Source organism: Bradyrhizobium sp. 22 (assembly GCF_000482425.1).
GTDB classification, from domain to species: Bacteria; Pseudomonadota; Alphaproteobacteria; order Rhizobiales; family Xanthobacteraceae; genus Bradyrhizobium; species Bradyrhizobium japonicum_B.
Genome location: NZ_KI519400.1, coordinates 560,223 through 616,316, shown reverse-complemented (window position 1 = coordinate 616,316; position 56,094 = coordinate 560,223). Strand labels below are relative to the sequence as shown.

At 65.2% G+C, this 56,094-nt stretch carries 54 protein-coding genes, 1 other RNA gene and 1 pseudogene (1 of these 56 cut by a window edge); 43 read left to right on the top strand and 13 right to left on the bottom strand.

The window, feature by feature from the left end:
- The 3 genes from fumC to ssrA form a co-directional block, all read right to left on the bottom strand.
- A protein-coding gene (gene fumC, locus K410_RS0128350; protein ID WP_028138005.1) for a class II fumarate hydratase crosses the window boundary here: on the bottom strand, positions 1-1,109 show its 5' portion. 325 nt of this gene lie to the left of the window's left edge; only the first 1,109 of its 1,434 coding nucleotides appear in the window; it begins with the start codon at positions 1,107-1,109; its stop codon lies off the left edge, out of view.
- 89 nt (positions 1,110-1,198) lie between these two features.
- Positions 1,199-1,714: an SspB family protein gene (locus tag K410_RS0128345; RefSeq protein ID WP_028138004.1), complete on the bottom strand. Its 516-nt coding sequence runs from the start codon at positions 1,712-1,714 to the stop codon at positions 1,199-1,201.
- Between the two features lie 113 nt (positions 1,715-1,827).
- Positions 1,828-2,193, bottom strand: a transfer-messenger RNA (tmRNA) gene (gene ssrA, locus K410_RS38060).
- A 95-nt stretch (positions 2,194-2,288) separates the two neighbouring features.
- Between ssrA and K410_RS0128340 the strand changes: the two genes are divergently transcribed.
- The 12 genes from K410_RS0128340 to K410_RS0128285 all read left to right on the top strand — a co-directional run bounded on the left by K410_RS0128340 (position 2,289) and on the right by K410_RS0128285 (position 13,019).
- The gene (locus K410_RS0128340) at positions 2,289-2,906 is read left to right on the top strand and encodes a chromate transporter (RefSeq protein ID WP_028138003.1); all 618 of its coding nucleotides are present in this window, start codon (positions 2,289-2,291) and stop codon (positions 2,904-2,906) included.
- Positions 2,903-3,436, top strand: coding sequence for a chromate transporter (locus K410_RS0128335; protein ID WP_028138002.1), 534 nt, complete (start codon positions 2,903-2,905; stop codon positions 3,434-3,436). The genes K410_RS0128340 and K410_RS0128335 overlap by 4 nt, the downstream gene beginning before the upstream one ends.
- 92 nt (positions 3,437-3,528) lie before the next feature.
- Positions 3,529-4,290, top strand: coding sequence for a tripartite tricarboxylate transporter TctB family protein (locus tag K410_RS0128330; protein ID WP_028138001.1), 762 nt, complete (start codon positions 3,529-3,531; stop codon positions 4,288-4,290).
- A 7-nt stretch (positions 4,291-4,297) separates the two neighbouring features.
- Positions 4,298-5,812, top strand: coding sequence for a tripartite tricarboxylate transporter permease (locus tag K410_RS0128325; protein WP_028138000.1), 1,515 nt, complete (start codon positions 4,298-4,300; stop codon positions 5,810-5,812).
- A 134-nt stretch (positions 5,813-5,946) separates the two neighbouring features.
- Positions 5,947-6,930, top strand: coding sequence for a tripartite tricarboxylate transporter substrate binding protein BugD (locus tag K410_RS0128320; RefSeq protein WP_028137999.1), 984 nt, complete (start codon positions 5,947-5,949; stop codon positions 6,928-6,930).
- A gap of 170 nt (positions 6,931-7,100) precedes the next feature.
- Positions 7,101-7,895, top strand: coding sequence for a thymidylate synthase (locus K410_RS0128315; RefSeq protein WP_028137998.1), 795 nt, complete (start codon positions 7,101-7,103; stop codon positions 7,893-7,895).
- Between the two features lie 5 nt (positions 7,896-7,900).
- On the top strand, positions 7,901-8,386 hold the full coding sequence (locus K410_RS0128310; RefSeq protein WP_028137997.1) for a GNAT family N-acetyltransferase: 486 nt from the start codon (positions 7,901-7,903) through the stop codon (positions 8,384-8,386).
- Positions 8,386-8,898, top strand: a complete 513-nt coding sequence (locus tag K410_RS0128305; RefSeq protein WP_028137996.1) for a dihydrofolate reductase — start codon at positions 8,386-8,388, stop codon at positions 8,896-8,898. The genes K410_RS0128310 and K410_RS0128305 overlap by 1 nt, the downstream gene beginning before the upstream one ends.
- A gap of 153 nt (positions 8,899-9,051) precedes the next feature.
- A complete protein-coding gene (gene hflK, locus K410_RS0128300) occupies positions 9,052-10,191 on the top strand; it encodes an FtsH protease activity modulator HflK (RefSeq protein WP_028137995.1) in 1,140 nt (379 codons plus the stop codon).
- Positions 10,188-11,084 (top strand): protease modulator HflC, encoded by an 897-nt coding sequence (hflC, locus tag K410_RS0128295; protein WP_028137994.1) that lies wholly within the window; start codon positions 10,188-10,190, stop codon positions 11,082-11,084. The genes hflK and hflC overlap by 4 nt, the downstream gene beginning before the upstream one ends.
- Before the next feature lie 85 nt (positions 11,085-11,169).
- A complete protein-coding gene (locus tag K410_RS0128290; RefSeq protein ID WP_028137993.1) occupies positions 11,170-11,376 on the top strand; it encodes a DUF2065 domain-containing protein in 207 nt (68 codons plus the stop codon).
- A 143-nt stretch (positions 11,377-11,519) separates the two neighbouring features.
- Entirely contained in the window at positions 11,520-13,019 is a 1,500-nt protein-coding gene (locus K410_RS0128285) for a Do family serine endopeptidase (protein ID WP_028137992.1), read from the top strand.
- A gap of 121 nt (positions 13,020-13,140) precedes the next feature.
- On the opposite strand, the gene serB is transcribed toward K410_RS0128285, so the two are convergent.
- Positions 13,141-14,046, bottom strand: a complete 906-nt coding sequence (serB, locus tag K410_RS0128280; RefSeq protein ID WP_028137991.1) for a phosphoserine phosphatase SerB — start codon at positions 14,044-14,046, stop codon at positions 13,141-13,143.
- Positions 14,047-14,057: 11 nt separating this feature from the next.
- Between serB and miaA the strand changes: the two genes are divergently transcribed.
- From miaA to K410_RS0128225, 10 genes are all read left to right on the top strand, one after another.
- On the top strand, positions 14,058-15,014 hold the full coding sequence (miaA, locus tag K410_RS0128275) for a tRNA (adenosine(37)-N6)-dimethylallyltransferase MiaA (RefSeq protein WP_028137990.1): 957 nt from the start codon (positions 14,058-14,060) through the stop codon (positions 15,012-15,014).
- A gap of 328 nt (positions 15,015-15,342) precedes the next feature.
- On the top strand, positions 15,343-17,118 hold the full coding sequence (locus K410_RS0128270) for an acetolactate synthase 3 large subunit (protein ID WP_028137989.1): 1,776 nt from the start codon (positions 15,343-15,345) through the stop codon (positions 17,116-17,118).
- 4 nt (positions 17,119-17,122) lie between these two features.
- The gene (locus K410_RS0128265) at positions 17,123-18,094 is read left to right on the top strand and encodes a threonine dehydratase (RefSeq protein ID WP_028137988.1); all 972 of its coding nucleotides are present in this window, start codon (positions 17,123-17,125) and stop codon (positions 18,092-18,094) included.
- A gap of 23 nt (positions 18,095-18,117) precedes the next feature.
- Positions 18,118-18,660 carry an acetolactate synthase small subunit gene (ilvN, locus tag K410_RS0128260; protein ID WP_028137987.1) on the top strand — a complete coding sequence of 181 codons (543 nt, stop codon included), beginning with the start codon at positions 18,118-18,120 and terminating at the stop codon, positions 18,658-18,660.
- Positions 18,661-18,663: 3 nt separating this feature from the next.
- Positions 18,664-19,353 (top strand): class I SAM-dependent methyltransferase, encoded by a 690-nt coding sequence (locus tag K410_RS0128255; RefSeq protein ID WP_028137986.1) that lies wholly within the window; start codon positions 18,664-18,666, stop codon positions 19,351-19,353.
- A gap of 66 nt (positions 19,354-19,419) precedes the next feature.
- The gene (locus K410_RS0128250) at positions 19,420-20,310 is read left to right on the top strand and encodes an EamA family transporter (RefSeq protein ID WP_028137985.1); all 891 of its coding nucleotides are present in this window, start codon (positions 19,420-19,422) and stop codon (positions 20,308-20,310) included.
- 7 nt (positions 20,311-20,317) lie between these two features.
- Positions 20,318-20,920: a LysE family translocator gene (locus K410_RS0128245; RefSeq protein WP_028137984.1), complete on the top strand. Its 603-nt coding sequence runs from the start codon at positions 20,318-20,320 to the stop codon at positions 20,918-20,920.
- Between the two features lie 133 nt (positions 20,921-21,053).
- Entirely contained in the window at positions 21,054-22,073 is a 1,020-nt protein-coding gene (ilvC, locus tag K410_RS0128240; RefSeq protein ID WP_028137983.1) for a ketol-acid reductoisomerase, read from the top strand.
- Positions 22,074-22,255: 182 nt separating this feature from the next.
- Positions 22,256-23,104, top strand: a complete 849-nt coding sequence (locus K410_RS0128235) for an SDR family oxidoreductase (protein ID WP_028137982.1) — start codon at positions 22,256-22,258, stop codon at positions 23,102-23,104.
- A gap of 352 nt (positions 23,105-23,456) precedes the next feature.
- Positions 23,457-25,169, top strand: a complete 1,713-nt coding sequence (locus K410_RS0128225) for a sulfatase-like hydrolase/transferase (RefSeq protein WP_028137981.1) — start codon at positions 23,457-23,459, stop codon at positions 25,167-25,169.
- A gap of 87 nt (positions 25,170-25,256) precedes the next feature.
- On the opposite strand, the gene K410_RS0128220 is transcribed toward K410_RS0128225, so the two are convergent.
- Positions 25,257-26,816, bottom strand: a complete 1,560-nt coding sequence (locus K410_RS0128220; protein ID WP_028137980.1) for a glycine betaine ABC transporter substrate-binding protein — start codon at positions 26,814-26,816, stop codon at positions 25,257-25,259.
- A complete protein-coding gene (locus K410_RS0128215) occupies positions 26,813-27,595 on the bottom strand; it encodes an ATP-binding cassette domain-containing protein (RefSeq protein ID WP_028137979.1) in 783 nt (260 codons plus the stop codon). The genes K410_RS0128220 and K410_RS0128215 overlap by 4 nt, the downstream gene beginning before the upstream one ends.
- Before the next feature lie 278 nt (positions 27,596-27,873).
- On the opposite strand from K410_RS0128215, the gene K410_RS0128210 reads away from it, so the two are divergent.
- The 15 genes and pseudogenes from K410_RS0128210 to K410_RS40585 all read left to right on the top strand — a co-directional run bounded on the left by K410_RS0128210 (position 27,874) and on the right by K410_RS40585 (position 43,478).
- A complete protein-coding gene (locus K410_RS0128210) occupies positions 27,874-28,692 on the top strand; it encodes an ABC transporter ATP-binding protein (protein ID WP_028137978.1) in 819 nt (272 codons plus the stop codon).
- Positions 28,692-29,480, top strand: a complete 789-nt coding sequence (locus K410_RS0128205; RefSeq protein ID WP_028137977.1) for an ABC transporter permease — start codon at positions 28,692-28,694, stop codon at positions 29,478-29,480. Before K410_RS0128210 ends, K410_RS0128205 begins: the two co-directional genes overlap by 1 nt.
- A 90-nt stretch (positions 29,481-29,570) precedes the next feature.
- A complete protein-coding gene (locus K410_RS0128200) occupies positions 29,571-30,596 on the top strand; it encodes an ABC transporter substrate-binding protein (protein ID WP_028137976.1) in 1,026 nt (341 codons plus the stop codon).
- A gap of 21 nt (positions 30,597-30,617) precedes the next feature.
- Positions 30,618-31,322 carry a hypothetical protein gene (locus tag K410_RS0128195; protein ID WP_028137975.1) on the top strand — a complete coding sequence of 235 codons (705 nt, stop codon included), beginning with the start codon at positions 30,618-30,620 and terminating at the stop codon, positions 31,320-31,322.
- 93 nt (positions 31,323-31,415) lie between these two features.
- Complete coding sequence (locus K410_RS0128190; RefSeq protein WP_028137974.1) at positions 31,416-32,738, top strand: ABC transporter substrate-binding protein; 1,323 nt, start codon at positions 31,416-31,418, stop codon at positions 32,736-32,738.
- Between the two features lie 15 nt (positions 32,739-32,753).
- Positions 32,754-33,521 carry an ABC transporter ATP-binding protein gene (locus K410_RS0128185; protein ID WP_028137973.1) on the top strand — a complete coding sequence of 256 codons (768 nt, stop codon included), beginning with the start codon at positions 32,754-32,756 and terminating at the stop codon, positions 33,519-33,521.
- 3 nt (positions 33,522-33,524) lie between these two features.
- Entirely contained in the window at positions 33,525-34,229 is a 705-nt protein-coding gene (locus K410_RS0128180; protein WP_028137972.1) for an ABC transporter ATP-binding protein, read from the top strand.
- Between the two features lie 5 nt (positions 34,230-34,234).
- A complete protein-coding gene (locus K410_RS0128175) occupies positions 34,235-35,116 on the top strand; it encodes a branched-chain amino acid ABC transporter permease (RefSeq protein WP_028137971.1) in 882 nt (293 codons plus the stop codon).
- Entirely contained in the window at positions 35,113-36,132 is a 1,020-nt protein-coding gene (locus K410_RS0128170; protein ID WP_028137970.1) for a branched-chain amino acid ABC transporter permease, read from the top strand. Before K410_RS0128175 ends, K410_RS0128170 begins: the two co-directional genes overlap by 4 nt.
- Complete coding sequence (locus K410_RS0128165) at positions 36,092-37,042, top strand: polyphosphate kinase 2 family protein (protein WP_028137969.1); 951 nt, start codon at positions 36,092-36,094, stop codon at positions 37,040-37,042. The genes K410_RS0128170 and K410_RS0128165 overlap by 41 nt, the downstream gene beginning before the upstream one ends.
- 847 nt (positions 37,043-37,889) lie before the next feature.
- The gene (locus tag K410_RS0128160) at positions 37,890-40,226 is read left to right on the top strand and encodes a mechanosensitive ion channel domain-containing protein (RefSeq protein ID WP_028137968.1); all 2,337 of its coding nucleotides are present in this window, start codon (positions 37,890-37,892) and stop codon (positions 40,224-40,226) included.
- 54 nt (positions 40,227-40,280) lie between these two features.
- Positions 40,281-40,577, top strand: a pseudogene (locus K410_RS0128155) (tripartite tricarboxylate transporter substrate-binding protein); the annotation flags it as partial.
- Between the two features lie 303 nt (positions 40,578-40,880).
- Complete coding sequence (locus tag K410_RS0128150) at positions 40,881-42,533, top strand: NAD-dependent malic enzyme (protein ID WP_080672308.1); 1,653 nt, start codon at positions 40,881-40,883, stop codon at positions 42,531-42,533.
- Between the two features lie 171 nt (positions 42,534-42,704).
- Entirely contained in the window at positions 42,705-43,223 is a 519-nt protein-coding gene (locus K410_RS0128145; protein ID WP_028137965.1) for a septal ring lytic transglycosylase RlpA family protein, read from the top strand.
- 99 nt (positions 43,224-43,322) lie between these two features.
- The gene (locus K410_RS40585; RefSeq protein WP_196236077.1) at positions 43,323-43,478 is read left to right on the top strand and encodes a hypothetical protein; all 156 of its coding nucleotides are present in this window, start codon (positions 43,323-43,325) and stop codon (positions 43,476-43,478) included.
- Positions 43,479-43,576: 98 nt separating this feature from the next.
- Here K410_RS40585 and K410_RS0128135 read toward each other — a convergent pair whose 3' ends face one another.
- The 3 genes from K410_RS0128135 to K410_RS0128125 form a co-directional block, all read right to left on the bottom strand.
- Complete coding sequence (locus K410_RS0128135; RefSeq protein WP_028137964.1) at positions 43,577-43,882, bottom strand: hypothetical protein; 306 nt, start codon at positions 43,880-43,882, stop codon at positions 43,577-43,579.
- Positions 43,883-43,991: 109 nt separating this feature from the next.
- Entirely contained in the window at positions 43,992-44,264 is a 273-nt protein-coding gene (locus tag K410_RS0128130; RefSeq protein ID WP_028137963.1) for a hypothetical protein, read from the bottom strand.
- Positions 44,265-44,393: 129 nt separating this feature from the next.
- Positions 44,394-47,039, bottom strand: a complete 2,646-nt coding sequence (locus K410_RS0128125) for a flavin-containing monooxygenase (RefSeq protein ID WP_028137962.1) — start codon at positions 47,037-47,039, stop codon at positions 44,394-44,396.
- 230 nt (positions 47,040-47,269) lie between these two features.
- On the opposite strand from K410_RS0128125, the gene K410_RS0128115 reads away from it, so the two are divergent.
- Together K410_RS0128115 and K410_RS0128110 are read left to right on the top strand one after the other, a co-directional pair.
- Positions 47,270-47,482: a hypothetical protein gene (locus tag K410_RS0128115; RefSeq protein ID WP_028137961.1), complete on the top strand. Its 213-nt coding sequence runs from the start codon at positions 47,270-47,272 to the stop codon at positions 47,480-47,482.
- Positions 47,483-47,558: 76 nt separating this feature from the next.
- A complete protein-coding gene (locus K410_RS0128110; protein ID WP_028137960.1) occupies positions 47,559-49,019 on the top strand; it encodes a carboxylesterase/lipase family protein in 1,461 nt (486 codons plus the stop codon).
- Between the two features lie 20 nt (positions 49,020-49,039).
- Here K410_RS0128110 and K410_RS0128105 read toward each other — a convergent pair whose 3' ends face one another.
- Positions 49,040-49,219, bottom strand: coding sequence for a hypothetical protein (locus K410_RS0128105; protein WP_028137959.1), 180 nt, complete (start codon positions 49,217-49,219; stop codon positions 49,040-49,042).
- Between the two features lie 154 nt (positions 49,220-49,373).
- On the opposite strand from K410_RS0128105, the gene K410_RS0128100 reads away from it, so the two are divergent.
- Positions 49,374-50,168: a DODA-type extradiol aromatic ring-opening family dioxygenase gene (locus K410_RS0128100; protein WP_028137958.1), complete on the top strand. Its 795-nt coding sequence runs from the start codon at positions 49,374-49,376 to the stop codon at positions 50,166-50,168.
- A gap of 98 nt (positions 50,169-50,266) precedes the next feature.
- Here the strand turns inward: K410_RS0128100 and K410_RS0128095 are convergent, their stop codons facing one another.
- From K410_RS0128095 to glgC, 3 genes are read right to left on the bottom strand one after another with little or no spacing between them, the layout of a single operon-like run.
- Positions 50,267-50,527 carry a SemiSWEET transporter gene (locus K410_RS0128095; RefSeq protein ID WP_028137957.1) on the bottom strand — a complete coding sequence of 87 codons (261 nt, stop codon included), beginning with the start codon at positions 50,525-50,527 and terminating at the stop codon, positions 50,267-50,269.
- Between the two features lie 37 nt (positions 50,528-50,564).
- Positions 50,565-52,019 carry a glycogen synthase GlgA gene (gene glgA / locus K410_RS0128090; RefSeq protein WP_028137956.1) on the bottom strand — a complete coding sequence of 485 codons (1,455 nt, stop codon included), beginning with the start codon at positions 52,017-52,019 and terminating at the stop codon, positions 50,565-50,567.
- On the bottom strand, positions 52,016-53,278 hold the full coding sequence (gene glgC, locus K410_RS0128085) for a glucose-1-phosphate adenylyltransferase (protein WP_028137955.1): 1,263 nt from the start codon (positions 53,276-53,278) through the stop codon (positions 52,016-52,018). The genes glgA and glgC overlap by 4 nt, the downstream gene beginning before the upstream one ends.
- 356 nt (positions 53,279-53,634) lie before the next feature.
- On the opposite strand from glgC, the gene K410_RS0128080 reads away from it, so the two are divergent.
- The 3 genes from K410_RS0128080 (at position 53,635) to K410_RS0128070 (ending at position 55,827) form a co-directional block, all read left to right on the top strand.
- A complete protein-coding gene (locus K410_RS0128080) occupies positions 53,635-54,081 on the top strand; it encodes a hypothetical protein (protein WP_028137954.1) in 447 nt (148 codons plus the stop codon).
- 216 nt (positions 54,082-54,297) lie between these two features.
- Positions 54,298-54,612, top strand: a complete 315-nt coding sequence (locus K410_RS0128075; RefSeq protein ID WP_028137953.1) for a septal ring lytic transglycosylase RlpA family protein — start codon at positions 54,298-54,300, stop codon at positions 54,610-54,612.
- Positions 54,613-54,657: 45 nt separating this feature from the next.
- Positions 54,658-55,827: a Gfo/Idh/MocA family protein gene (locus K410_RS0128070; RefSeq protein ID WP_028137952.1), complete on the top strand. Its 1,170-nt coding sequence runs from the start codon at positions 54,658-54,660 to the stop codon at positions 55,825-55,827.
- Positions 55,828-56,094 lie beyond the last annotated feature (267 nt).

Here is a 56,094-nt window from a genome sequence, read left to right as displayed (position 1 = left end):
AAATGGCCCTGGCTGCCGGCCACCGTGATCGCGGTGTGATTGCCGAACACCTGGCAGCACACCATGGTCATCGCCTCGCACTGCGTTGGGTTGACCTTGCCCGGCATGATCGACGAGCCCGGCTCGTTCTCCGGCAGGATCAGCTCGCCCAGCCCAGAGCGCGGGCCGGATCCGAGCAGGCGGATGTCGTTGGCGATCTTGAACAGGCCCGTCGCCACCGAATTGATGGCGCCATGCGCCAGCACGTAGGCATCGTTCGAGGCCAGCGCCTCGAACTTGTTGGCGGCGCTGGTGAACGGGAGTTTCGTGATGCGGGCGACGTGCCTTGCGAACAGCTTGGCAAAGCGCGGCTTCGAATTGAGGCCGGTGCCGACGGCGGTGCCACCCTGCGCCAGCGGATAAAGCTCCTTCACTGCGGACTTGAGCCGGGCGATGCCGCTTTCGACCTGCGCGGCGTAGCCGGAAAACTCCTGGCCGAGCGTCAGGGGCGTCGCATCCTGGGTGTGGGTGCGGCCGATCTTGACGATCTTTGCGAACGCCTTCTCCTTCTTGCGCAGCGCGCGCAGCAATTCGGTGAGCGCGGGGATGAGATCGGCATTGATCCGGGTTGCGGCCGCGATGTGCATCGCGGTCGGGAACGAATCGTTCGACGACTGGCTCATGTTGACGTGGTCGTTCGGATGCACCGGCTTCTTGGCGCCGAGCTCGCCGCCGAGCAGTTCGTTGGCGCGGTTGGCGATCACCTCGTTGAGGTTCATGTTGGTCTGCGTGCCGGAGCCGGTCTGCCATACGACCAGCGGAAAATGGTCATCCAGCTTGCCCTCGATCACCTCGCGCGCGGCGCGGATGACGGCGCCCGCGCGGCGCTTGTCGAGCAGGCCGAGCTCCAGATTGGACTGCGCGGCGCCGAGCTTGACGATGCCGAGCGCGTGCACGAGCGCGATCGGCATGCGATCCGTTCCGATGCGGAAATTCTGACGCGAGCGTTCGGTCTGCGCGCCCCAATAGCGATCGGCAGGGACCTCGATGGGACCGAAACTGTCGGTCTCGGTGCGGGTCGCGGGAGGAGCGGTCTTCGAGCGGGAAGCTTTGGCCATGAGCACATCCATTCCGCCGCGCGAAACGCCGCGCGGCCTCTTCATGTGCTCTTCTATATAGGCAGTTTGGCCGGCCGCGACGGCTGGAAAGCCAACCTAGATCATTTCTTGCGGAAACGATCGAGCCGCACCACCTCGGCGCCGCCCTGGCTCGGCGGGGTCGGCTCTTCCGCGGTCTCCGCCTTTTCAGTGGCGGCGGGCACCGCTACGGCCGAAGGGGCAGGGGCCGCCGGCAAAGTCTCCGGCGCGACCTCGGCGACATCGGACGTGTCGAACTGGAGGCCGAACTTCACGGACGGATCGAGGAAGCTCTTGATGGCGCTGAACGGCACCACCAGCCGCTCCGGAATGCCGCCGAAGGACAGGCCGACCTCGAAGCGGTCCTCGAGCACGGTCAGATCCCAGAACTGGTGCTGCAGGATGATCGTCATCTCTTCCGGGTATTGCGCCAGCAGCCGGGGCGACAGCTTCACGCCCTCGGCCTTCGAGACGAAGGTGATGAAGAAATGGTGCTCGCCGGGCAGGCCATGGGCCGCGGCATCGGTCAGCACCTTCCGCAGCACGCCGCGCAGCGCGTCGCGGGCCAGCACATCGTATCGGATATGATCGGTCGCCATGGTGGTCCTGTTGCGTCCCCGAAGCCGGACCCTACCGACTCGACTCGCCAAGCCGCAACAATATCGCGCCTGACGGGTCAGCAGGAGTCCCCGCCGGAGAAGAAAGAAAGGCAAGTGGAGGCTTCTGTTGCCAGGTGCCTCCGAACCCCGCCTAACGGAGCTTAACCCGTTAGGACTTTAAGATGGTCTTTCAAACTGCGTTACGCAGCCTGAGCAACCGGAGCAAAGTTGTCGTTGGCAACTATTGCAGTAGCCCGATAACGGCGGAACAATACCGGGAAAAAGTACGCCCTTTACGCCCTCGTCGATCCTATTTCGCCCCCGCCAAAGCCCGCTTCCGGATAGCCGGTTGGTGGGCTTTGGTGGAGGCGCCGGGTACCGCCCCCGGGTCCGAATGGTTTATTGCGACGACCGTTTATTTCCATAGCCGGCGAACCGGCACTCCCAATATAGGGCGCAAGGGTTTCGAAAAACAGGGGTTTTGCATGCCTCGCCCAATTCTCTTTGGATAGGTTCCGCGCCGAGGCGGGGCCTGATCTTGGCCGCATCGGCGCCGGCGGTCTAAGCTTCTGAGATGTCCGAGGATTCAGCACCGGCCGGCCAACCATCAGATCGACTGCCGGAGCAGCCGGCGCCCGGCGTTCCTGCGCCCGGCCTGCTGGAACTGTTTCTGGCCTTCGCCAGGATGTCGCTGGCCGGTTTCGGCGGGGTCCTGGTGTTTGCCCGGCGGGCCATCGTCGAGCAGCACCGCTGGATGACGGCGGACGAGTTCAACGAGACCTTCGCGCTGTGCCATTTCCTCCCCGGGCCCAACATCGTCAATCTGTCGATGGTGTTCGGATCGAGGCTGCGCGGCATCGCCGGCGGGGTTGCCGCCTTTGCCGGGCTGTTGCTGCCGCCGACGCTGATCATGATGGTTCTCGCGATTATCTATCCCCGTGTTGGCGACCTCGACGTGCTGCGCCGCAGCCTCGCCGGCATCTCCTGCGCGGCCGTCGGTCTCCTGATCGCGGTGGTGTTCCGCATGATGGCGCCGCTGCTGAAGCGGACGGACCTCCTCGCGCTGATCCTGATGCTCGGTGTGTTCCTCGCCATCGGCGTGCTCCGTCTGCCGCTTCAGGCGGTGCTGCTGGTCGCGATCCCCGTGAGCATCGGCGCCACTTATTTCCTGCGGCGGAAAGTAGCAGCATGAACGCCGACAATCCGATCTGGGCCCTGATCGCCACCTTCGGGCTGATGTCGCTGTTCGCAGTCGGCGGCGCCGCGGCGGCGGTGCCCGAGATGCATCGCATCGCGGTCGAGGTGAATCACTGGATGACCGACAAGCAGTTCACCGATGCCTATGCGATCGCACAGCTCTCGCCGGGTCCGAACGTTCTTATCGTGACGTTAATCGGCTATGCCGTCGCCGGCATCCCCGGCGCGCTGGCGGCGACGCTGGCGATGTGCCTGCCGACGGCGCTGCTTGCCTATTATGTAAGCCGGCTCCTGAATCGGCCCAGCCAGTCGCGCTGGCCTGGCTTGATACAAGCTGCACTGGTTCCGCTCTCGATCGGATTGATGGCGGCGAGTGCCCTGATCCTGGCCCAGTCGACCGATCGCACGATTGCTGCACTGCTTCTGACCGCAATGGTTGCGGTGATCGCATCCATCTCGCGCATCAATCCACTGTGGCTGTTGCTTGCCGGCGGGCTGTTGGGTTTTGCTGGCATTGTGTCATGAAAATCGCTAGGCAGTGTTCCGGGCGGGGGATCCAGTTCCAGCCGATTTAGAACAACAGTGCTCGTGACTTACGGGTCGCGGAGGAGACAGGCATGGCCGACACGATGGGCCACTCAGCGACAGCCACCCGAAATACCCGGTTGGCGCTTGGTTTTTGTCTGCTGGCGATTGCGCCGCAGATCTTCGAATTGATCTGGTCGATCGGGACGATCTTCGGCTGGGGCACCGGCCGCGGCCCCGGGACGGTGGTCACCAGTCACGTGACGGCGCTGCTCGCAGGCGCGCCCAGTGCGATTTTCGGATCGTTCGGCAGCGGCACCAAGAAGATGTCGTCCGAGGTCCTGCTGGCCCTGATCTATTCCTATCCGCTGCTGGTCGTGGCGATCCTGACGCTGTTCATGACGGTACGGTCGGCGCAGGATTATGTCGGCGGCGTCGTCCTGATGGCGGTTGCCCTGTTCGCGTTGTGGGCGGGAAGCGATCTGCAGGGCATGCGGGGCTTCTCCTTCGGTGCCGGCACCGCGCCGCGCATGTTCGGCGGACTGCTGGTTGCCTTGTCCGCGGCCATCGCCCTGACCGGTCTTCTGACCGATGGGCCGTCGATGGCCCATTATTCCTGGCGGGGACCGCTGTTCGTGGTCGCCGCGATCCTCTTCTTCGCCCTGTCGATCCGGTCTCTTGGCCTCGTGGTCACGGCCTTCACGAGCTTCATGATCGCAGCGGCGGGCTCGCAGGAGACGCGGTGGCTGGAAGCGCTGATCGTCGGCGCCTGCCTGACGATCGGCTGCGCAATCCTGTTTCCATACATTCTCGGGCTGCCGATGCCGATGTACCCGCGTTTCCTGATCCAGTGAGGGTGTGATGGATATTTTTGCCAACCTCGCTCACGGCTTCGCCGTCGCGTTCTCCCCGATCAATCTCTTGATGTGTCTGATCGGCGCTCTCGTCGGAACGCTGGTGGGCGTGCTCCCGGGCATCGGCACCATCGCGACCGTCGCGATGCTGCTGCCGATCACCTTCGGACTGCCGCCGGTCGGCGCGCTGATCATGCTGGCCGGCATCTATTACGGTGCGCAGTATGGCGGCTCGACCACGTCGATCCTCGTCAACATACCCGGCGAGGCGACATCGGTGGTGACCGCCATCGACGGTCATCAGATGGCCAAGCAGGGCCGTGCCGGCCCGGCGCTGGCGATCGCCGCGATCGGCTCGTTCTTCGCCGGCTGCGTCGCGACCGTGCTCATCGCCGTGCTCGGCGCGCCGCTGACCAAGCTCGCTTTGGCGTTCGGTCCGGCTGAATATTTCTCGCTGATGGTGCTCGGCCTCATCTTTGCGGTCGTGCTGGCCAAGGGCTCGGTGCTGAAGGCGATCGCGATGATCGTGTTCGGCCTGTTGTTGTCGATGGTCGGCTCGGACATCGAAACCGGCGCCTCCCGCATGGCCTTCAACATTCCGGAGCTCGCCGACGGCCTCGGTTTTGCGACGGTGGCGATGGGCGTATTCGGCTTCGCGGAGATCATCCGCAATCTCGACGCCGGCGCCGAGATGAGCCGCGACCTCGTGCAGCAGAAGATCACCGGCCTGATGCCGACCAGGAAGGATCTGACCGACTCGACGCCCGCGATCCTGCGCGGCACCGTGCTCGGCTCGATCCTCGGCATCCTGCCCGGCGGCGGCGCGACGATTGCATCCTTCGGCGCCTATACGCTCGAAAAGAAGCTCGCCAGGGATCCCTCGCGGTTCGGCCGCGGCGCGATCGAGGGCGTGGCGGGGCCGGAGAGCGCCAACAACGCCGCCGCGCAGACCTCCTTCATTCCGCTGCTGACGCTCGGCATCCCGCCGAACGCGGTGATGGCACTGATGGTGGGCGCGATGACCATCCACGGCATCGTGCCGGGCCCGCAGGTGATGCAGAAGCAGCCGGACCTCGTCTGGGGCATGATCGCCTCGATGTGGATCGGCAACCTGATGCTGATCATCATCAACCTGCCGCTGGTCGGAATCTGGGTGCGGCTGCTGCGCGTGCCCTACCGGCTGATGTTCCCCTCGATCGTGATCTTCTGCGCGATCGGCATCTATTCGGTGAACAACGCGCCGGTCGACGTCATCCTCGCCGGCGTGTTCGGCCTCGTCGGGTACTGGCTGATCAAGCACGATTTCGAGCCGGCACCTCTGCTGCTCGGCATGGTGCTGGGACCGTTGATGGAGGAGAACCTGCGCCGTGCGCTGCTGATCTCGCGCGGCGATTGGAGCGTGTTCCTGACGCGTCCGTTGTCGGCAGTGCTGCTGGCGGTCGCGGCGAGCCTCCTCGTCCTTACCGTGCTGCCTTCGCTGCGATCGAAGCGCGACGAGGTGTTCACCGAATCCGAGAATTGAGCACCGTGGCGTGCCGACGCAGCGCAGCTGCGTCGGCACGCCGCATTCGGAAGTCGAATCGACTTGTGTGACGGCTTCGTGAAATGAAAATGTGGGCCCTTGTGGCCGGCATTAGTTTGTCCCGGGGGACCGATATGACGACCATTCGCACGCTGGTTTCGGGCACATGTGCCGCAGCACTTGCCTCGTTATGCGCCTTTGTCGCACCGGCAAAGGCCCAGACCTATCCGACCCGCAGCATCACCATGATCGTGCCGTTCGCGGCCGGCGGACCGACCGATGTGATCTCGCGCATCGTCACCGGGCACATGGCGCAGACGCTGGGGCAGAGCATCATCATCGAGAACGTGGTCGGTGCCGGCGGCACCACCGCCACGACGCGCGCCGCGCGCGCGGCCAATGACGGCTATACGCTGATCACCGGGCATATGGGCACGCATGCCGCCTCGGTGCCGCTCTATCCGAAGCTCGCCTATCATCCCGAGAAGGATTTCGAGCCGATCGCGCTGCTCGCGGGCACGCCGATCCTGATCCTGGCGCGCAAGGATTTCCCGCCCAAGGACCTGAACGAGTTCGTGACCTACGTGAAGGCCAACGCCGAGAAGGTGAACGCCGCGCATGCCGGCGTCGGCTCGGTCTCGCACGTCTCGTGCGAGCTCCTGCACTCGATCCTCGACGTCAAGCCGGTCAGCGTGCCCTTCAGCGGCACCGGACCTGCGATGAACGCGCTGGTGGCGGGTCAGGTCGACTACATGTGCGACCAGATCGTCAACGCCGTACCGCAGATCAACGCCGGCACCATCAAGGCCTATGCGATCGCCACGGCCGAGCGTAATCCGTCGCTGCCGAACGTGCCGACCACGGCTGAAGCCGGCCTGCCGAAATTCCAGGCCCAGGCCTGGAACGCGATGTTCGCGCCCAAGGGAACCTCGCCTGCCATCGTGGCGAGCCTGAACGCAGCCGCCATCAAGGCGCTCGACGACGAGACCGTGAAGAAGCGCCTGCTCGAACTCGGCAGCGTCATCCCGGCGGCAAAGGACCGCACGCCGGAGGCGCTGGCGACCCTCGTCAAGAACGAGATCGCGAAGTGGAGCCCGGTGCTGAAGGCGGCAAATTAGGCAACGCCATCAGGTCGATAGGAGAGGGGCGGGACGCCGGGTTCCGCCCCTTGTCGTTTGCGCCGGGAACGCTCACTTTTCCGGGTATAATCGGTGCGGACAGCGAATCGCCGCTGTTGCAGCGCGGGGTGGCCGCTAAGTTCGCCGCCTTCCCAAAGGCATAGTCGCACATGCACCAGTATCAGGACCTGCTCGAGCGGATTCTTTCAGACGGCGCGGAGAAGACCGACCGCACCGGCACCGGCACGTTCTCGGTGTTCGGCCACCAGATGCGCTTCAATCTGTCGGCCGGTTTCCCGATGCTGACGACCAAGCGGCTGCCGCTGAAGGCGATCGTGCATGAGCTGTTGTGGTTCCTGAAGGGCGACACCAACGTCAAATATCTGCGCGACAACGGCGTCACGATCTGGGACGAGTGGGCGGATGCCAATGGCGATCTCGGCCCGGTCTACGGCCATCAATGGCGCTCCTGGCCCGCGCCCGACGGCCGCAGCATCGATCAGATCGCGAACGTGGTCGACATGATCAAGCGCAATCCGGACTCGCGCCGCCTGATCGTCTCGGCGTGGAATCCGGCCGAAGTCGACAAGATGGCGCTGCCGCCGTGCCATTGCCTGTTCCAGTTCTATGTCGCCAATGGCAAGCTGTCGTGTCAGCTCTACCAGCGGTCGGCCGACGTCTTCCTCGGCGTGCCCTTCAACATCGCCTCTTACGCGCTGCTCACCATGATGGTGGCGCAGGTCACCGGCCTGAAGCCCGGCGACTTCGTGCATTCGTTCGGCGACGCCCATCTCTATTCCAACCATCTGGAGCAGGCAAAGCTCCAGCTCAGCCGCGCGCCGCGTGCGCTGCCGGCGATGCGGATCAATCCCGAGGTAAAGGACATCTTCTCCTTCCGCTTCGAGGATTTCGAGCTCGTCGGCTACGACCCGCATCCGCACATCAAGGCGGAAGTCGCGGTCTGACGCCAATGTCGTTGACCATCCGCCGTGCGCAGCCCGGAGAAGCGGGGCTCGTCCTCTCCTTCATCCGCGAGCTCGCCGAGTACGAGAAGCTCTCGCACGAGGTCGAGGCGACCGAGACCGACGTCGCTGACGCGCTGTTCGGCGAGAGACCGCAACTCTATTGTGCGATCGCCGAATGGGATGGTGAGGCCGTCGGCTTCGCGGTCTGGTTCACGAATTTCTCCACCTTCAGCGGTCGCCACGGCATCTATCTCGAAGATCTCTACGTGCGGCCGTCGCATCGGGGCAGGGGGCTGGGCAAGGCGCTGCTGGTCTATCTCGCGAAGGAATGCGTCGACAACGGCTGGGCGCGCCTGCAATGGGCGGTGCTCGACTGGAACGCGCCGTCGATCGCGTTCTACAAATCGCTCGGCGCCGTCATGATGGACGACTGGACGCTATGCCGCGTCACCGGGCCTGCGCTGAGGCGGCTTGCCGGGAGCTCTGCCTGATGGAGATCGTCTTCGTCGTCGCGATCGCGGAGAACGGCGTCATCGGCGCGGGCAATGCGATGCCGTGGCGATTGAAATCCGACATGGCGCGCTTCAAGGCGCTGACCATCGGCAAGCCCGTGATCATGGGCCGCAAGACCTTCGAATCGCTGCCCCGCCGTCCCCTGCCGGGCCGCACCAATATCGTGATCACGCGCGACCCGGCCTATCGTGCCGACGGGGCCATCGTCACGACATCCGCCGCCGACGCCGGCGCGGTTGCGCGCGGGGATGCCCTGCGACGTTCGGCCACTGACATCGCGGTAATCGGCGGCGCCGAGATCTTCCGGCAATGGCTCGATCGCGCCGATCGCCTCGAAATCACCGAAGTCCATGCCCGGCCCGAAGGGGATACGCATTTCGACATCGACAAAGGGGAATGGGACGAGGTCGACCGTATCCGCCATCCTGCCGGACCCAACGACAGCGCCGACTTCTCCTATGTGACATATCGTCGGCGGCGCGGCCATTAACCGCTTTCGTCAATGTTTACATTGACATTTTCGTGCCCGAGCATAGCTCGGAAGACGGTCAGGGCCGCGTTGTAAGGGACCTGCCTGTCCCCTATAAAGCCGGACCGGACAAAGCGGGCGGGGGCAATTCCACCCTGCCGAGGAGAGCGTCGAATGCCGTGGAAGAATCAGGGCGGTGGCCCATGGGGCTCGGGTCCAAAGGGACCGTGGGGCTCAGGCCCGCAACCGGTCGGGCCGAGGCCGCCGGATCTGGAAGACCTTCTGCGGCGCGGCCAGGACCGCCTCCAGCAGATCATGCCGGGCGGCTATTTCTCCGGCATCGGCATCACGCTGATCGTCCTGCTCATCATCGCGTTCTGGCTGCTGTCGGGCTTCTTCCGCGTGCAGTCCGAAGAGCTCGGCGTCGTGCTGCGCTTCGGCAAGCATGTGCGCACCGTGCAGCCGGGCCTGAACTATCATCTGCCTTATCCGATCGAGACCGTGCTGCTGCCGAAAGCGCTGCGCGTCAACACCATCTCCATCGGCATGACGCTGATCGAGGATCCGGCGCGGCGCGGCCGCTCCATCCGTGACGTGCCGGAAGAGAGCCTGATGCTGACCGGAGACGAGAACATCGTCGACGTCGACTTCACCGTGCTCTGGCGCATCAAGCCGGACGGCGTCGGCGACTTCCTCTTCAACATCCAGAACCCCGAAGGCACCGTGAAGGCGGTCGCCGAGAGCGCGATGCGCGAGGTGATCGGCCGCTCGCAGATCCAGCCGATCCTGACCGGCGCGCGGAACGTCACCGAGCAGAACGTGCACGAACTGATCCAGAAGACTCTGGACAGCTACGGCGCGGGTATCCAGATCAGTCAGGTGCAGATGCAGAAGGTGGATCCGCCGGCGCAGGTAATCGACGCCTTCCGCGACGTCCAGGCGGCGCGCGCCAACCAGGAGCAGTTGCAGAACGAGGCGCAGACCTACGCCAATCAGGTTATCCCGCAGGCGCGCGGCCGTGCCGCGCAGATCCTGCAGGCTGCCGAAGGTTACAAGGAGCAGGCGGTCGCCGAGGCCAAGGGCCAGAGCGCGCGCTTCCTCAACGTTTACGAGGAATACAAGAAGGCGCCCGACGTGACGCGTGAACGGATCTATCTGGAGACCATGGAGCGCGTGCTCGGTGGCGCGGACAAGCTCATTTTCGACGGTGGCGGCGCCTCGGGTCAGGGCGTCGTGCCCTATCTGCCCCTTGGCGAATTGACGACCAAGCGGCCGCCTGCCACCGGTCCGCAGTCGAGCGGAGGCAACCGATGAGATCTCCGGTCACAGGTATGGTCACGCTGCTCGGACTCCTGCTCGTCGTGATCGTCGGCTACATGTCGTTGTTCACGGTGCAACAGACCGAGCAGACCATCGTGCTCCAGTTCGGCCGGCCCGTCGACGTCGTCACCGCGCCCGGCCTGCATTTCAAGGCGCCGTGGAATTCGGTGATCAACATCGACAAGCGGATCCTCGACCTGGAAAACCCGTCGCAGGAAGCGATTGCGTCCGACCAGAAGCGGCTCGTGGTCGATGCCTTCGCGCGCTACCGGATCGAGAATGCGTTGCGCTTCTATCAGAGCATCGGCTCGATCCAGGCTGCCAACGTCCAGCTCACCACGCTCTTGAACGCGGCGCTGCGCCGTGTGCTCGGCGAGGTCACCTTCATCAACGTGGTGCGTGACGACCGCGAGAAGCTGATGCAGCGTATCCGGGAGCAGCTCGACCGCGAGGCCGAGGGCTACGGCATCGAGGTCGTCGACGTCCGGATCCGCCGCGCCGATCTGCCGGAGCAGAACAGCCAGGCGGTCTATCAGCGGATGAAGACCGAGCGCGAGCGCGAAGCGGCCGAGTTCCGCGCTCAAGGCGGCCAGAAGGCCCAGGAGATCAAGTCCAAGGCCGATCGCGAGGCGACCGTGATCGTCGCAGAAGCCAACTCGCAGGCCGAGCAAACCCGGGGCGCGGGCGATGCCGAGCGCAACCGCCTGTTCGCCGAAGCCTACAGCAAGGACGCCGACTTCTTCACCTTCTACCGGTCGATGTCCGCCTACGAGAACGGGCTGCGTTCCAGCGACACCCGCTTCCTGTTGCGGCCGGACACGGATTTCTTCCGGTACTTCAGCAACCCGTCCGGCAAGATGGCAACCGATACGCCGGCGAAGCCGTAAGCGAGACGCCGTAAGCGAGACGGGGGCGGCAGGTCCGGCCGCCCTTCGTCCAGACAAGAACAGCACAACGGGAGGTTCCAATCCGATGAGGTCCATTGCGTTCGCCGACTTCCTCATCGGCTTGGGCATCCTGTTCGTGCTGGAGGGCTTGATGTTTGCGGCGAGTCCAAACTGGATGCGCAAGGCCATGAAGAGCGCCATCGCCACGCCGGATAACATCCTGCGGGCGGTCGGGATCGGCTCGGCCGTGGTCGGCCTGGTCCTGATCTGGGTGATGCGGCGTCCGGTCTAGACCTCGCCACCAACGCCAAAGTGAAGCCGAAGGACCGGTTTTCGCCGTATTATCGGGCTCTTGAGGCCCGTTAAGCTCCGTGCTTGCGCCATCCCCCCGTTCGAGCGCAGTCTGGACCGAATCCTTATTCTCTGGAGATACCAATGCCCGCTGGCACCATTGCCCCGACCCGCTTGCGTTTAGGGCTGGCCGCGCTCGTCGTCAGTGCTTTCAGTGCGTTCGGCACACCGGCCGAGGCGCGCGGACCGGATGGCATCGCCGACGTCGCCGAGAAGGTGATCGACGCGGTCGTCAACATCTCGACCTCGCAGACCGTGGAGGCCAAGGGCAGCGGCGGCGGCAGCAACACCATGCCGCAATTGCCGCCCGGCTCGCCCTTCGAGGAGTTCTTCGACGACTTCTTCAAGAACCGCAGGGGCCCCGGCGGCAGCAAGGGCGGCGACGGCGGCAGCGCTCCGAAGAAGACCAACTCGCTCGGATCCGGCTTCATCATCGACACGGCGGGCGTCGTCGTCACCAACAATCACGTCATTGCGGATGCCGACGAGATCCACGTCATCCTCAACGACGGCACCAAGATCAAGGCCGAGCTGGTCGGCGTCGACAAGAAGACCGATCTTGCGGTGCTCAAGATCAAGCCGCCGAAGCCCCTCGTCGCGGTGAAGTTCGGCGACAGCGACAAGCTTCGCCTCGGCGACTGGGTGGTCGCGATCGGCAATCCCTTCAGCCTGGGAGGCACGGTCACCGCCGGCATCGTTTCGGCCAAGAATCGCGATATCTCCTCAGGTCCCTACGACAGCTACATCCAGACCGACGCCTCCATCAATCGCGGCAATTCCGGCGGGCCGCTGTTCAACCTCGATGGCGACGTCATCGGCGTCAACACGCTGATCATCTCGCCCTCCGGCGGCTCGATCGGCATCGGCTTCGCCGTGCCGTCGAAGACGGTCGTGGGCGTCGTCGATCAGCTGCGCCAGTTCGGCGAGTTGCGCCGCGGCTGGCTCGGCGTGCGCATCCAGAGCGTCACCGACGAGATCGCCGAGAGCCTCAACATCAAGCCGGCGCGCGGCGCGCTGGTTGCCGGCATCGACGACAAGGGCCCGGCCAAGCCTGCGGGCATCGAGCCCGGCGACGTCGTCGTCAGGTTCGACGGCAAGGACGTGAAAGATCCGAAGGATCTTTCGCGCGTCGTCGCCGACACGGCGGTCGGCAAGGAGGTCGACGTCGTCATCATCCGCAAGGGCCAGGAGCAGACCAAGAAAGTCACGCTCGGCCGCCTCCAGGATCCCGAAAAGGTGCAGGCCGCGGTCAAGACCGACGAGCCGGCGCCCGAGAAGCCGGTGACGCAGAAGGCGCTCGGCCTCGATCTCGCCGCGCTGAACAAGGATCTGCGCACGCGCTACAAGATCAAGGAGAGCGTCAAGGGCGTGGTCGTCACCTCGGTCGATGCCAATTCCGACGCCGCGGAGAAGCGCCTCTCGGCCGGAGACGTCATCGTCGAGGTCGCGCAGGAGGCCGTCTCCAGCGGCGCCGACATCCAGAAGCGGGTCGATCAGCTCAAGAAGGACGGCAAGAAGTCGGTGCTGCTGCTGGTCTCCAACGCCGAGGGCGAGCTGCGGTTCGTGGCGTTGAGCGTGCAGTAAGGGGCGTTCGCTCTGACCTCTCGTCATGGCCGGGCTTGACCCGGCCATCCACGCTTTGCCACGCGGACGGACTGTGACGTGGATGCCCGGGACAAGCCCGGGCATGACGGCGGAGAGAGTGTCAGGTCTCCACGAACTCGTCCCGCTTATACCCCTGCGCATACAGCAGCGCGGTGAGATCGCCGTGATCGATCCGCGCGGCCGCCGCCGCCGCGACGGCCGGCTTGGCGTGATAGGCCACGCCGAGCCCCGCCGCCTGGATCATCGCGAGGTCGTTGGCGCCGTCGCCGACCACGACCGAGTCGATGTCGTCGAGATCGAACGATTCCATCAGGTCGACCAGCGTGGCGAGCTTGGCCGCGCGCCCCAGAATCGGCTCCTTCACCTCGCCGGTGAACTTGCCGTCGCGCACGACGAGCTCGTTGGCGCGGTTTTCCTGAAAGCCGATCTTGGCGGCAACCGCGGTCGTGAACAGCGTGAAGCCGCCGGAGACGAGGCAGGTATAGGCGCCGTGGGCCCGCATGGTCGCGACCAGTGTGCTGCCGCCCGGGGTCAGCGTGATCCGCTTGGCCAGCACCTCGTCGACCGCGCTGGCGGGCAAGTCCTTCAGCAGCGCGACGCGCTCGCGCAGCGCCGGCTCGAACTCGATCTCGCCGCGCATGGCGCGCTCGGTAATGGCGGCCACATGCGCCTTCACTCCGACCAGATCGGCGAGCTCGTCGATGCATTCCTGCCCGATCATGGTGGAATCCATGTCGGCGAGAAAAAGCTTCTTGCGCCTGAAGCCGACAGGCTGCACGACGATGTCGATCGGCAGGTCGCCGCGAAGCTCGCGCAGCCGCTGCTCGATGGCGTGGCGGTCGGCTTCGAGGTGACTGTCGGCGCCGAACGGGATATCGACCGCGACCCCGTCGAACAGCCAGTGCGCGGGCGCGGCCTGCGGCAGCACGGCGCGGGCGCCGTCGACGATGGTCGTATCGAGCGCGGGATTGTCGGGGTTGCAGATCAGCGTGGCGACGAGGGACATTTGAGGTTTTCGTGAGCGAGGAGCAAGTCGGCAGGAGGCCCTTTGGCGAGGCCGTGCTTATCGCAGGCCCGACCGCCAGCGGCAAGTCGGCGCTGGCGCTGGAGCTCGCGCTCGTCAGCGGCGGTATCGTCGTCAATGCCGATTCCATGCAGGTCTACCGCGACCTGCGCATCATCACGGCACGGCCGACACAGGATGAGGAGGCCCGCGCTCCGCACCGTCTCTACGGCCATGTCGATGCAGCCGTGAATTTCTCGGCCGGCGCCTGGGTGGCCGACGCGGCAAAGGTGCTCGACGAGGCGCGCGCGCAAGGCCGCCTGCCGATCTTCATCGGCGGCACCGGGCTCTATTTCAAGGCGCTGACCGCCGGGCTCTCCGTGGTGCCGCCAATTCCCGCCGAGGTGCGCGAGGACGTGCGCGCTCGGCTGGAAAGGAACGGTGCGGAGGCGCTGCATGCGGAATTGGCGCGTCGCGATCCGCTCGCCGCCGAGCGATTGAACCTGCGCGATCGCACCCGGATCGCGCGTGCGCTCGAGGTGGTCGAGGCGACCGGACGCTCGCTGCTCGACTGGCACCGGGAAGGCCAGCCTCCGCTGCTGCCGAGGGACAGTTTTCGCGCGGTGTTTCTCGCACCCGAGCGTGACGCGCTCTACGCACGGATCGACGCCCGTTTCGACGCCATGCTGGCCGCCGGCGCATTGGAGGAGGTCGAGCGGCTTGCCGCCAGACAGCTCGATCCGCTGCTGCCGGCGATGAAGGCGCATGGCGTGCCCGCCCTGATCCGGCACTTGCGCGGTGAACTCAGCCTGGAGCAGGCCGCCGCCATCGGCCGCGCCGACACCCGTCACTATGCCAAGCGGCAATTCACCTGGTTCCGGCATCAATTGCCGGAGTTCGAATGGGTCAGGCCGGAGCAGGCGAGGGGATGGGGCGCTGCGATCGTCAGCGCGGTCCGCGCCCGCGGCTGACGCATTTTTCCATCCGGGTTCCCTCATTTACCTCTCGCCGAACCCGGGGAACATCGCTACACTGCCAAAATCGCGCGGAGACGGCCGCATTGCCTTGACATCCAGGCTTTGGCCGCTATGTTCGCGCAACCTTTGGGAAGCCGAGCGCCTGCCATGCGTAACATTATTACCAAACTCCTTATCGCCGTCGTACCCAGGCACACCGCCGGGGATGGCTAGCTGCCATCCACAAGACAGGCGGTGTGCATGGGCCCTCTTCGGGGCCTTTTTTATTTCCCGAACCCGACACGAACGAAGCCGCTGACAACAGCGCATCCGGAGCAAGCCAATGAGCGACAAGAGCCACGATCCGAACCAGATGACCGGCGCCGCGATGATCGTGCGCGCGCTCATCGATCACGGCGTGACCGACATTTTCGGCTATCCCGGCGGCGCCGTGCTTCCGATCTATGACGAGATCTTCCAGCAGAGCGAAGTCCAGCACATCCTGGTCCGTCACGAGCAGGGCGCGGGCCACGCCGCCGAGGGCTATGCCCGCTCGACCGGCAAGCCGGGCGTCGCGCTGGTGACTTCCGGCCCCGGCGCCACCAACATGGTGACGCCGCTGACCGATGCGCTGATGGACTCGATCCCGCTGGTCTGCATTTCGGGCCAGGTGCCGACGCATCTGATCGGCAACGACGCGTTCCAGGAATGCGACACGGTCGGCATCACGCGCCCCTGCACCAAGCACAATTGGCTGGTCCGCGACGTCAACGATCTCGCGAAAGTTCTGCACGAGGCCTTCTACGTCGCGACCTCCGGCCGTCCCGGGCCGGTGCTGGTCGACGTGCCCAAGGACGTGCAGTTCGCGACCGGCACCTATCATCCGCCGCGCAAGTCCGACGTGCACCGTTCCTATGCGCCGCGCGTGAAGGGCGATGCGGCGCAGATCCGCAAAGCGGTGGCGCTGCTGGCGGGTGCCAAGCGTCCCGTGATCTACAGCGGCGGCGGCGTCATCAATTCCGGCCCCGAAGCGACCAGGCTGTTGCGCGAGCTGGTCGAGGTCACCGGTTTCCCGATCACTTCGACGCTGATGGGTCTCGGCGCCTATCCTGGATCGGGCAAGAACTGGCTCGGCATGCTCGGCATGCACGGCACCTATGAGGCCAACATGACGATGCATGATTGCGACGTCATGCTGTGCGTCGGCGCGCGCTTCGACGACCGCATCACCGGCCGCGTCGATGCGTTCTCCCCCAATTCGAAGAAGATCCACATCGACATCGACCCGTCCTCGATCAACAAGAACATCCGCGTCGACGTGCCGATCATCGGCGATTGCGGCAACGTCCTCGGCGACATCCTGCAGGTGTTCAAGGCGGAGGCGAAGAAGCCGGACATCAAGAGCTGGTGGCAGCAGATCGCGCAATGGCGCGCCCGCAACTCGCTCTACTACAAGAAGAGCAACGACGTCATCCTGCCGCAGCATGCGATCCAGAGCCTGTTCGAAGCCACGCGCGGCAGGGACACCTACATCACGACCGAGGTCGGCCAGCACCAGATGTGGGCGGCGCAGTTCTACGGCTTCGAGGAGCCGCATCGCTGGATGACGTCGGGCGGTCTCGGCACCATGGGCTACGGCCTGCCGGCCGCGGTCGGCGTGCAGGTGGCCCATCCCGACAGTCTCGTCATCGACATCGCAGGCGATGCCTCGGTGCAGATGACGATGCAGGAGATGTCGACGGCGGTGCAGTACGAGCTGCCGATCAAGATCTTCATCCTGAACAACCAGTACATGGGCATGGTGCGGCAGTGGCAGCAGCTGCTGCACGGCAACCGGCTGTCGCATTCCTATTCGGAGGCGCTGCCGGATTTCGTCAAGCTCGCCGAAGCCTATGGCGCCGTCGGCCTTCAGGTGCACAAGCCCGGCGATCTCGACGGCGCCATCAAGGAGATGATCTCGGTCAAGCGGCCGGTGCTGTTCGACTGCCGCGTCGCGGCGCTCGAAAACTGCTTCCCGATGATTCCGTCCGGCAAGGCGCACAACGAGATGCTGTTGCCGGAGCAGGCCAATGACGAGGCGACCGCGAAGGCGTTCGCCGGTGGCAAGGCGCTGGTGTGAAGCCATGTTCGACCTGAGGGAGCTCGAGCGCGCACATGCGATCGTGGGGCAGGCGGTGCCGGCAACGCCGGCGCATGCCTGGCCGTTGCTCGCAGGTCGGCTCGGCACCGAGGTCGTGGTCAAGCACGAGAACCACACGCCGATCGGCGCCTTCAAGGTGCGCGGCGGCCTCGTCTATCTCGAACGGCTGAAGCGCGAGCGGCCGAAGACATCGGGGATCATCTCGGCGACGCGCGGCAATCACGGTCAGAGCCTCGCCTTTGCCGCGAGTCGCCACGGCGTACCCGCGGTGATCTATGTGCCGCGCGGCAACTCGGTCGAGAAGAACCGCGCGATGACGGCCTTTGGTGCCGAACTCGTCGAGCACGGCGAGGACTTTCAGGCGGCTCGCGAGGAAGCCGAGCGCCGCGCGCAGTTCGCCGGGCTCCACATGGTGCCCTCGTTCCACCCGGATCTCGTTCTTGGCGTTGCGACCTACGCTCTCGAACTGTTCCGCGCCGCGCCCGACCTCGATGTCCTCTATGTGCCGATCGGGCAGGGCTCCGGCATCTGCGGCTGCATCATGGCGCGCGACCTGCTCGGCCTGAAAACCGAGATCGTCGGCGTGCAATCGACGGAAGCGCCGTCCTATGCGCTGTCGTTCGCGGCCGGAAAAATCGTGACGACCGAAACCAGCAACACGCGCGCCGACGGCATGGCGACGCGCATCCCCGACGCGGATGCATTTGCGCTGATCCGCAAGGGCGCCGCGCGCATCGTAGAGGTCACCGACGACGAGGTTGCCGCCGCGATCCGCGCCTACTGGACCGATACACATAATCTCGCCGAAGGCGCCGGCGCAGCCGCGTTGGCCGCGGCGCTGCAGGAAAAGAGCAAGCTCAAGGGCAAGCGCGTCGGTCTCGTGCTGTCCGGGGGCAATATCGATTTCGATCTGTTCCGCCGTTGGGTCGGGACGGACGCGCCAGCGATGGCGTGACGGAGAGACAAGAGGGGACGACAATGAACCAGCCCGCATCCGCCTATTTCATCGAGGAGCGCCACGACCCGAACGAGACGCACACGCTCGCGGTGCTCGTGCAGAACGAGCCGGGCGTGCTCGCCCGCGTCATCGGCCTGTTCTCGGGTCGCGGCTACAACATCGAAAGCCTCACGGTCTCGGAGACCGAGGCCCAGAAGCATCTGTCGCGCATCACCATCGTCACCACCGGCACGCCAATGGTGATCGCGCAGATCAAGAACCAGCTTGACCGCATGATCCCGGTCTATCAGGTCGTCGACATGACCCAGACCCGGCGCTCGATCGAGCGCGAGCTCGCGATGGTGAAGGTGCGCGGGCAGGGCGAGCATCGCGTCGAGGCGCTTCGGCTGGCGGATGCGTTCCGCGCCCGGGTGATTGACGCCACGACCGAGAGCTTTGTGTTCGAGATCACAGGCAACACGGACAAGATCAACCAGTTTATCGATTTGATGCGCCCGCTCGGCCTCGTCGAGGTGTCGCGCACCGGCGTTGCCGCGATCGGCCGCGGGCCTGAAGGGATGTGAGCCATGCTGGCGCGCGACTGGTACTATAACGAGCGGAACCGGATGGGGATCGGGCCCGCCGTGGCCTCGATCTACGACGCCCACGACGATGCCGATCTGCGGGCGCGCGCCGCACTGAAGATGCTGGGAGTCCAGCGCGGCTGGCGCATTGCCGACATCGGCTGCGGCAACGGCGTGCTGGCGACCGAAGCGGCGCTGCTGGGTGCCGAGGTCGACGCCATCGACATCTCGCCAGCGATGCTGGCGCTCGCCGAGATCTACGCGCGCGACCGCAAGGCGCCGGTGCGCACCCAGTCCGCCGGCCTGCTCAGCTTTGCCTATCGGCCCGAATCCTACGATCTCGTCGTCAGCGAGTTCACGCTGCACCATTTGCCGGACTTCTGGAAAGCGGTGGCGATGTCGCGGATTTTTCGCGCGCTCAAGCCGGGCGCGACGTTCTACCTGCGCGACATCGTCTACACCGCGATGCCCGACGCGATCGAGCGCGACGTCGAGCAATGGGCCGACTTCCAGATCAAGAACCACGATTTCGCGCGCGAAAGCGTGGTGACACATATGCGCGACGAATACTCCACCTTCGGCTGGGTGATGGAGCGGATGCTGACCGACGTCGGGTTCACGCTGGTCTCGGCCGACTACCACGCACCGATGCACGGCACGTATCTGCTGCGCAAACCCAATTCTTCCACGTAAAGGCCGGCGAGCAAGGCTAGACGAATAACAACAGGGCTGCACGACAGGGCAGAACCGAGAACAACAATGAAGCCGGCCGATATCCTCATCGCCGTCCTGGTGGCGGTCATCTGGGGGCTTGCCTTCGTGGCGAGCCGGTTCGCGCTCGACGAGTTGTCGCCGGAGCTGATGACGACGCTGCGCTTCGCCATTGCAGCGGTGCCGTGCCTGTTCATCCGCAAGCCCAAGATCACCTGGTCGCTGCTGATCGCGATCAGCTCCACGTTGTTCCTCGGCCAGTTCCTCAGCCAGGCCTATGGCATCGCTCACGGCGTGCCGGTCGGGCTCACCAGCGTGGTGGTGCAGAGCCAGGCGCTGTTCACGATCGGTTTTGCCGCGATCGCCTTTGGCGAGCGTCCGACACCGATGCAGACGCTCGGCATCGCTATCGCCGCGATCGGCCTGCTGATGATCTGCGGCACGGTCGGCTACGATTTCAGCGTCGCTGCGTTCGCGGTGCTGATGATCTCGCCGCTCAGCTTCGCGGTCGGCAATCTGCTGCTGCGCAAGGCCCGCGGCGTGCCGATGTTCGACCTGTTCGCGTGGCTGTGCCTCGCCTCGGCCGTGCCGCTATTCGTGCTGACGCTGATCGCCGACGGCCCGGCGCCGACCTGGACGTCGCTGAGCCGGATGTCGCTGACATCGGCGCTCTGCATGCTGGCGCTTGGCGGCATCTCCACCAGCATCGCCTATTGGCTGTGGGGCCGCTTGCTGCGCGACTATCCCGCCGCGCAAGTGGTGCCGTTCGCGCTGCTGGTCCCATTCGTCGGCTCGGCGGCCTCCAGCATCGTTTTCGGCGAGCGGTTCGGACCCTTGCGGCTTGCCGGCATGGTGACCGTGATCGGCGGTATCGCCGTGATGGTGCTGGCGAAGCGGCCCGATACGCTACCCGAAGAACCGTTGCCGAAGACGGCGTGAGGTGAGCATGTCCCAGTCGCTGCTCTATGCCTTCCTCATCTTCATGGTCGTGATGTATTTCACGCCCGGGCCGAACAACATCATGCTGCTGTCCTCGGGCCTGACCTACGGCTTCCGGCGCACCATCCCCCACATCGTGGGCATCGTTCTCGGCTTCGCCTTCATGGTCGCAGCTGTCGGCCTCGGGCTCGGCTCCGTCTTCCTGGCCTATCCGATCCTGCAGACCATCCTGAAATATGCCGGGGCCGCCTACCTGATCTATCTTGCCGCCGTGATCGCCATGTCCGGCCCGGCCAAGCCGGGGGAGGGGGATGGCCGCGGCCCGATGACCTTCTGGGGCGCGGCGATGTTCCAATGGATCAACGCCAAGGGCTGGGTGATCGTGATCGGCACCATCACCGCCTATGCGGCGATCGCCCAATTCCCGCTCAATATCGCGATCCAGACCCTGATCAGCCTGATCGTCGGTACCGTCTCGACCGTGGTCTGGGCCCTGTTCGGCTCCGCCTTGCGGCCGGTCCTGACTTCGGAGCGGCTGGTCCGGGCCTTCAATATCCTGATGGCGATCCTGCTGCTGGCCTCCCTCTACCCCGTTTTCATGGATGCATGATGTCGCGGATTTCCATGCAGAAACGGGTTTCCCTCAGGGCTGAAAATGCTCTAGACAGCCCCCGAAATCCGCAAATTTCACCCTTCGGACACTGACCAATGGCCGATTTTCGGCCCTGAACGAGGAAACGACCATGCGTGTTTATTACGATCGCGACGCCGACCTGAACCTGATCAAGGGCAAGAAGGTCGCCATCGTCGGCTATGGCAGCCAGGGCCATGCCCATGCGCTCAACCTGAAGGATTCCGGCGTCAAGGAAGTCGCCATCGCGCTGCGCAAGGGATCGGCCTCGGCCAAGAAGGCGGAGAACGCCGGCTTCAAGGTGATGGAAGTCGCCGAAGCTGCCAAATGGGCCGACCTCGTCATGATGCTGACCCCGGACGAGCTCCAGGGCGACATCTATCGCGAGCACCTGCACGACAACATGAAGAAGGGCGCGGCCCTGGTGTTCGCGCACGGCCTCAACGTCCATTTCAACCTACTCGATCCCCGCGCCGATCTCGACGTGCTGATGATCGCGCCGAAGGGCCCCGGCCACACCGTGCGCTCGGAATATCAGCGCGGCGGCGGCGTGCCCTGCCTGATCGCGATCGCCAAGGACGTCTCGGGCAACGCCCATGACCTCGGCCTGTCCTACGCCTCCGCCATCGGCGGCGGCCGCGCCGGCATCATCGAGACCACCTTCAAGGAAGAGTGCGAGACCGACCTGTTCGGCGAGCAGGTGGTGCTCTGCGGCGGCCTGGTCGAGCTGATCAAGGGCGGCTACGAGACGCTGGTCGAAGCCGGCTACGCCCCGGAGATGGCCTATTTCGAGTGCCTGCACGAGGTGAAGCTGATCGTCGACCTGATCTACGAAGGCGGCATCGCCAACATGAACTACTCGATCTCCAACACCGCCGAGTACGGCGAGTACGTCACCGGTCCGCGCATCATCACGGACGAGACCAAGAAGGAGATGCGCAAGGTTCTGGCCGACATCCAGGGCGGCAAGTTCGCCCGCGACTGGATGCTCGAGAACAAGGTCAACCAGACCTCGTTCAAGGCGACCCGCGCCAAGCTCGCTGAGCACCCGATCGAGGAAGTCGGCGCCAAGCTGCGCGACATGATGCCCTGGATCAAGAAGGGCGCGCTGGTCGACAAGAGCAAGAACTAAGTCTTTGTGCCCCGGACGCAGCGCAGCCCCCGGCGATGCAAAGCATCGTCCGGTGTGGTGCGCTGCTGATCCGGGGTCCATGCGGCTCCCGGGTCCCGGCTCCGCGCTTCGGTTCGCTGCGCTTGTCCGGGACACGGGTGAAAATCCGAGGCATGATCGCGGGGAACTCCAGGGAGGGGACCATGCGATCTGTCGTCGTCACCGGTGCGTCCACTGGCATCGGCTGGGCCACTACAAAATTCCTGGCCGGGCGCGGCTATCGCGTCTTTGGCAGTGTTCGCAAGCAGGCCGACGCCGACCGGCTGAGGGCCGAGTTCGGCGCCAATTTTACCCCGCTCTTGTTCGACGTCACCGATGAGGCTGCCGTCCTTGCCGCCGCGCGAGAAGTCCGCGAGGCGCTGGACGGGGAAACGTTGGCCGGCCTCGTCAACAATGCAGGCGTCGCGGTCGCCGGTCCCGTGCTCGAATTGTCGGCCGACGATTTTCGCCGCCAGATGGACATCAACGTCATCGGCCCCGTCATCGCGACGCAGGCGTTCGGGCCGCTGCTCGGTGCCGATCCCTCGCTGAAGGGGCCGAAGGGGCGGATCGTGATGATCAGCTCGGTCGCGGGCAAGAACGGCAATCCGCTGTCGGCGCCCTACTGCACCTCCAAGCATGCCATCGAGGGATTGGCGGAAAGCCTGCGCCGCGAATTGATGCTGTTCGGCATCGACGTCATCATCGTCGCGCCCGGCGCCGTGAAGACCCCGATCTGGAGCAAGGCCGAGCAGATCGATCTCTCCATCTACCAGAACTCGCCCTACCTGCCGGCGCTGAACAAGGTCATGGCCTTCATGATGGACCTCGGCGCCAAGGGCCTGCCGGCCGAGCGGATCGCCGAGATCGTGTTCGAGGCGCTGACGGCGGCGAGCCCCAAGGTGCGCTACCAGATCACGCCCGACCCGATGCGCCACCTGATCGCGGCCGTGCTGCCGAAGCGGACGCTCGATCGCATCATCGCCAAGCGGCTCGGGTTCCTGCCCCAGTAAGGTACCGTGTCCTGATTGATGCTGCGTTGCAACTGGAGGCAGAGGGATTGTCCGCGCTGGGGCGTCGAGGAGGGCGAGATCGAGCGGATGGCGGAAGCGGTGCTCGACCTGTTCATCTCAGGCATCGCAAAGCGCTAGGCCGGTGCTTGGCGATCTCGACCACCGTATCGCGGCGCGCCGCTCGCCGACATTAAGCGAAGGTCGGATCACGACGCGCGTTGCCTGTCCTTGACCGTTCCGTTACAGTTCTATGACATGGTGCAGGCTTCCGGCTGCGCCGGAGGCCCTGGTCGTTTTCGGGCCGGCCAGACGGCTTGGCATCACCGCACCGGACCAGAGTTGCGTGTCCTCGATGGCGTCCGCGCCCAATCCAGGTCCTTCTGCCACCACCGCCGTGCTGGCGAGCGTCGCCGCGCTCGGCATCTGGCGGCTGCTCGCCGTTGCCGCGCCGCACCTTGCCGCCCTCGCCCTGATGTACCAGACCGAGACCGATTTCGGCTCGCGGCTCTCCTTCGCGCTGGCCTGGGGCATCCTCAATTTCTTCTGGATCACATTGCTGCGCCGGCCGGCGCTCTCCGGCGCGCTGTCGCTGACCATGGTGGTCGTGCTGATGCTGCTGTCGCGGCTGAAGCACGACGTCGTGCAGATGACGGTCAACTTCATCGACCTGATGATGATCGACCGCGACACCGTCGCGTTTCTGTTCGCGATCTTCCCGAATTTGCGCTGGTCGGTGATCCTGGCCGGCCTGGTCACGCTGCCGCTGATGTATGCGCTGTGGTGGCTCGATCCGTTCCGCATCCGCCGTCTGCCCGCGCTCGCCTGCAAGCTGGCCTGTCTTGCCGCGCTGGTCGGCTATTCGCTCTATCACCCTGACGAGGCCTGGCGCGGTTATTACGACGACGGTTATCTCTCGAAATTCTTCCGCTCCGGCGTCAGTTCGGTCTCCGATTTCGTGCAATACGGCTTCATGGAATCGGCCGCCGCGACCAATGAGCGGCTCAACATGCCGCTGGTCGACTCCTGTCACCCCGCCGGGCGCCGGCCGAACATCATCATGATCCATGATGAATCGAGCTTCGACATCCGAGCGGCCCGCGGCATCAAGGTGCCGCAGGGCTATGGCAGCCACTTCAAATCCTGGGACGGCAAGCAACGCACGTTCCTGGCAGAAAGCAATGGCGGACCGAGCTGGTTCACCGAATACAACGTGCTTGCGGGGCTCTCCTCGCGTTCGTTCGGCCGCTTCGCCTATTTTGTGACACGGATCGCCTCGAGCCGCGTCGAGCGCGGGCTGCCGCTTGCGCTGCGCCGCTGCGGCTACGACACGATGTCGCTCTATCCCGCTCATGGCGGCTTCATGGCCGCCCGCAACTTTCAGATGACGACCGGTATCGAACGCTTCCTCGATTCCAAGGATCTCGGCGCCAAGGACGTCGAGCCCGACAGCTTCTTCTATGACAAGGCGCTGCAGCTGATCGGCCAGCAGCCGCCCAACAAGCCGCTCTTCACCTTCATCTATCTCGGCGCCAATCATTTCCCCTGGGAGACGCGCTTCCGTCCCGAGCTGCTGCCGAATTGGCGCGCGCCGGGCAATGTGGCGTCCATCGACGAATACCTGCGCCGGCAGGCGATGAGCGCCGAGCAGTACAAGGCGTTCGTCGCGGGGCTGAAGAAGAAATTTCCGGGCGAGCCCTTCCTGATCGTGCGTTACGGCGATCATCAGCCGGAGTTCGCGCCTGCCATCCTCGAGCCCGGGCTCGACGAGGGCGCTCTCGGCAAGAAGCTCGACGCCTACGATCCGCGCCTCTATGCGACCTATTATGCGATCGACGCCTTGAATTTCGAGCCGGTCAGAAGCGAGTCCGTGATGGACACGATCGATGGTCCCTATCTGCCGCTGGTGATCCAGGAGGCCGCGGGCATCCCGCTCGACCCGTCCTTTGCCGAGCAGAGGGAGATCATGCTCCGCTGCAAGGGCATCTTCTACGGCTGCAAAAACGGCGCCGAAGCGCGGCGGCTGAACCGTCTGCTGATCGATGCGGGGATGATTAGGGGACTGTAGGGTGGGCAAAGCGAAGCGTGCCCATCACCTGTCAGAGATCGTGGGCACGGCGCTTACGCGCCTTTGCCTACCCTGCGAGATCTCACTTTATCGCCCGCCCACCTTCTCCCACAGCCACTTCGCCACCACGTCCGGTGATGAATTCGCGTCGTTGCCGCTGGCGCGCAGGTTCGCCTCGCGCATGGTGGCGATGTCGATCTTGCCGAGCAATGGTCTCAGCGCCGCCTTGAGTCGCTCGTCACCGGCGCGCTTCGGTGCGAGCAGAAGGATCGCGTCATAGGGCGGGATGGCTTGCCTGGGGTCGTCGAGCGCGACCAGATCGTATTTCGCGATCAGGCCGTCGCTGGTGTAGCCGGCGATGACGTCGACCTCGCCGCTGGCCACCGCCGCATACATGAAGTCCGGCTGCATCTGGCGCTGGGCGCGGAACGAGAGGCCGTAGGCCTTCTGCAGCGCCGCCCATTCCGGCCGTGAGAAGAATTCGTAGTCGCCGGCGATCGACATCGTCGATGCGTGCGTGGCGAGATCGGCGATGGTGCGGATGCCGAGCGCCTCGGCACGTTTCTTCGGCATCACCAGCGCATAGGCGTTCTCGAAGCCGAGCTCGCCGAGCAGAGTGATGCCGTCCTTTGCCAGCGCAGTCTTCAGCTCCGCGATCAGCTCGGCGCGCGGCTTGATGTCGGTGCGATGCAGCTGGTTGGCCCAGAGCGTGCCGGAATAATCGACACAGAGATCGATGTCGCCGGCCTTCAACGCCCCGAAGATCACGCTGGAGCCGAGGCCCGAGCGCGCCGCCGCGGACAGGCCGGCGGCCCGCAGGCGGTCCCTGAGCAGGGCCGACAGCACATATTGCTCGGCGAATGTCTTGGCGCCGACGACATAGCCCTGCGACGGCCGCCCCATCGTCGGCACCAGCGTGGCGGCGACCAGCGCGGCGATGCCGGCCGCGCCGAGCGCGGAGCGGGCGCGGCTGCGCTGGCGCAGGCCACCTTCGATCAGGCCGAGCAGCTGATCGACGGCGAGTGCGAGCAGGGCCGAGGCAAAGCAGCCGAACAGCACGAACACCCAGTTCTGGGTCTGAAGTCCGGCAAAGATGTAATTGCCGAGGCTGGTCTGTCCGATCGGCGTCGACAGCGTCGCGGTGCCGATCACCCATACCGCGGCGGTGCGGACGCCCGCCATCATCACCGGCAACGCCAGCGGCAGCTCGACCATGATCAACGACTGGCGTGCGGTCATGCCGACGCCCTTGGCGGCCTCGATCAGTGCGGGATCGATGCCGTTGAGCCCGGTGATGCCGTTGCGCAGCACCGGCAGCATCGAATAGAGCGCGAGCGCCAGCATCGCCGGCAGGAAGCCGAAGGCCGAGAAGGACACGCCGAACCAGGCCAGCGTCACGGATGCCGCCAGCAGCAGCAGCGGATAGAACAGCGCGAGCAGCGCCAGACCCGGCACCGTCTGCACGATGCTGGCGATCGCGAGCAGGACGGCGCGCGGCGCTGGGCGGTTGCGCGTCAGGATCGCCAGCGGCAGGCTGACGACGAGACCGAGCGCGAGCGCGGCCAGACTCACCCGGACGTGGTTGCCGAGATAATCGGGCAGATGCGCCAGCGCCTCGCCCCAGCGTGGATCGGCAAGCAGGCTCATGCCGCGCCGCCCGGCGGCAGCAGCGCGTTCAGCCGTTCGATCTGGCGGCGCGGCGTGCGCAGCAGCTCCAGCACGTAAGCCTCGCCGCTGGTCGACAGTTCGGCGGGGGTGCCCTGGGCGAGCAGCTTCCCGCCGCGCATCACCGCGATGCGGTCGGCGAGCAGGATCGCCTCCGTGATGTCATGCGTGATCATCACGGTGGTCAGGCCGAGCTTGCGGTGCAGCGACCGATAGTCCTCGCCGAGCGCGTCGCGGGTGAGCGGATCGAGCGCGCCGAACGGCTCGTCCATCAGCACGATGCGAGGCTTCGCCGCAAGCGCCCGCGCCACCCCGACGCGCTGGCGCTGGCCGCCGGAGAGCGCCTCGGGCAGCCGGTCGCGATGCGCGTCACGGTCGAGCTGCACCAGCTCCAGCAATTCGTCGACCCGCGCTGCGATATCCGCCGCCGGTTCGCCCAGCAGCCTCGGTGTGACCCCGATATTGTCGACGACGCTCAGATGCGGAAACAGCCCGCCGCTCTGGAACACGTAGCCGATCCGCCGCCGCAGCGCGACCGGATCGACGCTTTGCACGTCCTCGCCTTCCACCGTGATGCTGCCGCTGTCTGCCTCGATCAGCCGGTTGGCGAGCCGCAGCAGCGTGGTCTTGCCGGAGCCCGAGCCGCCGACGATCGCCAGAAATTCGCCTTCGGCGACATCGAGCGAGACGCCGTCGACGGCCTTCAGCGAGCCGAAGCTCTTGCTGACGTGGGAATAGCTGATGGCCGGTTTGGAAGGCATCTCAATTGGGCTCGCTCTCCTTACCCTCCCCTGGAGGGGGAGGGTCGATCGCGCGGAAGCGCGAGCGGGGTGGGGTGATCTCTCAACTCGGGCACTGTTGGACGTGGAGAGACCGGCACCCCACCCCGGTTCGCATTCCGCTTCGCTTCATGCGCACCGACCCTCCCCCTCCAGGGGAGGGTAAGAGCGCGGCAAGCCCATGCGTAGCACGCTTGGCGCCTTGATTGAACTTGGCCGCGCGAGCGGCTAAGGCATCAAGCGAAATTCGGAGGAAGCATATGTCGACGCCCACGGCGGTGGCGCTGGAAGATGCCAAGGTCGCGTTCCGGCTCGGGGACGGGCGGGTCTATACGGCGGTGGAGAAAGCCCATCTTGCGGTTGCGCAGGGCGAGTTCGTGGCCATCGTCGGGCCTACGGGCTGCGGGAAATCGACGCTGCTCAACGTCGCGGCGGGGCTGCTGAAGCCGGCCGCCGGCAGCGTCAGGATTTTCGACCGGCCGCTGGCCGGGCTGAACCGGGATGCCGGCTATTTGTTCCAGGCCGACGCGCTGTTCCCCTGGAAGACCGCGCTCGACAATGTCGCGATCGGGCTCGAGGTGCAGGGCATGCCGCGCAGTGAAGCGCTGCCGCGGGCGCAGCAATGGCTGACATCGGTCGGCCTCGGCGCCTTCGCGAACCGCTATCCGCACATGCTTTCCGGTGGCCAGCGCAAGCGCGTGGCGCTGGCGCAGGTGCTGATCCGCGACCCAAAGATCCTCTTGATGGATGAGCCTTTCGGGCCGCTGGATGCGCAGACCCGCCAGGTGATGGGCAATCTGCTGCTCGACCTCTGGAGCGCCGACCGCAAGGCCGTGCTGTTCGTGACCCATGATCTCGAAGAGGCGATCGCGCTCGCCGACCGCGTCGTGATCATGTCGGCCGGTCCGTCCTCGCGCATCATCGGCGATTGGCGCGTCAGCTTGGCCCGCCCGCGCGATATCTTCGAGGTGCGGCTGGACAAGGGATTCCACGAGCTCCATCGCGAGATCTGGGGCGTGCTCAAGGACGAGGTGATGAAGGGCTACGCGCAATCCACGCAAGCGGCGGAGGCGGTCTGATGTCGCGCCCGACGCTGTTCGCGCTGCAGGTCCTGGTCGCGGTCGTCGGCCTGGTATTGTGGCAGGTGCTGTCGACCGTTCCCGTGTTCGGCAAGATCCTGCTGCCGCCGTTCTTCTTCTCCAATCCGCTCGACGTCTTCAGCCAGATCGTGAAATGGTTCTCTTCCGGCGTGATCTGGAAGCATCTCGGCATCACGCTGACGGAATCGATCCTGGCCTTCGTGATCGGTTCGGCCGGTGGCGTGCTGGTCGGCTTCTGGTTCGCGCGCCAGCCGCTGGTGGCCGCGGTGTTCGATCCGTACGTGAAGATGATCAACGCACTGCCGCGCGTGGTGCTGGCGCCGATCTTCGCGCTGTGGCTTGGCCTCGGCATCTGGTCCAAGGTCGCGCTCGGCGTGACGCTGGTGTTCTTCATCGTGTTCTTCAACGTCTATCAGGGCGTCAAGGAGGTCAGCCGCACCGTGCTCGACAACGGCCGCATGCTCGGCATGAACGAGCGGCAGCTGATGCAGCACGTCTATTGGCCCTCGGCGCTGTCCTGGATGTTCTCCTCGCTGCACACCTCGGTCGGCTTCGCCGTGGTCGGCGCGGTGGTCGGGGAATATCTGGGGTCTGCGGCAGGGCTCGGCTACCTCATTCAGCAGGCCGAGGGTGTGTTCGACGTTGCCGGCGTGTTCGCCGGCATGTTCGTGCTCTCGGCCTTCGTGATCCTGATCGACTTCGGGGTGACGCTGGTGGAGCGGCGCCTGCTGGTGTGGCGGCCGACGGCGTCGGACGGGCGGGGTTAGGCTGTAACGGTCTCGATTGAATGGCCGGCGAAGCGCTTCTCAAGGCAGCCCTGCTGCTCTATGGTGCCGCCGGCCGAACGGAGGAAACCAATGAAGAACACGATTGCCAGGCTCGCCGGCGCGCTGCTCGCGCTGACGCTCACCGTCTCGCTTGCCCAGGCGCAAAGCAAGGTCACCATCGCGGTCGGCGGCGGCTCCTGCCTGTGCTATCTGCCGACGGTGCTGGCCAGGCAACTCGGCGAATACGAGAAGGCCGGCCTCAATGTCGAGCTCGTGGACCTCAAGGGCGGCTCGGACGCGCTGAAGGCCGTGCTCGGCGGCAGTGCCGACGTCGTCTCCGGCTATTTCGACCATTGCGTCAATCTCGCCGCCAAGAAGCAGGAGCTCCAGTCCTTCGTGGTCTATGACCGCTATCCCGGCCTCGTGCTGGTGGTCGCGCCCTCGCGGACCAATGAGATCAAATCGGTCAAGGATCTCGCCGGCAAGAAAGTCGGCGTGAGTGCGCCCGGCTCCTCCACCGACTTCTTCCTCAAATACATGCTCAAGAAGAACGGGATCGATCCCACCAGCGTCGCCGTGATCGGCGTCGGTCTCGGCGCCACCGCGGTCGCCGCCATGCAACAGGGCCAGATCGACGCTGCCGTAATGCTCGATCCCTCGGTGACCGTGCTTCAGGGCAGCCACAAGGATCTGCGCATCCTCTCGGACACCCGCACGCAGAAGGACACGCTCGAGACATTCGGCGGCGAGTATCCTGGCGGCGCGCTCTACTCGACCGTGGCCTGGATCAACGGCCACGAGAAGGAAGCGCAGGCGCTCACCAATGCCATCCTCGCCACGCTGGCCTGGATCCATTCGCACTCGCCAGAGGAGATCATGGCGAAGATGCCGGAAGAGACGGTCGGCAAGAACAAGGATCTCTATCTCGCCGCGCTGAAGAACACGATCCCGATGTACTCGGAGACCGGCAAGATGGACCCGAAGGGGGCGGACGCCGTGCTCGCGGTGTTCAGCGTCGGCTCGCCCGAGGTGGCCAATGCCAAGATCGACGTCAGCAAGACCTTCACCAACAAGTTCGTCGAACAAGCCAAGAAGACCACGGGAAACGTCAAATAGCCGACGCGATAGCCGTTCCGCATGACGTCACCGATCATTCATCGCGTCACGACGCTCGCTCTTGCGGTGCGGCCGATCGTCTGGCCGTTCGCGGAGGAGCGCCGTGACGAGATCGCGGCGCACTTCGCCGAGAAGCAGCGCGAGCGGCCGAAGATCTGGAACGGCCGGGTCCTGCTCGGGCGCGATCCCGTGTTCGCGGGCGGCCATTTCGCTTCCACTTATTTCGAGACCGATTTTGCAAGCTTCCTCGCCTGGCGCGACTGGGGTTTTCCCGGCGTCCCCGTGTTCAACGGTTTCGGCATGGGCGCGCTGCGTACCTCCGACGGCGCCTTCATCATGGGCGAGATGGCGCAGCACACCGCCAATGCGGGCCGTATCTATTTCCCGTCGGGCACGCCTGATCTCGACGACGTCAGGGACGGCGCACTGGACATCCCCGGCAGCGTCGTCCGCGAGCTCGAGGAGGAGACCGGCCTGACGCCGGCGGACTACCGGGCCGAGCCGGAATGGCACTGCGTCGTCAGCGGTCCGACGATTGCGATGATGCAGGTGCTCAACCTGGATATGTCGGGAGAGGAGGCCCGCGCCCGGATCGAAGCCAACCTCGCCCGCGAGGACGAGCCCGAATTGTCGGCCATCCATCTCGTGCGCGGGATGAGTGATCTGAAGCCGACCATGCCGCGATTTGTCACGGCCTTTATCGAGCAGCAGTTCGCCTCGCGCTGATGCGCAAGGCTTGACATCCCTGCGCTCTGCCCATGTGATGGGGGCAAGCAAGATCAAGACGAATGCAACGCACAATCGTCCAGGGAGGTTCTGATGCGCATGCGCATGGCTGCCCGTTTGCTACGTGGGCTGTTGGTCGCGATATCAGCGACAGGCTTGGCGGTGTCCGCCGAGGCCCAAGACAAGGCTCAGGACAAGAAGCTCAAGATCGGTGTCATCTATGATCTGACGGGCCCGCTCGCCGGTGGCGGCTCGGAGCTGCAATATACCGGCGCGAGAATCATGCTGGATCAGTACAGCGGGAAGGACGTCGAGGGCTACAAGATCGAGGCGATCTATGCCGATGCTCAGAGCAAGCCGGACGTCGCCATCAATGAAGCGATCCGTTTGATCGAGCAGGAAAAGGTCGACATGCTGCTCGGCTTCTTTTCCTCGGCGCAGTGCGTGCCGGTGGCAGCGCGCGTCGAGCAGCTGAAGAAGTTCATGTGGATCACGACCTGCATCTCGTCTGCGGTGCTGGAGAACAAGAACTACAAATACGTGTTTCGGCCGCAGGCCTCCGGCGATCAGTTCGGCATGATGACGATGGACTTCATCGCGCAGAACACGAAGGAGAAGCTGGGCAAGGAGCCGAAGGATCTGCGGGTCGCCATCATCCATGAGGATGGCGCCTACGGCGTCGACGTCGCCAAGGGCAACGAAGCCGGTGCCAAGAAGGCCGGCTTCAACATCGTGCTCAGGGAAGGCTATTCGGCCACGGCCCCGGATTTGTCTGCGCTGGTCACCAAGCTGAAGCGGGCCAAGCCGGATGTGGTCTTCCACACCGGCTACAATCCCGACATCACCCTGTTGCTCCGGCAAGCCCGCGAGCAGGGGCTGAAGTTCGGGGCGCTGGTGGGACATGGCGCGGGCTACGGGGTCTATGAAAAGCTGAAGGAAGGCCTCGGCGCGGATGTCAACTACGTCTTCAACACCGATCCGATCTCGATCTGGCTCGCCAACCAGAAGAGCATGGATCCGAAGCTGCCGCCGATCATCAAGGCGGTCGGCGAGGAGTTCGACAAGCGCAAGCCGGGCCTCGCCATCCGTTCGGCTCATGTCGGCATGGCGGCGTCCAACACCCACCTGTTCCTGACCGACGTGCTGCCGCGAGCCATCAAGAAATACGGCGGCATCGATCCCGACTCCCTGCGCAAGGCAGCACTCGACACCGACATCCCCGAAGGCGGCACCATGCTCGGCTTCGGCGTCAAATTCCACGGCGAGGGCTCGCCCATGGCCGGCCAGAACGAGCGCTCGTTCCCCGTCGTGATCCAGTACGTCGACGACAAGTCCTACGTGGTGTGGCCCAAGAGCCAGGCGCAGCGCGAGGCCGTGCTGCCGCTGCCGAAGGGCACCACCTATAGCAACCAGTAGCGGCGGAGAGCCTTGGTGCTGGAAGTCAGCGGGCTGGTGAAGCGGTTTGGCGGCTTCACTGCCGTGAACAACGTGTCGTTTCGGGTCGACCAGGGCGAGATCCTCGGCCTGATCGGCCCCAACGGCTCGGGCAAGAGCACGATCTTCAACATGCTCTCCGGCACGCTGGCGCCGACCTCGGGCTCGATCCTGTTCGGCGGCTCCGAGATCGCGGGCCTCGCCCCGCACCGGATCATCAACAGCGGCATCGGGCGGACCTTCCAGATTCCGCGGCCGTTCCGCCGCCTGACCATCTTCGAGAACGTTGCGCTCGCGGGCTTTTATGGGCAGGGCCGCCACAGCCGCGTCAAGGCCGAGGAGGCGGCCGAGCGTTCGCTTGCGATGGTCGGCCTGCCGACCGATCGCCATGCCAGCGTCGACGGTCTCGGTGCCGCCGGCCTGAAGAAGCTCGAGCTCGCCAAGGCGCTCGCCACCGCGCCGAAGCTGCTGCTGGCCGACGAGAGCCTCGGCGGCCTCGACGAGGCCGAGATGGACCAGGCCGCCGACATGCTGCGCAACATCCGCGACGAGCTCGGCATCACCATCATCTGGGTCGAGCACATCATGGGCGTCTTGATGCGCGTCGTCGATCGCGTCATGGTGCTCGATCACGGCGAGAAGATCTCGGAAGGCCTGCCGAGCGCGGTCGCCGGCGATCCGCGCGTCATCGAGGTCTATCTCGGCACCGATGCCGAGACGACGCAGGCCGCGGCCGCCGAAGCGCGCCGCCGCGCGGGAGGCTAGCCGATGCTGGAGCTCCGCGCCGTCAATGCCGGCTATGGTACGTTCCAGGCGCTGTTCGACGTCAGCCTCGACGTCAGGGCCGGCGAAGCCGTCGGCGTCATCGGCCCCAACGGCGCCGGCAAGACCACCCTGATGCGCGTCATCTCCGGCCTGATCCGGCCCTCGCGCGGCTCGATCCGGATGGAAGGCGTCGACGTCGTGGCAACGCCGCCGCACAAGATCGTCAGCCTCGGCATCGCGCATGTGCCGGAGAACCGGCGATTGTTTCCGCAGCTCACGGTCGACGACAATCTCAAGATGGGCGCGTTCATGAAGGAGGCGCGCGGGCATTATGCCGAGCGGCTCGAGGTCGTGTTCGACCTGTTCCCGCGCCTGAAGGAGCGGCGGCACCAGATGGCCGGCACGATGTCCGGCGGCGAGCAGCAGATGTGCGCGATCGGCCGCGCGCTGATGTCCAATCCGAAGTTGCTGCTGCTCGACGAGCCGTCGGCGGGGCTCGCGCCGGTCGTGGTGCAGCAGGTGTTCGAGCTGGTGAAGCGGATTCGCGCCAGCGGGCTGACGGTGCTGATCGTCGAGCAGAACGTGCAGCAGGTGCTGAAAGTGGTCGATCGCGCCTATCTGATCGAGGCCGGCTCGATCCGCGCGTCCGGCACCGCGGCCGAGATGCTGGCGAGCGATACGGTCAAGGAAGCGTATCTCGGGGTGTGATGGGCATGCAGGGATTCCTCGACGTCTTCGACATCTACCTGCTGGAGGCCGTGATCAACGGCATCCTGCTCGGCGGCGTGCTGGCGCTGCTCGCGCTCGGGCTCAACCTGATCTTCGGCGTCATCGACGTGACCTGGATCTGCTACGCCGAGCTGGTGATGATCGGCATGTACGGCATGTATTTCTTGGTGCAGGTTTACGGCGTCAGCTATTTCGTTGCCGCCCCGCTCACCATCCTGCTGGTCGCCGTGCTTGGCGCGGCGCTGCATTACCTCGTGATCGCGCCGCTACTGACCGCGCCGCCGATCAACCAGCTGCTCGCGACCGGCGGCGTGCTGTTCGTGCTGCAGAGCTTTGCCACCGTCGCCTTCGGCATCGACTTCCGCAATCTCGGCATCCGCCTGCCGGTGCTCGCCTTCGGCGACATGAATTTCAGCTATGCGCGGCTGCTGTCGTTCCTGGCGGCGCTGGTCGGCATGGTCGCGGTCTACCTGTTCATGACGCGCACCTTCACCGGCACTGCGATCCGCGCCATCTCGCAGGACCGCCAGATCATGGCGCTGATGGGTGTCGACACCAGGCGGATCTATCTCATCACCTCCGCGCTCGGCGGCGCGCTGGCCGGGCTCGCCGCCTGCCTTCTCGTGCTGCAATATGACGTGCACCCCTTCGTCGGCCTGTCGTTCGGGCCGATCACCTTCCTCATTTGCGTGCTCGGGGGCCTCGGCAACTTCATCGGCGGCTTCATCGCCGCCTTCGTGTTTGCCGAGATCATCTCGCTCGGCGGCCTGTTCTCCGATCTCGAATGGGGCTACGTGCTCGCCTTCGCCTTCTTCATCGTCATGATGTTCATCCGGCCCGCGGGCCTCCTGGCGAGGCGCCGATGACGGGGCAGGGGCGGCTTGCGGCATGGGGAATAGGCCTGGCGGCGCTGGTCGCGCTGCCGTTCGTCTATCGCGATCCCTATCATCTGCACATCCTGGTGCTGATCCTGATCTGGTCGTTCGCCTACACCTCCTGGTCGGTGATGGGACGGTTCGGCCTGGTCTCGCTCGGGCACGGCGGCTTCATGGGGATCGGCGCCTATGTCACCGCGCTGCTTTGGAATCACGCAGGGCTGTCGCCCTGGATCGGCATTCCCATCAGCATGATCGCGGCCGGCGCGCTGGCGCTGATCGTCGGCTATCCTTGCTTCCGCTTCCGCATCACCGGGCATTATTTCGTGCTGGTGACGCTGGCGCTGTCGGGCATCGTGCTCCAGGTCATCACCGCGACGCGCGACTACACCGGCGGCTCGCTGGGCTACACGCCGAACCGGACCTCGGGCAGCAAGCTGCTGGCGCTGCAATTCGACGACAAGACGACCTGGTACCTGATCGCGCTCGGGGTCTGGCTGTTCGGCATCGTGGTCTGGCACTGGGTCGACCGCAGCATGGCCCGCTATGCGCTGGAGGCGATCTCGGAGGACGAGGACGCGGCGGCCGCCGCCGGCGTCGACGTCACCGCGGAGAAGCTGAAGATCACGCTGCTCAGCGCGTTGATGACGGCGCTGGCGGGCGCGATCTACTGCCAGTACCAGATGTTCATCACGCCCGACACCGTCAGCGGCATCGCGGTGTCGCTGCAGATGGTGTTCGCGGCCATCGTCGGCGGCCTGTTCGTCTCGCTCGGCCCGACCGTCGGCGCCATCATCACCATCATGCTGGCCGAGACCCTGCGCATCGGTTTCGGTACCAAGGCGGTCGGCTGGGACAACCTTGTCTACGGGCTATTGCTCGTGCTTTTCATCATATTCCTTCCCAAGGGCATCCTTGGTAGCTTGCTCGACCGATTGAAGCCGCAACGCAAGGTGCCCCGCGCTCATGAGCAAGAAACCGTCCAAGCCGCTCGCCCAGGAGCTTGACCGCTACATTACGCCGTTCCGCTATGACGGTTCGGGCAAGTTTCATCTCAAGGATCACAAGACCAGCGAGAAGGGCGGTCTCGACAAGGAGGCGGCGCAGGCGATTCTCGACGCCAACAAGAAGCGGCTGACCGAGTTTCAGGAGAAGCTCTACGCGCAGGACCGCTGGTCGCTGCTGATCGTGTTCCAGGCCATGGATGCCGGCGGCAAGGATAGTGCGATCAAGGCGATCTTCGAAGGCATCAACCCGCAGGGCTGCGAGGTCCATGCCTTCAAGGCGCCGAGCAGCAAGGAGCTCGACCACGACTTCCTCTGGCGCCATGTGATCGCGCTGCCCGAGCGCGGCCGTATCGGCATCTTCAACCGTTCCCACTACGAGGAATGCCTGGTGACGCGCGTGCATCCGGAGCTTCTCGCCAAGGAGAAGCTGCCGCAGAGGCTCCTCACCAAGAACATCTGGAAGGAGCGGTTCGAAGACATCTCCGCATGGGAGCGCTATCTCTGCCGCAACGGCACCGTGGTGCTGAAGTTCTTCCTCAACGTCTCCAAGGACGAGCAGCGCGAGCGCTTCCTCGACCGGCTGCAGGATCCGGCCAAGCAGTGGAAATTCTCGATGGGCGACATCGAGGAGCGCGCGCTGTGGCCGCGCTACCAGGCGGTCTACCAGGATATCGTCCGGCACACGGCGACGTCTCATGCGCCTTGGTACGTCGTGCCGGCCGACCACAAATGGTTCGCGCGCGTCGTGATCGGCTCAGTGATCAATGCGACGCTCGAAAAGCTCGACTTGCGCTTTCCCCGCGCCGACAAGGCCTCGCTGCGCGAGTTCGACGAGGTGCGCAAGGCGCTGGAGCAGGAAGAAAACAGAGGCAATACAAAAAAATCGCGAAAACAACCCCATGCACAGTAGCCGGTGGCAGCAAAATCAACGGCTTGGGGTCGCCGGGAAAGAGTTCTAAATTTGCGAATTTTGTCGCGTCGGGCAAAACAGACGCTCGGCGCGCCCTGCGGAACCGGCGGCTCAATTGTGATGTCGCACCCCGGCTGATCCCGCTTGACAGTTTTGTGTCACAGGAGGACCATGCCGACGGTCGCAAACAAGCGACGCGCAACGTCCACCTCATGAGCAAGGGGAGGTCTATGACTCCACCTCCGCAAATCCAGCCGCGTTAAGTGCGATGGAGCTCGTTCGGACTATCGCATAGCGGCAAAAACCGCGAACGGCACGCCGGGTCAAGGTTTAGCGGGCTGCATCAGTGAGGCAGAGCCCCTACCTTCCCGGCGCTGTATTTTTTATCGCATCGATCGTGCTGCCGGCCGTGGCCAAGCGGCGGCGCCGATCACATCCTGCTTTTGTCCTCCTTCCTCCTCGCATCGAGAGCCGCTTTCCCACGGCGCATCCTTCGAGACGTCCGCCGTTGGCGGGCCCTCAGGATGAGGATCGAGTGCGCGGCTGCAGTTTCAACGAGGACCAATGCTGCTGAGCCTCACCCTGAGGAGCGCTCGAAGAGCGCGTCTCGAAGGGCGAGGCCTGCGCTCGGAGCGTGATGGCCTCCGACCTCAATGCGATCCTCCGGGAAGCTCGCTTCGCAGAGACGTAGTTCCCTCACCTCGCATCGCGACAAATGCCAAGAGAATGTCGCCTCGAAGGCCAATTTCCGACACAGGCGAGAGGCGAATAGCGGCAATCCGACATGACGCATGTGTTTCGGTGGTCCCGACGCCGCCGGCGCATGCATTTTTTTCAGGGAATCCTCGTGTCGCAGAAGCTTGCCCAAGCCTTCCTCGCCGTTCTCTTCCTCGCGCTCTCCTTCCCCAGCGTGCGCGCCGAGCAGGCGCAGCCCGCGACGACCAATGCGGCCGCGTTGTCGCCCGAGGAGGCCAGGCGCGCGCTTGAGACGCTCCAGGACGACAAGAAACGCGCGCAGATGATCGACACGCTGCGCGCGATCGCCAATGCGTCCGGTCCACAGCAGCCCGCGACGCCTGCGGCCGCGCAGACGTCGCCGATCCCGCTCTCGGCTGACGGCCTCGGTGCGCAGCTCCTGCTCACGGTGTCGGAGGAGATCGGCGAGATCTCGAGCGAGATCGCCAGCGTGGCGCGGACGATCACGCATTTCCCGGCGTTCTATTACTGGATCGTGCGGACCGCCAACGATCCCGCGGCCTATAACCTTCTGATCGAGATCGCCTGGAAGCTCGCATTGGTGCTCGGTTGCGCGCTGGTGGCCGAGTGGGTGCTGTTCCGCCTGATCCGCCGCCCGGTTGCCTTCCTGGAAGGACGCGTGCCGCAAGCCGCGCATCTGCCGGCGCAGGTGCTGCCGATTGCCGATCCGCCGTCTTCGGTCGCCGATGTCACCCCCGCGCCCGAGTTGCACAAGCGCCGTCACAGCCTTGCGCGCGTCTGGCAGGTCATGCTGCGGCTGCCCCCCGTGTTCGGCCGCCTCGTGCTCGAGCTGCTTCCCGTTCTCGTCTTCGTGGGCGTCGCGACGGCGTTGCTCGGCACCGAGATCGGCCAGCCTACCACGGTCCGCCTCGTGATCCTCGCCGTCGTCAACGCCTACGCGTTCTCGCGCGGGCTCATCTGCGTGGTGCGCGCGTCGGCAGGGCCGTTCGGCCTGTTTCCGGTGCGCGCCGAGACGGCGGCCTATGTCGAGATCTGGGCGCGCCGCATCGTCGGCGTCGGCGTCGCCGGCATCGCCTTTGCCAATGTCGCGCTGCTGCTCGGTCTGCACCGCGCCGGCTATGCCGCGCTGCTGCGCATGGTGATGCTGATCGTGCACCTCTTCGTCGTCGTCATCATCCTGCAATGCCGGCGGCAGGTTGCCGAGGCCATCCGCGCGCCGGCCGACCGGCAGGGAATCGCGGCCCGCCTGCGCAACCGCATCGCCGGCGGCTGGCATTATCTCGCCATCGCCCTGGATCTCGCGCTGTGGGCGGTGTGGGCGCTCAACATCCGCAACGGCTATTCGCTGCTGCTGCAATATTTCGTCGGCACCATCGTGGTCGCCGTGATCACGCGGCTCGCCGTCATGCTGACGCTGAGCCTGATCGACCGCGGCTTCCGCATCCAGCCGGAGATTCTCCAGCGCTTTCCGGGCCTCGAGATCCGCGCCAACCGCTATTTGCCGCTGCTGCGCAAGATCGTGTCGGGCGTGATCGTCTTCATCGGCCTGGTGGCGGTGCTCGAAGTCTGGGGTGTGGACGCCATCGTCTGGTTCTACGGCGGCCAGATCGGCAGCCGGCTGATCTCCGCTTTGGTGACGATCGGCCTCGCCGTGTTCATCGCCGCCGCGATCTGGGAAGCCAGCAACGCGCTGCTGGACCGCCAGATCAACACGCTGTCGCGCGATGGGCACTATGCCCGCGCCGCGCGCCTGCGCACCTTTCAGCCGATGCTGCGCACCGCGCTGCTCTGCCTGATCGCAACGATCGTCGGCCTCACCGCGCTGAGCGAGATCGGCGTCAATGTCGCGCCGCTGCTGGCGGGCGCCGGCATCGTCGGCATCGCCATCGGCTTCGGCTCGCAGAAGCTGGTGCAGGATCTCATCACGGGTCTGTTCCTGCTGCTGGAGAACACGGTGCAGGTCGGCGACAATGTCAGCGTGTCGGGGCTGTCCGGGACGGTCGAGAACGTCTCGATCCGCACCATCCGCCTGCGCGCGGGCGACGGCGCGGTGCACATCGTGCCGTTCAGCGCGGTCACGACCATCACCAATGCCAGCCGCGGCGCCGGCAACGCCTCGGTCAGCGTCAACGTCGCCTACAGGGAGGACACCGACCGCGCCGGCCAGATCCTCAAGGACATCGTCGACGAGATGCGCCGCGAACCCGAATTCCGCGCGCTGATCCGCGGCGACCTCGATCTTTGGGGCATCGACAAGGTGGACGGCGCGATGGTGTCGATCGTCGGCCAGATCCGCTGCACCGAGGCGGGGCGCTGGCCGGTCCAGCGCGAATTCAACCGCCGCATGAAGCTGCGCTTCCAGCAGAACGGCATCAACATCGCATCCGCCACCCAGACCATCCTGATGCACATCGCGCCGCCGGCAGATGCCGCGGCCAATCTGACGCCGCGGCGGGCGGCCGGTTAGTCGCCCGCGGAAATTTCCGGCTTGCCTCCGTCCAGCCGGCAGCGTTCACTCTGTCTCCAGCCCGCTGCCGGCATTCCGACCGTGGACGAGGCGGGCCTGCCGGGGCTCTATATTTCCTACTGGCACGGCATCTGGGCACCGAAGACCACGCCGAAGGAGATCGTGGCCAAGCTGAACGCAGCCATCGTCGGCGTGCTTGCCGATGCCGCGGTCGAGCGGCGCTTTGCCGAATTGGGTCAGGAGATACCACCGCCCGACCAGCAGACGCCTGAGGCGCTCGCGGCTTTCCAGAAGGCCGAGACCGCGAAATGGTGGCCGATCGTGAAGGCGGCCAACATCAAGCCGGAATAGCTGTGCATGGCGCCGTAAGCACTTTTCCTCATCCTGAGGAGGCCGCGCAGCGGCCGTCTCGAAGGATGGCCGTGGGCGAGACCTCGTCCTTCATGGTTCGAGACGCGCGTACCGCGCTCCTCACCATGAGGAGAGAGAGCTGTCTTGCCGCGTTAACTTTTGCTCCCGTAACCGCCAGTCGTTCGCGGCAATCTCGCTGCGGTGCGAGATCACAATCGGCGCCTCAGTCTCTACGTCCTTGATCTCGATGGGGCGCTGGCCGACAATGTCCGCTGTTCAATGTGAAGCTCCTTGGGGGAATTCGTGAATAGACCTGCTCGGGTCGTTGCCCAATCGACGTCGTCAAATCCGCCGCAAGGCATGGCGCTGCTGCGCGATCCCCTGCTCAACAAAGGCACCGCCTTCACGGAATCCGAGCGCGCCGCACTCGGCCTGCGCGGCCTGCTGCCGCCTTGCGTGCTGACGATGGAGACGCAGGCGCAGCGCGTCCTCACCAATCTGCGCACGCTGCCGACCGATCTGGAAAAATATGTCGCGCTGAACGCGCTGCATGACCGCAACGAGGCGCTGTTCTTCCGCCTCGTCGTCGACCATATCGACGAGATCCAGCCGATCATCTACACGCCGACGGTCGGGCTCGCCTGCCAGAAATACGGCCTGATCTTCCAGCGGCCGCGCGGCATGTTCATCTCATCGCGCGATCGCGGCCAGATCGCCGAGCTCCTGAAGAACTGGCCCTACCAGGCCAAGCTGATCGTCGTCACCGACGGCGAGCGCATTCTGGGGCTTGGCGATCTCGGCGCCAACGGCATGGGCATCCCGGTCGGCAAGCTCTCGCTCTATTCGGCCTGCGCCGGCGTGCACCCGGAAACGTGCCTGCCGATCGTGCTCGACGTCGGCACCAACAACGAAGAGCTGCTGAACGATCCCTATTATCTCGGCCTGCGCGAGCGGCGGCTCACGGGCGAGGCCTATGACAGCTTCGTCGACGAGTTCATGCAGGCTGCACGAAAGACCTTTCCGGGCGTGCTGATCCAGTTCGAGGATTTCGCCAATCATTCGGCGTTCAAGCTGCTGCACAAATATCGCGACGAAGCCTGCGTCTTCAACGACGACATCCAGGGCACCGCGGCGGTGGCGCTCGCCGGACTGTTCTCGGCTCTGCGCATCTCCGGCGGCAAGCTCAGGGATCAGCGCATCCTGTTCCTCGGCGCGGGCGAGGCGGCGACCGGCATCGCCGATCTCGTGGTGTCGGCCATGATGGCGGAAGGCGCTAGCGAAGCGGACGCGCTCCGGCGCAACTGGCTGGTGGATTCCCGGGGCCTCGTCGTCGGCGGCCGCGACGGTCTCTCCGGCCACAAGCTGCGCTATGCGCATGCCGGCCAGGCGCCGATCTCCGACTTCCTCACCGCGATCAAGACGCTGAAGCCGACGGCGATCATCGGCGTCGCCGCGGTCGGCGGCGCGTTCACGCCGGAGGTGCTCAAGACCATGGCCGAGCTCAACGAACAGCCGATCGTGTTCGCGCTCTCCAACCCGACCTCGAAGGCGGAATGCTCGGCCGAGGATGCCTATCGCTACACCGGGGGCCGGGCGCTGTTCGCCTGCGGCAGCCCGTATGATCCGGTCAAGCTCAACGGTCGCAGCTTCGTGCCGCGCCAGGGCAACAATTCCTACATCTTCCCCGGCGTCGGCCTCGGCGTCATCGCCAGCGGCTCGAAGCTGGTGACCGACGAGATGTTCATGGCGGCGGCCCATACGCTGGCCGATTGCGTCGGCAAGGAGGACCTCGCCCAGGGCAGTCTCTATCCGGCGTTGCCGCGCATTCGCGAGGTCTCGGTCCGCATCGCCGCGGCCGTTGCCGACGTCGCCTATCAGCGCGGGCTGGCGGCCGGACCGGCGCCCAACGACGTCAAGGCCCTGGTCCAGTCCCAGATGTACGAGCCGCATTACTGAGACACCGCGTCGGCCGGTCCGCCTCGCCCGGCTGTCCCGATTCAGGACGCGTCACTGTGGTGGAATCGTCACAGCTGACGCGAAATGGCGGTGGCCGCACGCCTGCTTTTGTTCCGACAAGGTTCTGCCCTCATTGCCGACCGAAAATCGCCCCCGTTCGGAGGGCGTATCATGTCTCGCATTGCACGTGCCGAAGCTTCCCGGATTTCCTTCGCGACCTCGTGCCGGGTGTTGCTTGCCGTCGCCGGCGCCGCCTCGCTTGCCGCCTGCGCGCAAGCGCCGGTCGGCCGCCAGAAGGCCGATCTCGCCGGCGCCAGCCGGCAGGCCGCGGTCGAGCGCCCGCAGCGCGTGGCGGCGCTGCATCCGCGCCCGATCAGCCGGGCGCGCGCTCCCGATGCGGACGCAAAGCAAACCGTGTCGCACGGCATTGCCAGCTTCTATTCGGATACGGAGACCGCGAGCGGCGAGCGGTTCGACAAGAACGAGTTGACCGCGGCGCATCCGACCCTGCCGTTCGGCACCAAGCTGCGCGTCACCGACACCGATTCCGGCCGCTTCGTCACGGTCCGGGTGAACGATCGCGGACCCTATGTTCGCGGACGCGTGGTCGACATCACGCCGTCCGCGGCCGAGGCGCTCGGCATGGTCGACAAGGGCATCACCAATGTCCGGCTCGAGGTCGTGCAATAGGACGCACATCAACACAAGACGCCGCGCTTAACCGGGTGTTAGCGGCTTATCGAGCACCATGTGTGTCCGGGCAGTTTGGGGCAGTGGGGAGAGCGACCCTTGAACACGATCCAGTATCTCGAAGATCAGGCCGCGCGCGCCGAGCGGCTCGCCAGACGGATCACGGATACGCTGACGATCGAAAGGCTGCTCGCCTTTGCCGACGAACGCCGTCGCGAGATCGAGGTCATCGCCGGCAAGTACCGGCGCGCTTAGACGCTTCACAATCCATGGCCTGAACGTTGGCACCGCCGAGGTGACACCAAATGCGCCGGGGGCGCAGCGCTTTTCTTGTTCGGGCAAGCAGAGCGCTTTCAGGAATGGCTTTCCACGAAGTCGCTGAGATAATCAGGCAGCTCCATTCCGTCGATGTCGCAGCGCGCACGGATCTCGCCGGCGACGTCGGTCGAGATATCCTTCATCCAATGCTCGAGCGTGTTGAAGGAGATTACCTTGATGGGATCGTTGAAGCAGCCGGCGACGAGCTCGCCGATCGTGGCTTCGAGGTCGTTGCGTTCGACGCGGATCTCGGTGCTCTCATCGCGGCGATCGACCACCACGAACAAGGTCTGGTCCGCCCCGTAGGGCACGATCGATGATGATACGCCAGCTTCAAGCATCCTCAGGCACTCGCGACTTTGGCTTAGGACTTGGCTTAGGACTTGGCTTCCGATCCCCGTTAACGGGACAAACCGGAAGAAGGTTCCTGCGCGATTCCGTGAAGTGCCGTCAGAGAAACTCTCGGAGGCGCCAGAGCTCGACGACGTGCTCGGGCGAGAGGACCTCGGTGACCAGCGGCGGCTGCGCCGCGGTGCGGATCTCATAGAGATGACGGGTCGCCACCGGCTTGTCCATGAACGCCGAGATGCAATCGTCGAGCGTGCCTTCGATGACCTGATAGGGCTCCCGGTCCGGCTGACGCTGATTGGCCAGCGACGGCCATTTGTTCAGCACCGCAAGCGCACCGAAATCGACCTTTGACTCCCCGACAACGTCCCCCATCGTCCCGCCTCACGCAAAAAACGCCCCAGCACGCAAATATGCGTGCCAGGGCCTACACCTGTCGCTGCATCTCAATGCCACGACGCCTTAATGCAGCAGCCGGGAAAAGGTTCCCGGCCGCTTGCCTGATCAGCTCGCCGCCGCCGCGATCTTGTGCCCCGGGCTGGCCTGCCCGGCGAAGCGACGCAAGGCCTCCGCCATCTGCACCCGGCCCGGTACGCTCGTGATCACCACATCCACCATGGTGAAGGAGGAGTGGAAATGGCCGGGCGCCTTCAGCTGCTCGACCGGGACGCCTGCGGCCGACATCGCCTCGGCATAAGCGATTCCTTCGTCGCGCAACGGATCGAACTCGCAGGTCACCACGAAGGCCGGCGGCAGGCCGGCGACCTTGCCGCGCAGCGGCGAGACGCGCGGATCGGTGCGGTCCGCCGGCGAGCAGTAGAGGTCCCAGAACCAGTACATCAGCGAGCGCGTCAGGAAGTAGCCGGTCGCATTGTCGTTGTAGGAGGAACGATCGAAGCTGCAATCGGTGACCGGGCAGATCAGGAGCTGGCCGGCGATCTCGGGCCCGCCACGGTCGCGTGCGAGCTGGCAGGTGACGGCAGCGACGTTGCCGCCGGCACTCCAGCCGGCGACCAGCACCGGGCCCGCTCTGCCGCCGAGCTCTTCGGCGTGCTCGGCGATCCAGCGCGTCGCCGCATAGCCGTCCTCGGCGGCGGTCGGGAAGCGATGCTCCGGCGCGTGACGATAGCCGACGCTGACGAACATCATTCCGGTCCGCCGCACCATGTCGCGGCAGAACGGCTCGTCCGATTGCTCGTCGCCGAGCACCCAGCCGCCGCCATGGAAATATACCACGACCGGATGCGGTCCCGGCGTTGCCGGCTTGTAGACGCGGTAAGGCAACGCGCCGCCCGTGACGGGCAGGGTGCCGTCGACGATGTCGCCGATCGGCCGTCCCGCAGGCCGGCTCTTGTTGAACTCGTTCACGAAGGCACGCGCGCCTTCCGCGCCCATCGACTCGATCGGCGGCAGGTTCAGCGACGCCAGCAAGTTGAGCACCAGCCGCACGTCCGGCTGCAGCCGCACCACCTCGCCGTCATTGCATTGCGCGGCGCCATCAGGGCCGGTGAGCTTGAAGCCGAGCATGCCCCGGCTCACCACCTCGTCGCAGATGCTGCGATAGGGGCCGACGCCGCCGGTATAGGGCATCAGGCCCTGCACCTTGCCGGGCACGTTGGCGCCCGTGTACCAGGTGTTGGCGAGCCGGTGCAGCGTCAGCATCGAACAATCGGCCATGTGCCTGTTCCAGCCGGCCTGCGCCGTCTCGGTCGGCTCGATCGTGGTGAGGCCGGCGTCGCGCAGCGCGGCCAGGCGGTCGACCACCCAGTCGACATGCTGCTCGATCGAGACCGCCATGTTCGACAGCACCGACGGGCTGCCCGGGCCGGTGATCATGAAGAAGTTCGGGAAGCCCGCGACGGTGAGGCCGAGATAGGTCTGCGGCCCCTGCGCCCAGACATCGGTGAGCGACTTGCCGCCCCGCCCGGTGATCGGATGCACGGCGCGGATCGCGCCAGTCATGGCGTCGAACCCGGTCGCGAACACGATGACGTCGAGGTCGAAGCTGCGTTTCGCCGTCGTGATGCCGCTGTCGGTGATCGCCCTGATCGGCTCCTGCCGTAGATTGACCAGCGTGACATTCGGCCGGTTGTAGGTGGCGTAATAATTGGTATCGAGGCAGGGACGCTTGGCGCCGAACGGGTGATCGTCCGGCATGAGTGCGGCAGCGGTCTCGGGGTCCTTGACGGCCGCGCGGATCTTCTCGCGGATCAGGTCCTGGACGATCTTGTTGCCGTCGACGTCGACCGCCTGGTCGGCCCAGAGCTGGGTCAGGATGTGGACGAGGTCGCCGGCTGCCCAGGCGCGTTCGAACCGCTCACGGCGCTCGGCATCGCTCAATTGCCAGCTCACGACCGTCTGCTGCGGATAAGGCACGCCGGCCATCGACTGGCGCGCCTGCTCGCGATAGGCGGCGCGGTCGCTTTGCAGCAGGCTCATGCGGTCCGACGGCGCCGGGCCGTTATGCGCCGGCAACGCGAAGTTCGGCGTGCGCTGGAACACGGTCAGATGCGCGGCCTGCTCGGCGATCAGCGGGATCGACTGGATCGCCGACGAGCCGGTGCCGATCACGGCGACGCGCTTGCCTGCGAGATTGACACCGCCATGCGGCCAGCGTCCGGTGAAATAGACCTCGCCCTTGAAATCCTTGACGCCGTCGATCTCCGGCGGCTTCGGCGCCGAGAGGCAGCCGGTGGCCATGATGTAATGGCGGCAGGAGACCGGGTCGCCATTGTCGGTGGTGAGCAGCCAGCGCTCCGCCGTCTCGTCCCATCTGGCTTCGGTGACCTTCGTCCCGAAGCGGATGTCGCGCCTGAGATCGTAGCGGTCGGCGACGAAGCCGAGATAGCGCAGGATTTCGGGCTGGGTCGCGTATTTCTCCGACCAGGTCCAGGCGGTCTCGAGCTCGGGATCGAAGGTGTAGCTGTAGTCGATGGTCTGGATGTCGCAGCGCGCTCCGGGATAGCGGTTCCAATACCAGGTGCCGCCGACGTCGCCGGCCTCTTCGAGGGCGACGGCCTTGAAGCCGGCCTTGCGCAGGCGGTGCAGGAGATAGAGGCCGGCAAAGCCGGCGCCGACCACGGCGACGTCGACCTGCTGAGCGGTTCCGCGTTCCTCGGAGGCACGTGTAGCAACCATCGCATCAGACATGGCATTCCTCCCTTATGTTTCGTTTTGCCGGCAGGCTAGCGCTGCAGGTTCAGCTTGTCATCAGAGCAAGTGCAATCTTCGGTGGTCGTTTGCGGCGGCATCGTGGCCGCGCGAATGTCGCGCGCGGTGCACGCATCGCGATGCACAATGGCCGTGATTGCCCGGGCTAATCATGCCCGATCTGCCTGTGTATGCTTGCGGTTACAAGCCACGCGTAGCGACCGAGCGTCATGCCAGAGTTGAGTGAGCGCACCAAAGCGAACATGGACGTCGTCCTGGAGCAGACGTGCCGGCAATTGCCGCATGGCGGCGATCACGACAGCCGCAGATTCATCGCAGAGCGCCTGATCGAGGCCGCGCAGGCCGGGCACTCGACGCTCGGCGAGCTCGGCATCGTCGCGCGCCGCGCGCTGGCGGAGATTCTAGCGAAGCGCGGTGAGTGAACCGCGAGGCTTGCCTGCGGGCGCGCCGCGGACATAACCTCGCGCGAACCCGTCTGCGCATCGAGATACCCAGAAGATGCGATCCCTGCTTGCGCTCATTGCGGCTTCCGCATTGCTCTGGCTTGCCGGCTCGGCCGTGGCTCAGCCGGTCGGGCAGTTTCCATTCGCGCTGACGCGTGAAGGACAGATGCTCGGGGCCGTCGAAGGCGAGGTGGCATCGTTCAAGGGGCTGGCCTACGCGGCGCCGCCGGTCGGCGCGTTGCGCTGGCGTCCGCCGCAGCCGACGCCCGAAAGCTCGGAGATGCATACCGCCTACGCCTACGGCGCGACGTGTCTTCAGCCCGCTTTGCCGGAGGCGAGCGAGGATTGTCTCACGCTGAACGTGTTCCGCCCCTTCGGGGTCGACGGTCCGCTGCCGGTGATGATGTTCATCCATGGCGGCGGCTTCGTCAGCGGCACCGCGAACGAGCCGTTGTTCGACGGTGCCAGGCTGGCGCAGGCCGGCCTCATCGTGGTGACCGCGAATTATCGCCTCGGCGCGCTCGGCTGGCTTGCTCATCCCGCGCTGTCGGATGGCGGCTCCGGCAATTACGGCCTGATGGACCAGATCGCCGCGCTGCATTGGGTTCACGACAACATCGCGGCCTTCGGCGGCGATCCTGGCAACCTCACCTTGTTCGGCAGCGGCGCCGGTGCGACGTCGATCGCGCTTCTGATGCTGTCCGCGCAAGCGCGTGGCCTCTTTCAGAAGGCCATTCTGCAATCGATCCCCGCCCGCGCGCATCTGCGCCCGGTGCAGGAGGCCGAGGCTGTCGGCCGGCAGTTCGCGGCGGCGCTGGGATCGCAGGCGGATCTGCGCGGCGTCGAACCGCGACGCCTGCTGGCCGCCCAAAGCCGTCTGTTGCAGACCTCGCGGCGCAGCTTCGCGCCGATGAGAGATGGAAGTCTGGTGACAGAGGATATCGCCGCCGGCTTTGCGGCCAGACATCAAAGCCGCATTCCCCTCATCATCGGCTCGAACGATGACGAGACGGGTTTCGACAGCGAGTCCGATATCAGGGAGGAGGTCGCATCGTCAGGCCTCACGAGCGACGAGCTGCGCGAGCTCTATCCCGGTCTCGTCCGGCCGTCGGAGCTTGCGGCAAGGTTCTATACCGACAAGGTCTTTTCCGAACCGGCACGATTGCTGGCCCGCCTGCATGCCGCAAGCGGCGCGGCGACCTTTCGCTATCGCTTCGGCTATGTGCCGGAGGCACGCCGCGCCAGCCCGGAGGGCGGGCACGGGCGCGAGTTGCAGTTCATTTTCGGTGCGGAAGGCGTGCCTGGAGCTGGCATCTTCGCGCGAGGCGATCGCGAGGTCGCAGGCCGCATGCGGTCCTATTGGATCAACTTTGCCAGGAGCGGCGATCCCAACGGTCCCGGTCTGCCGCACTGGGACGCGGAGGCCGGTCGCGATCGCCTGTTGCTGATCTCCAACGATCCCATCGCGAGCGGGGACGATCCCGCCGCGGAGCGTCTGGACCGGCTCACGCGCTAGCGTGATGAGATGCAGTGGACTTAAGCGGCGAGTTCGACGCGCGGTGCCGGCGTCAGCCGGTCTTCCTCCAGATAGTCCATCGCGCCGTCCTTCTCGATGGCGTAGAATTGCTGGCCTTCGCGCGACTTGAAGGCGGCGCGCACGATGCCGCGGCGGCCCTTGTCACTGTTGACGACGTCCCCCAGCGCAAACTTCCTCATCTCACGTCTCACTTGTCTTCAGGCCGACTGCTTCGGCCACGCCGGAGATTTTGGGCGGCAAATCGTTAACGACTTGCTAACCATGCCGGTTTGCCTATGCTCGCCGCCGGCCGCGCCGGCACTGGCGCGCATTCCTGCCGATGAGACCAGCAACATGACGCGATTTCCGACGCTCTTCCTGTCGCATGGCGGCGGTCCCTGGCCGTTCATGGAGGACAGGCGGGTGCAATATGCCAAGACCGCCGCGGAGTTCGCCCGGCTGCCGCAGCTGCTCCCGGAAAGGCCGAAGGCCGTGCTCGTCATCACCGGCCATTGGGAGGCCGACGCCTTCACCGTGTCGACCTCGGCGCAGCCGCCGATGGTGTACGATTATTACGGTTTCCCCGAGCATACCTACCACCTCAAATATCCGGCGCCCGGCAAGCCGGAGCTCGCGGCGCAAGTGAAGGCGCTGCTGACGCGGGCCGGCCTCGATTGCCGGGAAGATCCCAATCAGGGGTTTGATCACGGCACCTTCGTGCCGCTCGGCTTGATGTATCCGAACGCCGACATGCCGATCGTGCTGCTGTCGCTGAAGTCTGCTTACGATGCGGCCGAGCACATCAAGGCCGGCGAAGCCATCGCCTCGCTCCGCGACGAAGGCATCCTGATCGTCGGCAGCGGGCTGACCTATCACAACATGCGCGGCTTCAACCGGCCGGAGTCCAAGCCGGTCTCCTATGATTTCGAGGCCTATCTGAACGAGGCGATCAGCAACCCGGATCCCGCTCGCCGCAACGCCATGCTGGTGGATTGGGAGAACGCGCCGAGCGCGCGCCTGGCACATCCGCGCGAAGATCATCTGCTGCCGCTGATGGTGGCCGCCGGGGCCGCCGGCAGCGATGTCGGCAGGCGCGTCTTCGTCGACGAGGTCGCGGGTGTCGCGATGGCGTCGTATGTGTTTGGGTGAGTTCGTAGGGTGGATTAGCGAAGCGTAATCCACCGTCGGGCCGCAATTGAGGTGGTGGATTACGCCTTCGGCTAATCCACCCTACGCAGCAACAACCCTCACCCGTATCGCAGCTTCATCACGAGAATGCCGCCGGCGAGCACCATGGTGACGGCGTTCGAGGCGATCAGCGGGCCATCGCCGGAGAGCAGGCCGTAGATCAGCCAGAGCGCGAGACCCAGCACCATCACCAGGAACATGCCGAGCGAGATGTCGCCGGTGGAGCGGGTCTTCCACACCTTGATGGCTTGCGGCGCGTAGGCCACGGTGGTGCAGGTCGCGGCGGCAAAGCCGATCAACTTGATCATGAAGGGTTCCATGCCGGCTCTATAGCACGGATTCGAAGGCGGTCATGCTTCAGCCGTGGGCCCCGATTATATCGCGATAGAGCGCGGCATAGTCGCCGGCGCGGTTGCGCCAGGAGACGTCGGTCGCAAGGCCGTTTCGCTGCAGCCGTCGCCAAGCCGCCTTGTTATGGAAAGCGGTATTGGCTTTGCGCAGTGTCCAGGCAAGCGCTTCGGCCGTAACGGGCGCGAACTTGAAACCGGTGGCATCGCGTCCCGAGGCGTCGGCCTCGCCGATATCGACGATGGTGTCCTCGAGCCCGCCGACGCGCGAGACGATCGGGACGGCGCCATAGCGCAGCGCGCAGAGCTGGGTGAGGCCGCACGGCTCGAAGCGCGAGGGCACGATCAGCGCGTCGGATCCGGCCTGGATCAGATGCGCCAGAATCTCGTCATAGCCGATCACGACGCCGATCCGGCCGGGATTGGCGCGGGCGGCGGCCTGATAGCGCTCCTGCAGATCGCGGTCGCCGCTGCCGAGCAGCGCGAGCTGCATGCCTTGGTCCAAAATGGTCGGAATGACCTCGAGCAGGAGATCGAGCCCCTTCTGCCACGACAGCCGGCTGATGACGCCGAGCAGCGGCGCCTCGTCCGAGGAATCGAGGTTGAACTGCTGCTGCAGCACCGCCTTGTTCGCGGCCCGGAACGTGAGGTCCTCGGCGCCGTAACGGTAGGCGATGTGGGGATCGGTTTGCGGATTCCACACCTCGATGTCGATGCCGTTGAGGATACCGCTCAGCACGCTGGCGCGTTCGCGCAACAGCCCGCCGAACCCCATGCCGCCTTCGTCGCTCTGGATCTCTTGGGCATAGGTCGGCGATACCGTGGTGATGCGGTCGGCGAATTGCAGGCCGGCCTTCAGGAAGCTGATGCCGCCGAAATATTCGAGCTCGTTGACGTTGAATGAGCCCCAGGGCAGGCCGATCGACCCAATCAGCTCACGCGCGAACTTGCCCTGATAGGCCATGTTGTGGATGGTCATCACGGTCGCCGGCCGCGGGCGATTGTCATAATGCAGATAGGCCGGCGCGAGCCCGGCCTGCCAATCATGGGCGTGCACGACATCGGGCACGAAGGCCGGCACGAGGCCGTGGCCGATATCGGCGGCGACACGCGACAGTGCCGCGAAGCGAACGCCATTGTCCGGCCAGTCGACCCCTTCGGTGGTGACGTAGGGGTTGCCGGGCCGCGCATAGAGATGCGGCACGTCGAGCACGAACAGATCGAGCCCCTGGTGCGAGCCGGCCAGCAGCCGCCCCGGTCCGCCGAAATAATCCGGCCAGGTCTGGATCTCCGCCATGCCGGCGACCTGCCGCATCACGTCGGGATAGCCCGGCATCAAGGTGCGCATCTCGACGCCGTGCGCCTTCAGCGCGACCGGCAACGCGCCGGCGACGTCGGCGAGGCCGCCGGTCTTGACGATGGGATAGACTTCCGAAGCGACCGCGAGGACGCGAACAGGCATCATCTATTGAGCCCGTCGATCATCGGCTGGGTGATCAGGGAGATGCCCTGTTCGGTGGTGCGGAATCGCTTTGCGTCGAATTCGGGATCCTCGCCGACGACGAGGCCTTCGGGAATCTCGACGCCGCGATCGATCACGACGTTCTTCAGGCGAGCCCCGCGGCCGACATTCACATAGGGCATGATGACCGCGTTCTCGACATTGGCGTAGGAGTTGATGCGCACGCCGGTGAACAGCAGCGAGCGGCGCAGCGAGGCGCCGGAGATGATGCAGCCGCCGGAGACCAGCGAGCTCACCGCCTGACCGCGCCGGCTTTCCTCGTCATGGACGAATTTCGCCGGCGGCGTGATCTCCGAATAGGACCAGATCGGCCAGGCGCGGTCGAACAGATCGAGCTCCGGCACCACGTCAGTGAGATCGATATTGGCGGACCAGTAGGCGTCGACGGTGCCGACGTCACGCCAATAGGCAGTGTTGTTGCGGCTGGAGCGGACGCAGGAGGTCGAGAACTGGTGGGCGATGGCGCGGCCGTTCTTGACGAGGTGGGGAATGATGTCCTTGCCGAAATCGTGGTTGGAGTCCGGGTCCTCGGCGTCGCGCTTGAGCTGGTCGAACAGAAACTTTGCGTCGAAGACGTAGATGCCCATGCTGGCAAGCGAGACGTCCGGCTTGCCCGGCATCGGCGGCGGATCCTTCGGCTTCTCCAGAAACTCCTGAATCCAGCCGTTCTCGTCGACATGCATGATGCCGAAGCCGGAAGATTCCGCGCGTGGCATCTCCAGGCAGCCGACCGTGACGTCGGCGCCGCTCTCGACGTGCTGGCGCAGCATCACCTCGTAGTCCATCTTGTAGATATGGTCGCCGGCCAGCACCACGATGAAGCGGCAGGCGTGGGATTCGATGATGTCGATATTCTGGTAGACCGCATCCGCCGTGCCGACATACCACATGTTCTCGGAGACGCGCTGGCTCGCGGGGAGGATGTCGAAGCTCTCGTTGCGTTCGGGGCGGAAGAAGTTCCAGCCCATCTGGAGATGCCGGATCAGGCTGTGTGCCTTGTATTGGGTGGCGACCGCGATGCGGCGGATGCCTGAATTGACGGCATTCGACAGCGCGAAATCGATGATGCGGGACTTGCCGCCGAAATAGACGGCGGGCTTGGCGCGCCGGTCAGTCAGCTCCAGGAGCCGGCTGCCGCGTCCCCCAGCCAGGACGAACGCCAGCGCCTGACGGGCGAGCGGCTCATTACCGACGGCACTCATGTCATCCTCCCACTCACGCCCGGCGCAGACCGAGGCCATTTGTCGCGAGAAGCCCTCGCGCCCTTGGAACAGATAGTAGCGGTACGCATAGTAAATCGTGAAGTAGGTTGTTGGTTGCGAGCGCGGGAAGCTTAATGCTCTGCCCGCCCGGCTCCGGCACCGCGGCGGCGACGCCGGGCGGCGGATGGTTCGGGTGCTTGCATGCCGACGGCCCTCTCGCCAGGAGGCATGAATGGGACTTGTGCGCCGCACGCAAAATTCCGGCTCGAAGACCCGGGATTTGACATAACGCAACGATGCCCGATCATGCCGCTGCGATCCTTTTCCAAGCGAAACGTCAAACAGGAGCTGAGACGATGAGGTTCTGGAAAACGGCAATTGCCTGTTCGCTGGCCGGCGTGGTCATCGCCGGTCAAATCCAGCAGGCGGCGGCGGCCCCGCTGCCGACCAACGTCGCGACCATGAAGGCCGCGGTCGGCGACGACGTCACGCCGGTGCATTGGCGCGGCGGTGGATGGGGATTGGCCATTGGTGGCCTCGCGGCAGGTGCAATCATCGGCGGCGCCATCGCCGGCGGCGCGCCGTATGGCTATTACGGCAGACCCTATTATTACGGCGGCTACGGCTATCCGGGCTACGGCTACGGCTACGGCTATGGTTATGCCCCCGCCTATTACGGCTACGGCTACGCGCCGGTCTATGCCTATCCGCGCTATTATCGGCCCTATCGTCCGTACTACGGCTACGGCTATTATCGGCCGCACCGGGTCTATCACCGTCACTATCACCGCCGACATTGGTGAGTGCCCGCGTAGGTGGCGGGAGAGTCAGGCGATCAGCTCATGCAGGCAAACTGCATGAGCATGATCGTGGCGAGACGCGCCTCAAAAACACGTTGATCTTCACAGACGGAAATAATCTGTGATCGCACTGCCGCGCCTTGCGCGGCAGTGTTGCTGGAACCCGCGGGAACAAAGCGACGTTTGCAGCGCCGGGCAGGGCCAACCGGGAGCGGTGCCGTGCGCGCGCAAACCACGTTTTTCTTCTCTCTGGCCAGCTTTTCGTTTTGTGCAATTTCCGTTGCCCAGGCCGAAACTGGCCTTGCCTCGTATTACGGCTACGGAAAAGTCGGCAAAGGCGGCGAGCTGACCTGCGCGCACCGCACGCGCCCGTTCGGCAGCGTGCTCAGGGTGTCCTATGGCAGCCGCACGATCCAGTGCCGCGTCAACGATCGCGGCCCCTTCATCCGCGGCCGGATCGTCGATCTCTCGGTGCCGGCCGCCCGTGCGCTCGGCATGATGAGCGCCGGCGTGGTGCGGGTCTCCGTGGAATAGGCCGGCCCGCGCGCTATAGTGCCGCCCGAGGCAAAGGTGAGGGCTATGGCTGGGATCAAGGTGGGACTCGTCGGCTGCGGCTTCGTGTCGGAGCTGCACATGTACGCGTTCCGGCGCGTCTATGGCGTCGATGTCGAGGTTGCCGCGGTGGCCGCGCGCGGCGACCGTGTCGTCGAATTCGCCAGCCGCCACAACATCACACGCGTCTATCGCAGTTTCGCCGATCTGATCGCGGACGGCGCGATCGACGTCGTCGACATCTGCACCCCGCCCAATCTTCACGCGGAAATGATCGTTGCGGCGATGCAGGCCGGCAAGCACGTGATCTGCGAAAAGCCTTTCGCCGGCTATTTCGGCCGCGACGGCGATGTGCGGCCGATCGGCCAGCACGTGCCGAAGGCGCTGATGTACCAGCGCGTGATCGAGGAGATGGACAAGACGCGCGCCGCGATCGAGCGCACCGGCAAGCTCTTCATGTATGCCGAGGACTGGGTCTACGCGCCCGCGGTGACCAAGATTGCGGAGATCGTCAGGGCGACCAGGGACAAGATCCTGTTCATGAAGGGCGAGGAGAGCCATTCCGGCTCGCATGCGGCCCATGCCGCGCAATGGGCCATGACCGGCGGCGGCTCGCTGATCCGCATGGGCTGCCATCCGCTCTCGGCGGTGCTCTATCTGAAGCAGGTCGAGGCCAGGGCGCGCGGCGAGACCATTCGCGTCGCCAGCGTCACCTGTGACGTCGGCAACGTCACCGCCGGCCTCAAGCCCGAGGAGCGCACCTACATCAAGGCCAATCCCGTCGACGTCGAAGACTGGGGCACGCTCACCGCGACCTTCTCCGACGGCACCAAGGCGACCGTGTTCTCCGGCGACATGATCATGGGCGGCGTGCGCAACTTGATCGAGACCTACACGTCCGGCGGCGCGCTGTTCGCCAACATCACCCCGAACAATCATCTGATGAGCTACCAGACCAGCGAGGAGAAGCTCGCCTCGGTCTACATCACGGAGAAGGTCGACCGCAAAACCGGCTGGCAATATGTCTGCCTCGAGGAGGAATGGACGCGCGGCTATCTGCAGGAGATCCAGGACTTCATGGAATGCGTGGCGAGCGGGCGGCAGCCGCTGTCCGATCTCGCGCTGGCGTATGAGACGATCAAGGTGAACTACGCCGGGTATTGGGCGGCGGAGGAGGGACGACGGGTGATGTTGTAGAGGCAGTGAGTGCCACGAGCATGGTGCCAATTCTTCTCCCCTTGTGGGCCTGTTGCGTTATCGGCCTTTGAGGCTGAGGCCGTCAGGAGAGAGGGACACGGACACGGCAATTGCCCGGCAAGTCTGTAGTTGTCGCCCTCGGTGGGCGGCTCAGGCCGCGATCGTGGCCCACCGCCTCATGTTGAAGGCGATCGAGGCGAGTAGGACCTGCCCGCTTGCCTTCATCAGACCAACGTAGCGGATGCAGGTCAGTCGCATGCGGCGTTT

Bases quoted from the DNA above. Each gene is read 5' to 3' on its own strand.
- K410_RS0128345 (WP_028138004.1), bottom strand. From the start codon at position 1,714: ATGGCGACCGATCATATCCGATACGATGTGCTGGCCCGCGACGCGCTG.
- K410_RS0128340 (WP_028138003.1), top strand. From the start codon at position 2,289: ATGTCCGAGGATTCAGCACCGGCCGGCCAACCATCAGATCGACTGCCG.
- K410_RS0128335 (WP_028138002.1), top strand. From the start codon at position 2,903: ATGAACGCCGACAATCCGATCTGGGCCCTGATCGCCACCTTCGGGCTG.
- K410_RS0128330 (WP_028138001.1), top strand. From the start codon at position 3,529: ATGGCCGACACGATGGGCCACTCAGCGACAGCCACCCGAAATACCCGG.
- K410_RS0128325 (WP_028138000.1), top strand. From the start codon at position 4,298: ATGGATATTTTTGCCAACCTCGCTCACGGCTTCGCCGTCGCGTTCTCC.
- K410_RS0128320 (WP_028137999.1), top strand. From the start codon at position 5,947: ATGACGACCATTCGCACGCTGGTTTCGGGCACATGTGCCGCAGCACTT.
- K410_RS0128315 (WP_028137998.1), top strand. From the start codon at position 7,101: ATGCACCAGTATCAGGACCTGCTCGAGCGGATTCTTTCAGACGGCGCG.
- K410_RS0128310 (WP_028137997.1), top strand. From the start codon at position 7,901: ATGTCGTTGACCATCCGCCGTGCGCAGCCCGGAGAAGCGGGGCTCGTC.
- K410_RS0128305 (WP_028137996.1), top strand. From the start codon at position 8,386: ATGGAGATCGTCTTCGTCGTCGCGATCGCGGAGAACGGCGTCATCGGC.
- hflK (WP_028137995.1), top strand. From the start codon at position 9,052: ATGCCGTGGAAGAATCAGGGCGGTGGCCCATGGGGCTCGGGTCCAAAG.
- hflC (WP_028137994.1), top strand. From the start codon at position 10,188: ATGAGATCTCCGGTCACAGGTATGGTCACGCTGCTCGGACTCCTGCTC.
- K410_RS0128290 (WP_028137993.1), top strand. From the start codon at position 11,170: ATGAGGTCCATTGCGTTCGCCGACTTCCTCATCGGCTTGGGCATCCTG.
- K410_RS0128285 (WP_028137992.1), top strand. From the start codon at position 11,520: ATGCCCGCTGGCACCATTGCCCCGACCCGCTTGCGTTTAGGGCTGGCC.
- serB (WP_028137991.1), bottom strand. From the start codon at position 14,046: ATGTCCCTCGTCGCCACGCTGATCTGCAACCCCGACAATCCCGCGCTC.
- K410_RS0128270 (WP_028137989.1), top strand. From the start codon at position 15,343: ATGAGCGACAAGAGCCACGATCCGAACCAGATGACCGGCGCCGCGATG.
- K410_RS0128265 (WP_028137988.1), top strand. From the start codon at position 17,123: ATGTTCGACCTGAGGGAGCTCGAGCGCGCACATGCGATCGTGGGGCAG.
- ilvN (WP_028137987.1), top strand. From the start codon at position 18,118: ATGAACCAGCCCGCATCCGCCTATTTCATCGAGGAGCGCCACGACCCG.
- K410_RS0128255 (WP_028137986.1), top strand. From the start codon at position 18,664: ATGCTGGCGCGCGACTGGTACTATAACGAGCGGAACCGGATGGGGATC.
- K410_RS0128250 (WP_028137985.1), top strand. From the start codon at position 19,420: ATGAAGCCGGCCGATATCCTCATCGCCGTCCTGGTGGCGGTCATCTGG.
- K410_RS0128245 (WP_028137984.1), top strand. From the start codon at position 20,318: ATGTCCCAGTCGCTGCTCTATGCCTTCCTCATCTTCATGGTCGTGATG.
- ilvC (WP_028137983.1), top strand. From the start codon at position 21,054: ATGCGTGTTTATTACGATCGCGACGCCGACCTGAACCTGATCAAGGGC.
- K410_RS0128235 (WP_028137982.1), top strand. From the start codon at position 22,256: ATGCGATCTGTCGTCGTCACCGGTGCGTCCACTGGCATCGGCTGGGCC.
- K410_RS0128225 (WP_028137981.1), top strand. From the start codon at position 23,457: ATGGCGTCCGCGCCCAATCCAGGTCCTTCTGCCACCACCGCCGTGCTG.
- K410_RS0128220 (WP_028137980.1), bottom strand. From the start codon at position 26,816: ATGAGCCTGCTTGCCGATCCACGCTGGGGCGAGGCGCTGGCGCATCTG.
- K410_RS0128215 (WP_028137979.1), bottom strand. From the start codon at position 27,595: ATGCCTTCCAAACCGGCCATCAGCTATTCCCACGTCAGCAAGAGCTTC.
- K410_RS0128210 (WP_028137978.1), top strand. From the start codon at position 27,874: ATGTCGACGCCCACGGCGGTGGCGCTGGAAGATGCCAAGGTCGCGTTC.
- K410_RS0128205 (WP_028137977.1), top strand. From the start codon at position 28,692: ATGTCGCGCCCGACGCTGTTCGCGCTGCAGGTCCTGGTCGCGGTCGTC.
- K410_RS0128200 (WP_028137976.1), top strand. From the start codon at position 29,571: ATGAAGAACACGATTGCCAGGCTCGCCGGCGCGCTGCTCGCGCTGACG.
- K410_RS0128195 (WP_028137975.1), top strand. From the start codon at position 30,618: ATGACGTCACCGATCATTCATCGCGTCACGACGCTCGCTCTTGCGGTG.
- K410_RS0128190 (WP_028137974.1), top strand. From the start codon at position 31,416: ATGCGCATGCGCATGGCTGCCCGTTTGCTACGTGGGCTGTTGGTCGCG.
- K410_RS0128180 (WP_028137972.1), top strand. From the start codon at position 33,525: ATGCTGGAGCTCCGCGCCGTCAATGCCGGCTATGGTACGTTCCAGGCG.
- K410_RS0128175 (WP_028137971.1), top strand. From the start codon at position 34,235: ATGCAGGGATTCCTCGACGTCTTCGACATCTACCTGCTGGAGGCCGTG.
- K410_RS0128170 (WP_028137970.1), top strand. From the start codon at position 35,113: ATGACGGGGCAGGGGCGGCTTGCGGCATGGGGAATAGGCCTGGCGGCG.
- K410_RS0128165 (WP_028137969.1), top strand. From the start codon at position 36,092: ATGAGCAAGAAACCGTCCAAGCCGCTCGCCCAGGAGCTTGACCGCTAC.
- K410_RS0128145 (WP_028137965.1), top strand. From the start codon at position 42,705: ATGTCTCGCATTGCACGTGCCGAAGCTTCCCGGATTTCCTTCGCGACC.
- K410_RS0128135 (WP_028137964.1), bottom strand. From the start codon at position 43,882: ATGCTTGAAGCTGGCGTATCATCATCGATCGTGCCCTACGGGGCGGAC.
- K410_RS0128130 (WP_028137963.1), bottom strand. From the start codon at position 44,264: ATGGGGGACGTTGTCGGGGAGTCAAAGGTCGATTTCGGTGCGCTTGCG.
- K410_RS0128125 (WP_028137962.1), bottom strand. From the start codon at position 47,039: ATGTCTGATGCGATGGTTGCTACACGTGCCTCCGAGGAACGCGGAACC.
- K410_RS0128115 (WP_028137961.1), top strand. From the start codon at position 47,270: ATGCCAGAGTTGAGTGAGCGCACCAAAGCGAACATGGACGTCGTCCTG.
- K410_RS0128110 (WP_028137960.1), top strand. From the start codon at position 47,559: ATGCGATCCCTGCTTGCGCTCATTGCGGCTTCCGCATTGCTCTGGCTT.
- K410_RS0128105 (WP_028137959.1), bottom strand. From the start codon at position 49,219: ATGAGGAAGTTTGCGCTGGGGGACGTCGTCAACAGTGACAAGGGCCGC.
- K410_RS0128100 (WP_028137958.1), top strand. From the start codon at position 49,374: ATGACGCGATTTCCGACGCTCTTCCTGTCGCATGGCGGCGGTCCCTGG.
- K410_RS0128095 (WP_028137957.1), bottom strand. From the start codon at position 50,527: ATGGAACCCTTCATGATCAAGTTGATCGGCTTTGCCGCCGCGACCTGC.
- glgA (WP_028137956.1), bottom strand. From the start codon at position 52,019: ATGATGCCTGTTCGCGTCCTCGCGGTCGCTTCGGAAGTCTATCCCATC.
- glgC (WP_028137955.1), bottom strand. From the start codon at position 53,278: ATGAGTGCCGTCGGTAATGAGCCGCTCGCCCGTCAGGCGCTGGCGTTC.
- K410_RS0128080 (WP_028137954.1), top strand. From the start codon at position 53,635: ATGAGGTTCTGGAAAACGGCAATTGCCTGTTCGCTGGCCGGCGTGGTC.
- K410_RS0128070 (WP_028137952.1), top strand. From the start codon at position 54,658: ATGGCTGGGATCAAGGTGGGACTCGTCGGCTGCGGCTTCGTGTCGGAG.